The organism is Desulfacinum hydrothermale DSM 13146 (assembly GCF_900176285.1).
GTDB classification, from domain to species: Bacteria; Desulfobacterota; Syntrophobacteria; order Syntrophobacterales; family DSM-9756; genus Desulfacinum; species Desulfacinum hydrothermale.
In genome coordinates this window covers 56,641-114,311 of the sequence record NZ_FWXF01000011.1, presented here as the reverse complement: position 1 = coordinate 114,311, position 57,671 = coordinate 56,641, and the positions used below count along the sequence as shown (strand labels likewise).

The 57,671-nt window shown below is 61.5% G+C and carries 47 protein-coding genes (2 of these 47 only partly in view); 19 read left to right on the top strand and 28 right to left on the bottom strand.

Annotated elements, in window-relative coordinates:
* From B9A12_RS10835 to B9A12_RS10825, 3 genes are all read left to right on the top strand, one after another.
* Positions 1-990: the 3' portion of an efflux RND transporter periplasmic adaptor subunit gene (locus B9A12_RS10835; RefSeq protein WP_084057913.1), read on the top strand. Its footprint begins 384 nt before the window's first position; 990 of the gene's 1,374 nt are visible here — the last part of the coding sequence; its start codon lies beyond the left edge, outside the window; the stop codon is at positions 988-990.
* The gene (locus tag B9A12_RS10830) at positions 987-4,217 is read left to right on the top strand and encodes an efflux RND transporter permease subunit (RefSeq protein WP_084057912.1); all 3,231 of its coding nucleotides are present in this window, start codon (positions 987-989) and stop codon (positions 4,215-4,217) included. Before B9A12_RS10835 ends, B9A12_RS10830 begins: the two co-directional genes overlap by 4 nt.
* A 141-nt stretch (positions 4,218-4,358) precedes the next feature.
* A complete protein-coding gene (locus tag B9A12_RS10825; RefSeq protein WP_084057911.1) occupies positions 4,359-5,804 on the top strand; it encodes a TolC family protein in 1,446 nt (481 codons plus the stop codon).
* A 165-nt stretch (positions 5,805-5,969) separates the two neighbouring features.
* On the opposite strand, the gene B9A12_RS10820 is transcribed toward B9A12_RS10825, so the two are convergent.
* The 5 genes from B9A12_RS10820 to B9A12_RS10800 all read right to left on the bottom strand — a co-directional run bounded on the left by B9A12_RS10820 (position 5,970) and on the right by B9A12_RS10800 (position 10,891).
* Complete coding sequence (locus B9A12_RS10820) at positions 5,970-6,962, bottom strand: 2-hydroxyacid dehydrogenase (protein WP_084057910.1); 993 nt, start codon at positions 6,960-6,962, stop codon at positions 5,970-5,972.
* A gap of 39 nt (positions 6,963-7,001) precedes the next feature.
* A complete protein-coding gene (locus B9A12_RS10815; protein WP_084057909.1) occupies positions 7,002-7,670 on the bottom strand; it encodes an amino acid ABC transporter permease in 669 nt (222 codons plus the stop codon).
* A gap of 18 nt (positions 7,671-7,688) precedes the next feature.
* Positions 7,689-8,357, bottom strand: coding sequence for an amino acid ABC transporter permease (locus B9A12_RS10810; protein ID WP_084057908.1), 669 nt, complete (start codon positions 8,355-8,357; stop codon positions 7,689-7,691).
* A gap of 240 nt (positions 8,358-8,597) precedes the next feature.
* Entirely contained in the window at positions 8,598-9,401 is an 804-nt protein-coding gene (locus B9A12_RS10805; RefSeq protein WP_084057907.1) for an ABC transporter substrate-binding protein, read from the bottom strand.
* 356 nt (positions 9,402-9,757) lie between these two features.
* Positions 9,758-10,891 carry an NAD(P)-dependent oxidoreductase gene (locus B9A12_RS10800; protein ID WP_084057906.1) on the bottom strand — a complete coding sequence of 378 codons (1,134 nt, stop codon included), beginning with the start codon at positions 10,889-10,891 and terminating at the stop codon, positions 9,758-9,760.
* A gap of 240 nt (positions 10,892-11,131) precedes the next feature.
* On the opposite strand from B9A12_RS10800, the gene B9A12_RS10795 reads away from it, so the two are divergent.
* The gene (locus tag B9A12_RS10795; RefSeq protein WP_084057905.1) at positions 11,132-12,394 is read left to right on the top strand and encodes an NAD(P)/FAD-dependent oxidoreductase; all 1,263 of its coding nucleotides are present in this window, start codon (positions 11,132-11,134) and stop codon (positions 12,392-12,394) included.
* A 390-nt stretch (positions 12,395-12,784) separates the two neighbouring features.
* On the top strand, positions 12,785-13,900 hold the full coding sequence (gene cfa, locus B9A12_RS10790; protein WP_084057904.1) for a cyclopropane fatty acyl phospholipid synthase: 1,116 nt from the start codon (positions 12,785-12,787) through the stop codon (positions 13,898-13,900).
* Positions 13,901-14,080: 180 nt separating this feature from the next.
* Here cfa and hemW read toward each other — a convergent pair whose 3' ends face one another.
* Together hemW and lepA are read right to left on the bottom strand one after the other, a co-directional pair.
* Positions 14,081-15,256: a radical SAM family heme chaperone HemW gene (gene hemW, locus B9A12_RS10785; RefSeq protein ID WP_084057903.1), complete on the bottom strand. Its 1,176-nt coding sequence runs from the start codon at positions 15,254-15,256 to the stop codon at positions 14,081-14,083.
* Positions 15,257-15,265: 9 nt separating this feature from the next.
* Positions 15,266-17,062, bottom strand: a complete 1,797-nt coding sequence (lepA, locus tag B9A12_RS10780; RefSeq protein ID WP_084057902.1) for a translation elongation factor 4 — start codon at positions 17,060-17,062, stop codon at positions 15,266-15,268.
* A 237-nt stretch (positions 17,063-17,299) separates the two neighbouring features.
* Between lepA and B9A12_RS10775 the strand changes: the two genes are divergently transcribed.
* Positions 17,300-17,935 carry a class I SAM-dependent DNA methyltransferase gene (locus B9A12_RS10775; protein ID WP_084057901.1) on the top strand — a complete coding sequence of 212 codons (636 nt, stop codon included), beginning with the start codon at positions 17,300-17,302 and terminating at the stop codon, positions 17,933-17,935.
* Between the two features lie 12 nt (positions 17,936-17,947).
* On the opposite strand, the gene typA is transcribed toward B9A12_RS10775, so the two are convergent.
* A complete protein-coding gene (gene typA / locus B9A12_RS10770; protein WP_084057900.1) occupies positions 17,948-19,768 on the bottom strand; it encodes a translational GTPase TypA in 1,821 nt (606 codons plus the stop codon).
* 176 nt (positions 19,769-19,944) lie between these two features.
* On the opposite strand from typA, the gene B9A12_RS10765 reads away from it, so the two are divergent.
* Positions 19,945-20,415 carry a YaiI/YqxD family protein gene (locus tag B9A12_RS10765; RefSeq protein ID WP_084057936.1) on the top strand — a complete coding sequence of 157 codons (471 nt, stop codon included), beginning with the start codon at positions 19,945-19,947 and terminating at the stop codon, positions 20,413-20,415.
* A 189-nt stretch (positions 20,416-20,604) separates the two neighbouring features.
* On the opposite strand, the gene B9A12_RS10760 is transcribed toward B9A12_RS10765, so the two are convergent.
* Together B9A12_RS10760 and sixA are read right to left on the bottom strand one after the other, a co-directional pair.
* A complete protein-coding gene (locus B9A12_RS10760; RefSeq protein ID WP_084057935.1) occupies positions 20,605-21,849 on the bottom strand; it encodes a NupC/NupG family nucleoside CNT transporter in 1,245 nt (414 codons plus the stop codon).
* Between the two features lie 221 nt (positions 21,850-22,070).
* The gene (sixA, locus tag B9A12_RS10755; RefSeq protein ID WP_084057899.1) at positions 22,071-22,544 is read right to left on the bottom strand and encodes a phosphohistidine phosphatase SixA; all 474 of its coding nucleotides are present in this window, start codon (positions 22,542-22,544) and stop codon (positions 22,071-22,073) included.
* A gap of 205 nt (positions 22,545-22,749) precedes the next feature.
* Here sixA and upp point away from each other — a divergent pair, with 205 nt between their 5' ends.
* The gene (gene upp / locus B9A12_RS10750; RefSeq protein ID WP_084057898.1) at positions 22,750-23,376 is read left to right on the top strand and encodes a uracil phosphoribosyltransferase; all 627 of its coding nucleotides are present in this window, start codon (positions 22,750-22,752) and stop codon (positions 23,374-23,376) included.
* A gap of 94 nt (positions 23,377-23,470) precedes the next feature.
* Positions 23,471-24,715, top strand: a complete 1,245-nt coding sequence (locus B9A12_RS10745) for a uracil-xanthine permease family protein (protein ID WP_084057897.1) — start codon at positions 23,471-23,473, stop codon at positions 24,713-24,715.
* 273 nt (positions 24,716-24,988) lie between these two features.
* Here the strand turns inward: B9A12_RS10745 and B9A12_RS10740 are convergent, their stop codons facing one another.
* The gene (locus tag B9A12_RS10740; RefSeq protein ID WP_084057896.1) at positions 24,989-25,954 is read right to left on the bottom strand and encodes a PP-loop family protein; all 966 of its coding nucleotides are present in this window, start codon (positions 25,952-25,954) and stop codon (positions 24,989-24,991) included.
* A gap of 226 nt (positions 25,955-26,180) precedes the next feature.
* Positions 26,181-27,089 carry a polyamine aminopropyltransferase gene (speE, locus tag B9A12_RS10735; protein WP_084057895.1) on the bottom strand — a complete coding sequence of 303 codons (909 nt, stop codon included), beginning with the start codon at positions 27,087-27,089 and terminating at the stop codon, positions 26,181-26,183.
* Between the two features lie 105 nt (positions 27,090-27,194).
* Between speE and B9A12_RS10730 the strand changes: the two genes are divergently transcribed.
* Positions 27,195-28,073 carry a radical SAM protein gene (locus B9A12_RS10730; RefSeq protein ID WP_084057894.1) on the top strand — a complete coding sequence of 293 codons (879 nt, stop codon included), beginning with the start codon at positions 27,195-27,197 and terminating at the stop codon, positions 28,071-28,073.
* 231 nt (positions 28,074-28,304) lie between these two features.
* On the opposite strand, the gene B9A12_RS10725 is transcribed toward B9A12_RS10730, so the two are convergent.
* Positions 28,305-29,156, bottom strand: a complete 852-nt coding sequence (locus B9A12_RS10725) for an NAD(+)/NADH kinase (RefSeq protein ID WP_084057893.1) — start codon at positions 29,154-29,156, stop codon at positions 28,305-28,307.
* 149 nt (positions 29,157-29,305) lie between these two features.
* On the opposite strand from B9A12_RS10725, the gene B9A12_RS10720 reads away from it, so the two are divergent.
* From B9A12_RS10720 to prfB, 7 genes are all read left to right on the top strand, one after another.
* Positions 29,306-30,253, top strand: a complete 948-nt coding sequence (locus tag B9A12_RS10720) for a GGDEF domain-containing protein (RefSeq protein ID WP_139796594.1) — start codon at positions 29,306-29,308, stop codon at positions 30,251-30,253.
* Positions 30,254-30,387: 134 nt separating this feature from the next.
* Complete coding sequence (locus B9A12_RS10715; RefSeq protein WP_245802422.1) at positions 30,388-30,939, top strand: helix-turn-helix domain-containing protein; 552 nt, start codon at positions 30,388-30,390, stop codon at positions 30,937-30,939.
* 79 nt (positions 30,940-31,018) lie between these two features.
* On the top strand, positions 31,019-31,468 hold the full coding sequence (gene speD / locus B9A12_RS10710; protein ID WP_084057933.1) for an adenosylmethionine decarboxylase: 450 nt from the start codon (positions 31,019-31,021) through the stop codon (positions 31,466-31,468).
* Between the two features lie 65 nt (positions 31,469-31,533).
* Positions 31,534-32,391, top strand: a complete 858-nt coding sequence (gene speB / locus B9A12_RS10705) for an agmatinase (protein ID WP_170920539.1) — start codon at positions 31,534-31,536, stop codon at positions 32,389-32,391.
* Positions 32,392-32,487: 96 nt separating this feature from the next.
* The gene (locus B9A12_RS10700) at positions 32,488-33,360 is read left to right on the top strand and encodes a hemolysin family protein (RefSeq protein WP_245802421.1); all 873 of its coding nucleotides are present in this window, start codon (positions 32,488-32,490) and stop codon (positions 33,358-33,360) included.
* A gap of 13 nt (positions 33,361-33,373) precedes the next feature.
* Positions 33,374-34,969, top strand: coding sequence for an apolipoprotein N-acyltransferase (lnt, locus tag B9A12_RS10695; RefSeq protein WP_212636910.1), 1,596 nt, complete (start codon positions 33,374-33,376; stop codon positions 34,967-34,969).
* Positions 34,970-35,111: 142 nt separating this feature from the next.
* A protein-coding gene (gene prfB / locus B9A12_RS10690; protein WP_425430180.1) for a peptide chain release factor 2 occupies positions 35,112-36,234 on the top strand; the annotation gives its coding sequence in 2 pieces (ribosomal slippage) (positions 35,112-35,180 and positions 35,182-36,234; 1,122 coding nt in all).
* A gap of 55 nt (positions 36,235-36,289) precedes the next feature.
* Here the strand turns inward: prfB and B9A12_RS10685 are convergent.
* The 10 genes from B9A12_RS10685 to B9A12_RS10640 all read right to left on the bottom strand — a co-directional run bounded on the left by B9A12_RS10685 (position 36,290) and on the right by B9A12_RS10640 (position 49,802).
* A complete protein-coding gene (locus tag B9A12_RS10685; protein ID WP_084057888.1) occupies positions 36,290-38,314 on the bottom strand; it encodes a ribonuclease catalytic domain-containing protein in 2,025 nt (674 codons plus the stop codon).
* Positions 38,311-40,083 carry an N-acetylmuramoyl-L-alanine amidase gene (locus B9A12_RS10680; protein WP_084057887.1) on the bottom strand — a complete coding sequence of 591 codons (1,773 nt, stop codon included), beginning with the start codon at positions 40,081-40,083 and terminating at the stop codon, positions 38,311-38,313. Before B9A12_RS10680 ends, B9A12_RS10685 begins: the two co-directional genes overlap by 4 nt.
* Positions 40,084-40,161: 78 nt before the next feature.
* Positions 40,162-42,795 carry a DNA mismatch repair protein MutS gene (gene mutS, locus B9A12_RS10675; protein ID WP_084057886.1) on the bottom strand — a complete coding sequence of 878 codons (2,634 nt, stop codon included), beginning with the start codon at positions 42,793-42,795 and terminating at the stop codon, positions 40,162-40,164.
* Positions 42,796-43,335: 540 nt separating this feature from the next.
* Positions 43,336-43,710, bottom strand: a complete 375-nt coding sequence (locus tag B9A12_RS10670; RefSeq protein WP_084057885.1) for a LapA family protein — start codon at positions 43,708-43,710, stop codon at positions 43,336-43,338.
* Positions 43,697-44,197, bottom strand: coding sequence for an HIT family protein (locus tag B9A12_RS10665; RefSeq protein ID WP_084057884.1), 501 nt, complete (start codon positions 44,195-44,197; stop codon positions 43,697-43,699). The genes B9A12_RS10670 and B9A12_RS10665 overlap by 14 nt, the downstream gene beginning before the upstream one ends.
* Positions 44,198-44,206: 9 nt before the next feature.
* Positions 44,207-44,680: a metallophosphoesterase family protein gene (locus tag B9A12_RS10660; RefSeq protein ID WP_170920537.1), complete on the bottom strand. Its 474-nt coding sequence runs from the start codon at positions 44,678-44,680 to the stop codon at positions 44,207-44,209.
* Positions 44,681-44,899: 219 nt separating this feature from the next.
* Positions 44,900-45,634: a UPF0280 family protein gene (locus B9A12_RS10655; RefSeq protein ID WP_084057882.1), complete on the bottom strand. Its 735-nt coding sequence runs from the start codon at positions 45,632-45,634 to the stop codon at positions 44,900-44,902.
* A 1-nt stretch (position 45,635) separates the two neighbouring features.
* A complete protein-coding gene (gene guaA, locus B9A12_RS10650; RefSeq protein ID WP_084057881.1) occupies positions 45,636-47,192 on the bottom strand; it encodes a glutamine-hydrolyzing GMP synthase in 1,557 nt (518 codons plus the stop codon).
* A 19-nt stretch (positions 47,193-47,211) separates the two neighbouring features.
* Entirely contained in the window at positions 47,212-48,690 is a 1,479-nt protein-coding gene (gene guaB / locus B9A12_RS10645) for an IMP dehydrogenase (protein ID WP_084057880.1), read from the bottom strand.
* Between the two features lie 59 nt (positions 48,691-48,749).
* Positions 48,750-49,802, bottom strand: coding sequence for a Ppx/GppA phosphatase family protein (locus B9A12_RS10640; protein WP_084057879.1), 1,053 nt, complete (start codon positions 49,800-49,802; stop codon positions 48,750-48,752).
* Positions 49,803-49,923: 121 nt separating this feature from the next.
* Between B9A12_RS10640 and B9A12_RS10635 the strand changes: the two genes are divergently transcribed.
* Positions 49,924-50,538 (top strand): L-threonylcarbamoyladenylate synthase, encoded by a 615-nt coding sequence (locus B9A12_RS10635; protein WP_084057878.1) that lies wholly within the window; start codon positions 49,924-49,926, stop codon positions 50,536-50,538.
* Positions 50,539-50,731: 193 nt separating this feature from the next.
* Here B9A12_RS10635 and sppA read toward each other — a convergent pair whose 3' ends face one another.
* From sppA to hisC, 4 genes are all read right to left on the bottom strand, one after another.
* On the bottom strand, positions 50,732-51,619 hold the full coding sequence (gene sppA, locus B9A12_RS10630) for a signal peptide peptidase SppA (RefSeq protein ID WP_084057877.1): 888 nt from the start codon (positions 51,617-51,619) through the stop codon (positions 50,732-50,734).
* Between the two features lie 103 nt (positions 51,620-51,722).
* Positions 51,723-53,510, bottom strand: a complete 1,788-nt coding sequence (locus tag B9A12_RS10625) for a 30S ribosomal protein S1 (RefSeq protein WP_084057876.1) — start codon at positions 53,508-53,510, stop codon at positions 51,723-51,725.
* A 104-nt stretch (positions 53,511-53,614) separates the two neighbouring features.
* Positions 53,615-54,304, bottom strand: a complete 690-nt coding sequence (gene cmk, locus B9A12_RS10620) for a (d)CMP kinase (protein ID WP_084057875.1) — start codon at positions 54,302-54,304, stop codon at positions 53,615-53,617.
* A 3-nt stretch (positions 54,305-54,307) separates the two neighbouring features.
* Positions 54,308-55,429: a histidinol-phosphate transaminase gene (hisC, locus tag B9A12_RS10615; RefSeq protein ID WP_245802419.1), complete on the bottom strand. Its 1,122-nt coding sequence runs from the start codon at positions 55,427-55,429 to the stop codon at positions 54,308-54,310.
* A 362-nt stretch (positions 55,430-55,791) separates the two neighbouring features.
* On the opposite strand from hisC, the gene B9A12_RS10610 reads away from it, so the two are divergent.
* Positions 55,792-56,763, top strand: a complete 972-nt coding sequence (locus B9A12_RS10610) for an RNA polymerase factor sigma-32 (RefSeq protein ID WP_084057931.1) — start codon at positions 55,792-55,794, stop codon at positions 56,761-56,763.
* Between the two features lie 270 nt (positions 56,764-57,033).
* Here the strand turns inward: B9A12_RS10610 and B9A12_RS10605 are convergent, their stop codons facing one another.
* On the bottom strand, positions 57,034-57,671 hold the 3' portion of the coding sequence (locus B9A12_RS10605; RefSeq protein ID WP_084057873.1) for an amidohydrolase family protein. It continues 211 nt past the right edge of the window; only the last 638 of its 849 coding nucleotides appear in the window; its start codon lies beyond the right edge, outside the window — the gene reads right to left on this strand; the stop codon is at positions 57,034-57,036.

Genomic DNA, 57,671 nt, shown 5'->3' with positions numbered 1-57,671 from the left:
GCGCAATGGACCAGCACCGTGGAGCGGCTCCGGCGCGAATATCAGCGGGAACAGGCCCGCCTGGGGCCGCTCACCCGCACGAGGGATTTGGCCCGGTCCGAATTTGAGCGCCTCCGGCGCCTCTACACCCAGAACAAAGTGGGCACCCGCAGCGGGGTGGAGGCGGCCGAGAAGGCCTATCAGCAGGCCCTGGACCAGCTGAACGTGCTGCGCCGTTCCCTGGCCGTCTATCCTCAACGGATCCAGGAAGCCGAAAGCAACCTGCGATCGGCCCAGGCCCAAAGAGAGCAGGCCCGGATCCGCCTGGAACGCTGCACGGTGAAGGCTCCCTTCGACGGCCGGGTCACTTCCGTTTCGGTGGAGATCGGACAATACCTTGCCCCGGGAACCCCCGCCGTCAGCCTGGCCGACGATTCCATGCTGGAAATCGCCGTGTCCCTCGACAGCCGGGACGCACGCCGCTGGCTCCTTTTCGACCGAACCTCCTCCCGTCCTCCGGTGGCCTGGTTTCAGAACATCCGCCATGTGCCCTGCCGGATCCGATGGACGGAAGATCCGTCCGGTCATGAATGGACCGGCACGCTGCATCGCGTCATGGACTACGACCGGAAGACGAGGACCGTCACCGTGGCGGTTCGTGTGACGGCGCAGGAAGCGGCCCGCACCACCGCCGGCGGCCTGCCCCTGGTGGCCGGCATGTTCTGTTCGGTGGACATCCCGGGAAAGACGATGGAGCGGGTGGTCCGGGTTCCCCGCTGGGCCGTCACCTTTGACAACACGGTCTATCTGGCCGTCAACAAACGCCTCAAAACGGTGGATGTGCAGGTGGCTCGTATCCAGGGGGACGAAGCCTTCCTTTCCGACGGCGTGCAAGAGGGGGACATGGTGATCGTGACCCGCCTGGTGAGCCCTTTGGAAGACATGCTTTTGGAGGTTGAGCCGGCCGACAGGAAAGCCGCGCGAACCGCGCGTGAGGACAAGAGATCATGAAGCGCCTTCTCACGGCCTTCGCCCGCAACACCGTCTTTGCCAACATCATGCTGGTCCTCATCTTCTTTGCCGGGATCACGGCCGCCACGTCCATGATCAAAGAGATCTTTCCAGAATTTTCCCTGGACATGATCACCGTGACGGTCCCCTATCCGGGGGCGGACCCGGAAGAGGTGGAAGAAGGGATCTGCCGAAAGATCGAGGAAGCCCTGGAGGGGGTGGAAGGGATCAAGCAGATCACCACCAAGGCCCGGGAAGGGGCGGGAACGGCCGTGATCGAGGTGCGCGAAACCTTCGACCTGCGGGTGGTCCTGGACCGAGTCCGGAGCAAGATCGATTCCATCTCCACCTTTCCCCTGGACGCCGAGGAGCCCATCATCACGGACCTGACGGTTCGAAACCCCGTGGTCCTGGTCTATCTGGCCGGCCGCATGGGGGAAGCTCGCCTCAAGGAATGGTCCGAGCGGGTCAAGGACGAACTCCAAATGCTTCCGCAGGTCTCCCAGGTGGAGACCTTCGGAATCCGTGACTACGAGATCGCCGTGGAGGTCTCCGAAGAGGCGCTCCGCCGCTACGGTCTCACCTTTTCGCAGGTGGTTCAAACCGTGCGCCGCAGCAACCTCAACCTGGCCGGAGGCACCATCCGCACCAAGGGTGAAGAGATCCGCCTGCGCACCGTGGGACGCAAGTACACGGGAGAGGAACTGGCCTCCATCGTGCTCCTGACCACTCCCGACGGGGACATGGTCCCCCTGGGCCGGGTGGCCCGCATCGTGGACGGGTTCACGGAAGACCCCATCCGAGCCACCATCAACGGCGATCCCGCAGCCATGCTCGTGGTCTTCAAAACGTCGGAAGAAGACGCCCTTAAGATCTCCCAGGCCGTCCACGACTACGTGCAACGAGCCCAGCGTAAGCTTCCGGAAACCTTGAAGATCAAGATCCTCTACGACACCACGGACATGCTCCGGGCCCGCATCAACCTTCTGGTCAAAAACGGCCTCTACGGCCTGGTGATCGTCCTGCTCACCCTGTGGCTCTTCCTGGACGCCCGTTTGGCCTTCTGGGCCGGCATGGGGATCCCCGTCTCCATCGCCGGGGCCCTGGCCATCGTGTGGGGCCTGGGAGGCACCATCAACATGATCTCCCTCTTCGCCTTCATCATGGTCCTGGGGATCGTGGTGGACGATGCCATCGTGGTGGGGGAGGCCATCTTCGTCCACCGGAAACGGGGCGAGTCGCCTCTGGGAGCCGCGGTGGAGGGAGTGTCCGAGGTGGGGCTTCCCGTGATCGCCGCGGTGACCACCACCGTCGTGGCCTTTTTGCCTCTGGCCTATGTGGGCGGCATCATGGGAAAGTTCATCGCCATATTACCCCAGGTGGTCACCGCCTGCCTGATCATCTCCCTGACCGAGTGCCTGCTCCTTTTGCCCGCACACCTGAGTCACTTGCCGGACCCCAATCAGGCCACAGCCGGCCGCAAGGGATTCCTGGGCCGTGTGCATCGGATCCAACGGTCGGTGAGCGCCGGCATGGAATGGTTCGTGGCCCGCATCTACGCCCCCTTTCTCAGCACCGTCCTTCGCTGGCGGTACATCGGGCTGTGCGCCGCCGTCGCCGTACTGCTCATGAGCATCGGCCTCATCCGGGGCGGGATCGTAAAATTTGTTGTCTTTCCGGAAATCGACGGCTTCATTGTGACCGCCACCGTGCAGTTTCCCGAGGGAACGCCGGTGGAAGTGACCCAGGAGGCGATAACGCGCTTGGAGGCTTCGCTTCTTCGCCTGAACCAGCGGATGAAGACCCTTTCCGGGGAACCCCTGCTGGTGGATCGCCTGGCCCTGGTGGGGGAAACCATCGGGGACGTTCCCAGCTACGGGCCCCATTACGGGGCGGTGCAAGCCATCTTGCTGCCTCCGGAACGGCGCGGCATTCACTCCAAAGACATCATGGTGGAATGGGAAAAGGAAACGGGCCCCATTCCCGGCATCAAATCCCTCACCTTCCAGGGCATGGAGGCGGGCCCCCCCGGAGCGCCCATCGAGATCTGGCTCCAGGGCCATCGAATGGATCAGATCCTGGCGGCCTCCCAGGAACTCATGGAGCGATTGCGAAAGTTCGATGGGGTCTACCAGATTCGCTCCGACTATTCGGCCGGCAAGCGGGAGCTTCGCCTTCACCTGAAACCGGAAGCCCGGCCCCTGGGTATTACCCTGGACGATCTGGCCCGGCAGATCTACGCCGGCTACTACGGGGAGGAAGCCCTGCGCATCCAGCGGGGACGGGACGACATTCGCATCAAGGTGCGCTACACCGAAGGGGAACGCCGGGATCTGTCCCGGTTGCAGGAGGTGCGCATCCGCACCCCTCAAGGATCCCAAATCCCCTTGCGATCGGTGGCAGACTTTGAGGTGGCTCCCGGTTTTTCGGAGATCACCCGTACGGACGGGATGCGGCGCGTGGCGGTGAGCGCCGCCGTGGACACGGACCGGGCCAACGCCAACGAGATCTTCCAGCAGCTGTCGGCAACCTTCTTTCCCCAATTGCGCCGCACCTACCCCGACGTGCACGTGGCCCTGCAGGGGGAAAAGAAGAAGATGCGCGAGTCCCTGGACAGCCTGAAGATCGGTTTTCCCATGGCGCTGTTGGGGATCTTCATCATCATCGCCACCATCTTCCGAAGCTACATCCAGCCGGTGGTGATCATGATCACCGTCCCCTTCGGGCTCATCGGAGCCGTGGCGGGGCACCTGGTCCTGGGCTACGATCTTTCGATCATGAGCCTTTTCGGCATGGTGGCCCTCACCGGCGTGGTGGTCAACGACGCCATCGTTCTCATCGAGCGCATCAACGAAAACCTGGCGGAGGGGATGCGGTTTTTCGAGGCCATCATCGAAGGGGGCAAGCGCCGGTTTCGAGCCATCATTCTGACGACGATCAGCACCGTGGGCGGCCTCATGCCCATGATCCTGGAGACGGACTTCCAAGCCAAATTCCTGATCCCCATGGCCCTGGCACTGGCGGCGGGGGTCCTGTTCGCCACCGTCCTCACCCTGGTCCTCGTGCCGGGTCTTTACACGATCCTAAACGACGTGCGGCTGCTTTGGTTCCGAATGCGCCGGGGACGGTGGCCCGAAAGCCGGGAGTCGGTGGAACCCGCACGGCATCGCAAGCAGGACGAAACGCGCGTGGAATCCGCACAGGAAAAGGCGGCTTGGGCCGCCTGAGTGCCCCTGCGTCGTGCGTGTGGAGTGACGATTGCCCCGGCGGCTGCACTGCTTTGTTGTGAGGGCCGCCGGCAAAGCCATGAAAAAGCCCTGAAGCCGCTGGAAGCAACTCGGTGATTTCAACCAAAAGGATCGCCCGCCATGCGCTTGCCGATCAACACCCTGTGGAGTATCACCGTCCCATGGGACCGCGTCCAGAAACCGGCCTTTGTGCTGGCCCTTCTTGCCGTCCTGTTCACCTGTTTGCAGGCCCATGCGGAAAGTCCCGCCGCCGAGCGGACTCGGCCGCGCCGGGTGCCGCACGTCCTGGACCTGGAGACCGCACAGCGGATCGCCCTGGAACAGAATCCTTCCCTGGCCGCGGCCGCGGAGAGAGTGGAACAGGCGAGGCAACGAATCCGTCAGGCCTGGGCGGGCTATTCCCCCCTGCTGGAGGCATCCATCGGGGCCACCCACACCGAATATCCGGAAAATGGGGGAACCCTGGGCGCATTTTCCGGAACCGGAGCGGGAACGTCCTCCCTTTCTTCCATCTCCGGCCTCGACGATGAAGACACCTACAGCGCGTCCCTTTCGGCCACCTGGACCTTGTTCGACGGTTTCCGCAGGGAATTTGCCCTGGCTGCGGCCCGCTTCGACAAGCGTCGCTCCGAAGCCGCTTTCCAGGAGGCCCAACGTCTCTTGCTGGCCGCCGTCTCCTCCAGTTTCCACTCGGCGCAACTGACCTTGGAAAATGTGGCCATCGCCCAAGCCGACGAGGCCTTCAACCAACGCCAACTGGACGAGGCCCGCGCCCGTGAAGCCGCCGGGGCCGGTTCCTTGAGCGATGTGCTCAACTTTCAGGTCCAGGTCAATCTGGCCCGAGCCAGAAAGATCGAAGCGCAACGCGATTTCCGGGTGGCCCTGTCGGGCCTGGCAGCACTCCTGGGCCTACCGGATGGAGCCCTGGGGTCGGAGGTTCGCCTGGCCCCGCTTGAGGAAGCACCCGCAGACCGGCTCAAGCCTCCCAAGGCACAGGACCAGGTGGCCTACGCCCTGGAACATCGCCCCGACGTGAAGGCGGCTCGCATGGCCCGGCTGGGAGCCCGAGCGGGCGTGGGAGTGGCTCGTGCCCGTTTCTTTCCTTCTTTGAGTGTCTTCGGAAACCTGGAAGGAACCCGCTACGGTAACGCTCGCCTGGAAGAAGACGACTTTTCCGCTTCCGTGGGAGTGCGCGTGAGCGTTCCCCTCTTTTCCGGGGGAGCGGACCTGGCGGGATACCGGGAAGCCCGGCACGCTGAAGTGGAAGCGCACCATGTGCTCGAAAACACCATGACCGAAGCGGCTTCCCAGGTCCAAAGCGCCGTGGCGCGGGTCCTGGCCGCCCAGAAACAGCTTCGGCTCCAGCGCCAAAACGCCCGGCTGGTGCTTCAAACGCGGGATCTGGTGGAAAAGGAATACGCGGAAGGACAAGCGTCCCTGGTGCGGCTCACCCAGGCCCAGCGGGACCTGGTGCAGGCCCAAAGCCAGCTGGCCCAGGCCCGGCACAACCTGGAAGATGCGTGGGTACAGCTGCACGCCGCCACCGGGAGGATCTTGGAGCGGTAGCGGCCTGGAAAAGCCGGACGGCCGCCTTGGTTCCAAGCTCGGCGCAATACCCGCGAAGCTTCAGCACCCCCGGTGCCATCGGGCAGGCACTCGGCCCGATCGGCACCCACGTCGTGTTTCCGATTCCCCGAACGCACTAAAGACCAGGCCCGCCAGGGTTCGCCGTCAGCGCCCTTTACCCCTTTTCCCTTGCACCGCCTCCCAGTTGAGACCATGGGGAGGGCGATGACCCGACAGGCCCGCCAGGAGATTTTCCACGGCCATCTGGGCCATGCGGGTGCGGGTTTCCACGGTGGCGCTTCCCACGTGCGGCAGGAGCACCACGTTTTGGAGATCGGCCAGGCCCGGTGTGAGCTGGGGCTCGTTTTCATAGACGTCCAGACCGGCTCCCCCGATACGCCTCTGCCGGAGCGCTTCCAGCAAGGCCGTTTCATCCACCACGGGGCCGCGGGCCGTGTTGATGAGATAGGCGAACGGCTTCATGAGCGACAGTTCCCGGGCTCCGATCAAGTGGTGGGTTTCCGGTGTGAGGGGCACGTGGAGTGAGACGAAATCGGACCTTGCCAAGAGTTGGTCCAACGGGGCAAAGCGAACGCCGAGCCGCTCCTCCTCGTCCCGGCCCAGCGGCTTTCGTGCGGTGTAGAGCACCTGCATATCGAAGCCCCGGGCCCGGCGGGCCACCGCCCTTCCGATCCTTCCCAAGCCCACAATGCCCAGGGTCTTGCCGCTCACTTCCGTCCCGAGAAAATGGAGCGGCGCCCAAAACTGGAACTTGCCGGATCGGGTTCGATGATCTCCCTCCACCACCCGCCGGGCCACGGCCAGGATGAGGGCGAAGGTCAGATCGGCCGTGGCGTCGGTCAAAACCCCCGGCGTGTTGGTGACCAGGATGCCCCGGCGGGTGGCCTCCGCCACGTCGATGTGGTCGAAGCCCACTCCGTAGTTGGCCACCACCCGAAGCCCCGGGGCTCTGTCGAACACCTCCCCGTCGATCCGGTCCGTGATGGTGCTCAAGAGCCCCGCCACCCCTTCCATGCGGTTCAGAAGCTGGTCGCGCTCCAGGGGGGCCATGTGAAGGTGCATGTCCACCTCATGACCCGCCTCACGGATCTTTCCCACCACGGCCTCCGGAAGCCTTGCCGTCACCAGCACCTTCATGTTGGTCCTCTCCGTTGAATCTCCTTATCACTCCATCACCTACAGCCCGCCGAAATCCACCCGGAGCCTCTTTTCCAGCTGGTTGGCCAGGCGGATCAGGGGGTAACAGACCACGAAGTAGAGGAGGCCCACCAGCCCGAAGACCATGAGCCCCTCGGGGATGCGCTGCACCGTGAACCATCCCACCCGAGTGACGTCCGTGACACCGATCACAGACACCACCGAAGAGTCTTTCACAAGCAGCACATATTGGCCCACCAGGGGCGGCAGAATCGTCTTCATGGCCTGGGGCAACACCACGTGGCGCATACGCTGGAACCAATTGAGTCCCGTGGCCTTGGCGGCCTCGCTCTGGCCGGGAGGCACCGCCGTGATCCCCCCGGACACGATCTCGCAGATGTAGGCCCCGGCGTAGAGCGTGAGGGCCAAAACGGCGGCGGAAAAGGCTTCCAGCTGAAGCCCCCATTCGGGCAGGATGAAAAAGATGATAAACACCTGAACCAGAAAGGGCGTACCGCGCATGAAATCCACGTAGACGAAGAGCAACTTTCCCAACACCGGCACCCGGGAGGCCCGGACGATACCGGCCGTAAAGCCGATCATCGTTCCCATGATGAGGCTCAGGCCCGACACAGCCACGGTCATCCACAGGCCCTTGAGGAAGAAAGGAAAGGTGTGAACAAGCTGTTGGAAATAGTAGAGCCACATGGCCGGGGACGCCCCTTCCTATGCCGGTTGAACGAAGATGAGCCGCTTCTGCCACCAGGATGAAAAGGCCTTGAGGGCGTAGTAGATGAGCAGATAGAGCAGAGCCGTGGTGAAAAAGCCCTCGGCGGGCATGAACCGCTCGGACGTGATGATCTGTCCGGCCCGCGTGAGTTCGAAAACCGAAATGAGCGAGAGCAGAGCGCTGTCCTTCACCAGCACGATGGCCTGGCCCAGCAGCGGCGGGATGGTGACTCCCAGGGCCTGGGGCAGCACCACGTAGCGCATGCGCTGGAAGTAGTTGAGCCCGTAGGCCATGGCCGCTTCGATCTGACCCCAGGAAACGGACAAGACCCCGGCCCGAATGATTTCAGCCATATAGGCTCCGCTGTTGAGCGATAGAGCCAGGATTCCCGTCTGGTACTCCGGCAGCCGCACCCCCAGGCTGGGAAGCCCAAAGTAGAGAAAGTAGAGCTGGGCCAGTAGCGGCGTGGAGCGGATGGCTTCGATGTAGGCACCGGCCAAGGCCGAAAGGAGACGAAATCGGGACAATCGCCCCCCGCAGGCCAAGGTGCCCACCACCAGGGCCCCGGCAAGAGACAGGCCGGAAAGCCATGCCGTGGCCCACATCCCCTTGAGAAAGAGCGGCAGGTAGTCCAAGAGCACCCGAAAATTGAAGGCTTCCAGCATGGCGGCTCCGTTTTGCCCCGATCCCGTGGGAGCTTGTCTGAGAACGCCCAAGTTCCTTCCTCTTTGCGCAGACGGAAGCTTGGGCTACCAAGCGCGCACGCGCTACCGGCCTGGCCTTCGGGAGATAGGGGCGGGTTCCGAACCCGCCCCTACAAGGCTCCAAAAACACCACAGGGAACAGGAGAATTGCAACCAGTTAGAAATCCGCCAAAAGGCAAAAAGCCCCTTGTCGGCAGTCCCCTAGTGCTCTTTTTTCCAATCCAGGGATTTCACCCAGTAGTTGATGTTTTGGTCATAACGGCCGTCTTCCCGAACCCACTGGAAGAAGAGGTTGATCCACTGCAGAAGATGGGTGTCTTCCGGGCGCACGGCGAAGGCCAGAGGCTGTTTGGATAGGCGGATGGGAAGGATTTCGATGCTGTTGGGAGGAAATTCCTGCATCTGCCCCACCACGGCGGTTTCGTCGTTCACGCCGATATCCGCATGTCCCGCCAGCACGGCGTTGATGAGCAAGGGGCCGCCGCCTTTGTAGGACTTGATCTTGGCCTTGGGGAAGAAGCGCTTGGCCTCCGCCTCGCCGGTGCTTCCCAGGAGGACCGCGATGGTCACATCTTCCTTGTTGCAGTCCTCGATGGTCTTAAAGGCCCGGCCCTTTTTGGTAAAGACCACGGCACCCGTGTAGTAGAAGGGCTCCGTAAAGGAGACCTTGAGCGCCCGCTTCAAGGTGGCCGTCATGTCGGCGGCCAGAAGGTCCGCCTTCTTGGAAAGCAGCGCGGGGATGAGACCATCCCAATCGTAGTCCAGGAACTTCACCTTGACACCCATTTCCTGGGCCATGAGCTTGCAAAATTCCACGGAGCTGCCTGTGCGCACCCCGTTCTTGTCCACGAAACTGAACGGAGGCCCTTGGGTCTGGACCGCCACCCGCAGTTCGCCGCGCTGAACGATCTCCTGGAGTGTGTCGGCCGCCGCCGGAACGCTCAGACCGCACAGAAACACCGCCAGCAATGCGAACACGCCTAGCCTTTGGGTCCATCGTCTCATGATGCTCCCTCCCTTGGGTTTGGGTTGTCAAGACGCCCACCGAAAACACCGTCATGATCTTGTGCCAGGCCGGCCCCTCTTGGGGGGTGAGACCTTCCAGATTCCAAGAACCCAACCGGATACATCGGTTAAGAAAACGCCGGCGTTTCCTGAAACGACCCGAGACACGGGGGAAAAAGTTTTTCAGCGAAAAGGATCAAACCTCAAGTGGTGCCTGGACCCGGTCGTCCATCCGGTGAGGATCGGCGGGAGCGGGGACTGGGCCGGTCCGGTTGCGAACAAGCGCTTGCCGTGGAGCATCAAGGTGCCGGGACCAGCGCCCTCCACGACGGGCTGCTTTGGACTTGGTGCAACGTTCACACGGGCCAAAGGCTTTCCAAGGCCTTTTCGGGCGGCATCCAGGACCTCCCCTGAAAGACGCCGGCTTCGCGCCAGGTGAGGCATCCGCCCATGGCGGTGACACCTTCCAAAAGAGCGCCGCACCGATGGAACGCTTCAGGGATACCATGATCGGCCAGAAGCCTCAAGTAGGGATAGACTTCCAGGGCCAGGGCCTGGGACGCCGTGTGGGCCACCGCTCCCGGGATGTTGGTCACGGCAAAATGGATCACACCGTCCACCTCCCAGACGGGATCGGAATGGGTGGTGTAACGATCGATGGTCTCCACGGCCCCCTGAAGGTTGGCGGTCACGTCCACGATGACGCTGCCCTTTTTCATTCGCCGCACCAGGTGCCGGTCGATGAGGTGGCGGTGGCTATGCGGTGGCACCGTGGCCGTGTTGACCACCATGTCGGCCGTGATCACGTACGGTGCCGGATCCACCCCGTGGACGTTGTGAAGATGCACATTGGGGGGGGCCATTGGAGCCCAGGCGTTGATGGTGTGCTGGTTGATTTCGAAGACGTGCACCCGGCATCCCAAGGCCGCGGCCACCCGAGCCGCCTCACGGCCGGCCACCCCCGCACCCAGCACAACCACCACCGGAGCCTCCAAGCCCGGGTAGACCACCAGGCTCTTTCCCACCCCGCCCCGGTGGTTCCACAAAAACTGCATTCCCTGGAGCACGGCCTGCTGTCCCGCGATGACGCTCATAGGACGAAGCAACGGAGCCGATCCGTCCGATTCCCGGACGTTTTCGAAGGCAACGGCCGTCAGACGCCTTTCCAGAAGCATGTCCACCAGCTTGGGGCGCGTTTCGCTATGAAGGTAGCAAAAGAGGATCTGCCCGGGCCGAAAGATGGCAAACTCGTCTTCCACGGGTTCCTTCACCTTCACCAGCAGATCCGCCGCCTCACTGAGCTCCCAGGCCGTGGACACCACGTGAGCGCCCGCTTCCCGATAGGCCTCATCCAGAAAGCCGGCCCCGGCCCCGGCCCCGCTTTCGACCGTGACTTCGTGGCCGGTCTGAAGCAGCTCCCGCACGTTTCCCGGAAGCACCGGCACCCGGTACTCATCCGGCTTGACCTCCTTGAGCACGCCGATGTGCATGTTTCATCTCCTCCTTTACCGATCACCTATAGCAGCGGCTGCGATCTCAAACAAGCCGTCCCCTCACAATCCCCTTTCCGGACCAATCGTCCGAGGCTGCTGGGTTCTCGTCGGCCTGAAAGCTTTGGTGACGGACTGGATCAGGAAATGAAAAATGACAAACACCTCCGGCTGATGGCATGATGGGGTCGTGGTGGCACGGATCGGACAACCGTTTGGGATGCAGAAGGAGAATCGGGAATGGCAACAGCAATGGGGGCACAAAAGCCGGATGTGGTGATTGTGGGTGGGGGCGTGATGGGACTCACGAGCGCCTACTACCTGGCACGTCAAGGGGCGGCGGTGACCGTGCTGGAAAAGGGGCAACTGCCGGCGGGAAGCTCCTATGGAAACGCTGGCCTCGTTGTGCCCAGCCACCTGCAGCCGCTTTGCTCTCCGGCAAATGTGCGGGAGGGCCTTCGCCACCTGGCCAATCCCACCGGCTCCTTTTCCATCGACCTTTCCGCCGATCCCTGGCGGATGGCCTGGCTCGCAAGGTTCGTGCGCCACAGCCGCACGGACCATGTGCGCTACGCCGTGGGTATCTACCGGGTCCTGGCGGACAGAAGCCTGGTGCTCCACGACGATCTGGTCCGACAAGGCGGTCAAGCCTACGAATACTCCCGAAATGGTCTGCTTTGCATCCATGAAACCCCACAGTCCCTGGAAGCGGCGGCCAGAGAGGCGGAAGAGCTTGCCCGTTCGGGGCGTCCGGCCCGCGTTCTGGACGCCGACCAGGTCCGGGACCTGGTTCCCGCAGCCGGCTCTTGCATCGCGGGCGGTGTGTTCCAAGAACCCGACGGACGGCTCCATCCGGCGGCCTTCATCTCCTGGCTGGCAGATGAGGTGCGCCGGGCCGGAGGGCGAATCCTGGAAGGGACGGAGGTCTTCGGGGCGTCTCTGGCCGGGACCGGGGTGCGGCGCCTCCAGACCACCAAAGGCCCCATGGAGGCCGACCAGTTCGTGCTGGCCGCCGGGGCCTGGACGGGTCGACTGGGCGCCATGCTGGGCCGCCGGCTTCCCGTGGAGGCCGCCAAGGGATACAGCATCACCTACGAAAAGCCGGCCAAAACCGTGTCCCTTCCCCTACTTCTGGAAGAAGCCCGCGTGGCCGTCACCCCGTTTGCGGACTCCCTCCGGCTCGCCGGCGTCCTGGAACTTTCCGGCCTGGACGATCGCCTCTCGGCGCGACGGATCGCCGCCATGGAGCACGATCTACGCAGGATCCTGCCGGGGCTCGGTCCGCTCAAAGTACGGGAAATCTGGCGCGGATTCCGGCCCTGCACCCCCGACGGGCTTCCGATCATCGGCAGGCTGCGGCGCCCCCACAATGTGGTGGTGGCCACGGGACATGCCACCAAGGGCATCTTCCTCGGACCGGTCACAGGGGAGATGGTCTCCCAGCTCCTTTCCGGCAGCCGCCTGGACCCCAGTTTGCACAAAGCCCTGGATCCCAACCGCTGAATTCCATCCAATGAATCCCACCCAAAGGGGTCACAGGTGCTCCTTTCGCGATCTTTTTTTGGGCTCTTCGCTCTTGGGTGCGGAAGGGGAAAAGATTCCAAAAGTCTGATCTTCATCTTCAGACGGATGCGGCGCGGAGGGCGGTTCGGCAAGCCCCAAACCGCTACCACACGATCCGGGAAAGCGCCTTTCTTTCGCGCGGTCTCCGTCACAGAACATGGCAAAGATCCGCTCATGGTAAAAGGGGTGGGGAGTATCCTCAACCTAAGGGTAACACAATCGATTCCCATGTTTTCTTGACAGCCCCTTGACCGATCATGGGGCAAATGGCCTATCATTAGTTTAGAAGCTTGGCCGTCGGCCCTTATTATTTGAACGCTGGAGGGGATCATGAGCAAAGAGCTGATAGAGACCATCCTGCGCGACGCCGGAATCCATGTGGACGGACCGGCGCCTTCCGATATTCAGGTTCACAACCCCGCATTTTACCAACGGGTCCTGACAGACAGGAACCTGGGCCTGGGTGAGGCCTACATGGACGGCTGGTGGGATTGTCCCCAACTGGATGTCTTCTTCCATCGGCTTCTTACCAGCGACGCCGAGCGCAAAGTCAAGACCAACCTGAAATACCTGCTGCGCCTGGCACCGGCCTTTATTCTCAACCTGCAGTCGCGTTCGCGATCCAGGATCATCGCCCAACGCCATTACGACCTGGGAAACGATCTTTTCTTTTCCTTCTTGGATCCCTACAAGCAGTACAGCTGCGCCTATTTCCACCAAACCGACGACCTGGCCCAAGCCCAGGTCAACAAGCTCGACCTCATCCGCCGGAAGCTCCACCTGGAAAACACGGATCATCTGCTGGACATCGGCTGCGGCTGGGGCGGGCTGGCCAAATACATGGCGGAACAGGTGGGTTGCACCGTGACCGGGGTGAACATTTCCTCGGAACAACTTCAATACGCCCGCTCATGGTGCCGGGACCTGCCGGTTCGATTCCTGGACTGCGACTACCGGGACATCCCGGGAGTCTACGACAAGATCGTTTCCGTGGGCATGTTCGAACACGTGGGAGCCAAGAACTATCGGACCTTCATGAGGCTCGTGCACCGATGTCTGAAAGACGACGGCATCTTTCTACTCCACACCATCGGCAGCAACTTCTCCCAATTTACCTGCGATCCGTGGATCAGCCGCTACATCTTTCCCAACGGCATGCTGCCAAGCATGGCCCAGATCGCCCGGGCCGCAGAGGGCCTCTTTGTCATCGAAGACTGGCACAATCTGGCGCCCCATTACGACCGGACCCTCATGGCCTGGCACGCCCGTTTCCAACGGGCCTGGCCGGAGCTGCGGAAAACCTATGACGAGCGATTCAAACGCATGTGGGACTACTACCTGCTGTCGTGTGCCGGTGCCTTTCGCGCCCGCCATATTCAACTCTGGCAGATCGTCATGACCAAAGACGGGCGGGGTGTGCCCCAGCCCGCGAACCTCAGGGGGTGATGGGCCTCCCAGCGGGGAGAAGCGCCGCAGCCATGGGGGGTGCCCTGGGAGCCAGTCTGACAATGGCCTCTCGTCCTTTTGTGGCTTTCTAACCCGTTGAAATTCCATGGTCCCCGTGGTGCTTTTTTTAACCGTGGAGGAGGAAAAAGAAAACCGACAGACGATCCGCAAGCCCTCGGCTCAATCGAAGAGCAAGGGAAGTCGGTTCGCCACGAGCCAGCCGGCCAGGGTGGGGCGCAGGCGCTGCCGCTGAACTTCCAGGAGTCCCTGGGAGACGGTGGTCGTCACGGCCCGTCGGGCGCGGTCGGTGTCTCCCACCAGGGCCAGGGGCACGCCTTCGCGCGTTCGAAACCCCAACATGAGGGCCTCCAGGCGCCGCTCCTCCGGTCCGGGGATCTCCCTTCCGGCCACGGGCCATCCGCCCGCTTCCACCATTTCACAGTAGGTTTCGACCGAACGCGCATTCCACCAGCGCCGCCGCCCATCGAAGGAATGGGCCGAAGGCCCCAGACCCAGATAGGGCACGTGGCGCCAATACTTTTGGTTGTGGCGGGAACGAAACACATCCCCCCGGGCGAAGTTGGAGATCTCGTAATGCACGTAGCCGCGCTGGCGGAGAAACCGGGAGGTGGCGGTAAAGAAGAGCCGGGATTGCGCTTGGGAAGGCAGAGATAGATCCCCCCGGCATGCCATTTGATAAAAGACCGTGCCCTTTTCCAGCGTGAGTTCGTAACAGGAAAGATGTTCCGGCGAAAAGGCCAGAACCGACTCCATGGTCTCGCGCCATTGGGCCAGGCTCTGTCCCGGCAGTCCCCACATGAGGTCCAGCCCCAGGTTGGTAAAGCCGGCCTGCCTTGCCGCTTCCACCGCGGCGGCGGCCTGGGCGGCGGTGTGCCGGCGGCCCAGCACCCCCAGCATGGCATCGTCCAAGGACTGTACGCCCAGGCTCAAGCGGTTGATACCCAGATCCCACCACAGCGCCGCCTTTTCGGGCGTCACATCGTCGGGATTCGCCTCCAGGGTGATCTCCACCGAGGATTCCCAACGAAAGCGCCGTTGGAGGCCGGATAGAAGCCGACCCAGATCTTCTCCACTCAAAAAGCTGGGAGTGCCGCCGCCCAGGTAGAGTGTGTCAAATCGGGAAAAGAGATCTCCGTACAGGTCCGCCTCCCGCAGCACCCCATCCACCCACCGGGAGGCCAGAGCCGGCGACGGCTCCGAATAGAAATCGCAGTAGGGGCATTTGCCGCGGCAGAAAGGCACGTGCACGTACAGGCCCGCCGGAGCGTTGGAGGCAACGGCATCCTGCGGGATCGCTTGGGCCTTTGCGCCGTTCCCGCCATGGGGCGAAACCATCGGTTCGTCCTATTCCTTGTCCGTCTTCAAAACGGCCACGAAGGCGCTCTGGGGAATGGACACGGCCCCCACCATCTTCATCCGCTTCTTGCCCTTCTTTTGCTTTTCCAGGAGCTTGCGTTTGCGGGTGATGTCCCCGCCGTAGCACTTGGCCGTCACGTCCTTTCGAAAGGCGGAGATGGTGGACCGGGCGATGATCTTGGTGCCGATGGCGCCCTGGATGGCGATCTTGAACTGGTGACGGGGAATTTCCTCCTTGAGCCGGTCGCAGACCTGCACGGCCCAGGCGCGGGCCCGGTCCCGGTGAACGATGATGGACAGGGCGTCCACCCTCTCCCCGTTCACCAAGAAGTCCACCTTCACCAGATCGCTGGGCCGGTAGTCGGTAACCTCGTAGTCGAAAGAACCATAGCCCTGGGTGACCGTCTTCAGCCGGTCGTAAAAGTCGTAGATCACTTCCGCCAGGGGCATGTCGAAGATAATCTCCACCCGACCCGGGATGGGGACGTTGAACCGGGGGTTTTGGCCCCTCCGTTCCGTACAGAGCTTCATCACGGTGCCCATGTAACGCTCCGGACACAAGATACTGGCCCGGATGAAGGGCTCTTCCGTGGACTGAATGTGCACCGGATCCGGGTAGTACTGCGGGTTTTCCACCGTGACCGTCTCTCCCGTGTCCAGCGTGAACCGATACTGGACGCTGGGTACCGTCATGATGATGGACTGGTCGAATTCCCGCTCCAGGCGCTCCTGGACGATCTCCAGGTGGAGCAGCCCCAAAAAGCCGCAGCGAAAGCCCTGTCCCAGAGCGGCCGAAGAATCCTTCTGGTAGACCAGAGCGGCATCGTTGAGTTTGTACTTTTCCAGCGTCGCGGCCAGCGAGGGGTAGTCGTCGGAAGAAACCGGGTAGATGGACGAAAAGACCACCGGTTTCACTTCCCGGAACCCGGGCAGCGGATCGGCCACCGGGTCTTCGTCCAAGGTGATGGTGTCGCCGATGCTCACATCACTCACCGTTTTGATGCCGGCGATGATATAGCCCACCTCCCCGGCCTTCAGCACCTTTCGCGGCTCCCGCTTGAGCCGCATGACCCCCACCTCCTCCACCTTGTGGACCGCTCCGTTGGACATGAACCGGATGCGGTCCCCGGCCTTCACGGAACCGTCGAAGACGCGGCAGGCGATGATGGCCCCCCGGAAGGAATCGTAGTGGGCGTCGAAAATGAGCGCCGCCAGGGGCGCCTCCAGATCCCCTTGGGGCTCCGGAATCCGCTCCACGATGGCCTCCAGCACATCCTGGATTCCCATCCCTTCCTTGGCCGAACAAAGCACCGCCTGGTCCGCGTCCAGGGCCAGCTCGTTTTCGATCTCCCCCTTCACCCGCTCCACGTCGGCCGACGGCAAGTCGATCTTATTGATGACAGGGATGATGGTGAGATCGTGTTCCATGGCCACGTAGAGATTGGCCAGGGTTTGGGCCTCCACTCCTTGGGAGGCGTCCACCAGGAGCAGAACCCCTTCGCAGGACGCCAAGGCCCGCGAAACCTCATAGGAAAAGTCCACGTGCCCCGGCGTGTCGATGAGGTTCAAGGCGTATTCTTCGCCGTTGGGACGCACGTACGGCAGGGTCACCGTGTTGCTCTTGATGGTGATGCCCCGCTCTCGCTCAAGATCCATGGTGTCCAGGATCTGGTCGCGGAACTCCCGTTCACTCACAAGACCCGTCGTCTGAATGAGGCGGTCGGCCAGGGTGGACTTTCCGTGATCTATATGAGCAATGATACTGAAATTTCTTATCTTTGGCATGAAAATGCATCCTTCCCGTCCTTTCGGTCACCCTTCATGGAAGCGGGAGATTATCAGGCGGCCCAGTGGGAAGCAAGAGGGGAAAACGGGTGACTGGCCTCCGCGCAAACGGGCGGATCTTCCGGGAAGAGACGGTTCGCTGCCTTGGCCCGCTTTCTTTGGTTGGGCCGCCCCATGCCGCTTCGTTGCCTTCACCGACTCGGCCATGCTACAAGGGCCGGAAGAAAGGGGGCCCCTATGGACCGCAGGGATCGGGTTCGCTGGATCTGTTCTTCCAAGGACAACGACGAGCTGCGCCGCCGTTACGACCAATGGGCGGATGGCTATGACCAGGATCTGCTGGAAGTCCACGGGTACCGGGGACCTGAAAAGGCCGTGGCCCAGCTGACCCAGTTCGTTTCGGATTCCGACGCGCTGATTCTCGACGCCGGCTGCGGAACCGGCCTGGTGGGAGAACTTTTGTGCGAAAAGGGCTACAAAAACCTGGTGGGCATCGACCTGTCCGAAGGGATGCTCCGGGTCGCCTCCCAAAAGTCCGTGTACAAGACCCTTCAGACCATGACGTTGGGAGAACCCCTCGCCTTTCCGGATCGTTATTTTGATGCCGTGATCAGCGTGGGGGTCTTTACCCAGGGCCACGCACCCCCAAAGGCCTTTGATGAGTTGGTCCGCATCACCCGCCCCAATGGCACGATCGTCTTCACCCTCCGATGCCACACCTACACAAACTGCGGCTTCCAAGAAAAGTTCCAGGCGCTGGAACAGGCGGGTCGGTGGACCCTGGAAGGCGCCTCAACGCCTTTTCCGTCCACGCCGGGCTCCGACCCGCACACTTGCGTCCAGGTATGGGCCTTCCGGCGCCTGGGCCCATGACAGTGGCTCGGCCTACTTCTTTTTCAGAGGCCTTTTCGAAGCGGCCAAGACCGTCTTTCGAAGCCGGATGGACTGCGGCGTCACCTCCACCATCTCGTCTTCGCGAATGAAGTGCAATGCTCGTTCCAGGGTCAGGGAGGTGACGGGCGTGAGCAACACGTTGTCATCCTTTCCCGCGGCCCGCATGTTGCTCAGCTTCTTTTCCTTGCAGGGATTGACGTTCAGGTCGCTTTCCCGATTGTGCTCGCCGACGATCATCCCCTCATAGACAGGGTCGTTGGGAACGACAAAGAGGCGCCCGCGCGGTTCCAGGTTGTAGAGGGCATAGGCCACGGCCCGGCCCTGGCGGTCGGAAACCAGGGAACCGGTGAAGCGGGTGGGGAAATCACCCCGATATTCGTCGTATCCGGCAAAGTAGGAATTGAGGATCCCGGTTCCCTTGGTGTCTGTAAGAAATTCATCCCGGTAGCCGATGAGACCCCGGGAAGGGATCATGAATTCGATCCGCACCCGACCGGACCCCTTGTTGACCAGATTGGTGAGGGTGCCTCGTCGCAGGGACAGCTTTTCCGTCACCACGCCGATGAAGCTCTCTTCGCAGTCCACGAAGAGATGTTCCATGGGCTCCAGGCGCCTGCCGTTCCGTTCCTGATAGATCACCTGGGGACGGCCCACGCACAATTCGAAGCCCTCCCGGCGCATGGTTTCGATGAGGATGGCCATCTGGAATTCGCCGCGTCCCTGGACCAGGAAGCTCTCCTTGTCCTCGGCCTCCACCACGCGGATGGACACGTTGCGGAGCATCTCCTTGTGGAGCCTCTCGCGGATCTTGCCCGACTGAACGATGGAGCCTTCCTGGCCGGCGAAGGGAGAGTCGTTGATGGTGAACTTCATGGACACGGTGGGCTCATCCACCCGAATCCGTTTGAGGGGGCCGGGGGCGTCGGCGGTGCAGATGGTGTCCCCGATGAGCACGTCGTCGATGCCGGCCAGCACCACGATATCCCCCGGTTCGACCCGATCGGTGTCCTTGAGGCCCATGCCGTCATAGACCTGCAGCTTGGTGGACTTGAGCGGACGTTTTTCGCCGTCCTTGTTGATACGCACCAGAACGTCCCCGGCCCGGATGGTGCCGTGGGCGATCCTGCCGATGGCCAGCCGGCCCAGGTAATCGCTGTAGCTCAGATCGGCCACCAGCATGCGAGCCGGTTCGTGGGGATCTCCTCCAGGCGGGGGGATCTCTTCCAAGATGGCGTCCAGAAGCGGACTGAGATCCCGCCCCGGCTCTTCCAGTCTCGGAGACGCCACCCCGTCCCGGCCCACGGCATACAGCACGGGAAATTCCAGCTGTTCGTCGGTGGCGTCCAAGTCGATGAAAAGGTCGTAAATCTCGTCCAAAACCTGGTTGGGACGCGCGTCTTTGCGATCCACCTTGTTGATGACCACCAGGACCTTGAGACCCGCCTCCAGCGTCTTCTTGAGCACAAAGCGGGTCTGGGGCAACGGTCCTTCCGATGCGTCCACGAGAAGGAGCGCTCCGTCCGCCATGGCCAGAGCCCGCTCCACCTCGCCGCCGAAATCGGCGTGGCCCGGGGTATCGATGATGTTGATCTTCACCCCCCTCCAGGTCACGGAACAGTTCTTGGCGGCAATGGTGATGCCCCGTTCCCGCTCCAGGTCCAGGCGGTCCATGAGGCGCTCCGGCACTTCCTTTCCAGCGCGCAACACACCGCTTTGCCGGAACATGGCATCCACCAGGGTCGTTTTTCCGTGGTCCACGTGGGCGATGATGGCGATATTTCGAAGGGACTTGGGTTCTTTGCTGTGTGTCACGATGTTGAATGCCTCGCAGGATGGTTCTAAGGATGTAGGTCAAAGCTGGGCAGACATACACCAAGGATCTTCCGGCGGCAACCGATTTTTCCCGGGACAGGCGGCACTTGTGGTATGAAGCGTGGCGACGGGAACGGTTCCACCCGTTGAGAATAGGCATGCAGGGAGAAGAACACGTGAACATCTGGATCGATGCGGACGGATGTCCCAAGGACATCAAGGAGATCGTCTTTCGAGCGGGCCGGCGCCTGGGCCTTCCCGTCTTCGTGGTGGCCAACCGGCCGCTGGCCGTGCCACGCTCCGGGCTGGTCACCATGGTGCAGGTGAGCGGCGATTTCGACGCGACCGATCAGGCCATTGTGGATCGCGTGGTGCCGGGAGATGTGGTCATCACCGCCGATGTTCCCCTGGCATCTCAGGTGGTGGACAAGGGAGCCGTGGCCATCGACCCCCGCGGGCAATGTTACACGGATGAAAACGTGGGGGAACGCCTTTCCCTTCGAAACTTCTTCCACGACCTGCGGGGCGCCGGCCTGGCCTCGGGCGGCTCGGGGCCCTTAACCGAAAGCGACCGGCGCCGTTTCGCCTCCGCTCTGGACAGGGCCCTCACCCGACGACTCAAGTCCCACGGCCGGGATCACCCTTGAGGACCGAGACCCCGAGAGGGGGACCGGGAATGAAAACCGCACAAAAACACCCTTGAACGTCCAAGGATTTGGTGCGGAGGCCAGATCTTTCGCCGCCAAGCCCTTCAGGAAAGAAACGGATCCAGCCACGGGCAAAACTCGTGCTCATGTGCGCTCCCGTGCCCTGGGAATGTCATCTGCGGGTTCGATTCAGACCAGCAGCCCGATGATCGCCCCGGTCATGCAGGTGGCCAGAGTCCCGGCCACGATGGAGCGGACCCCCAACTCCACGATTTCCGGGCGCCGAGCGGGAGCCATGGCCCCCAGGCCGCCGATCATGATGCCCAGGGATCCCATGTTGGCGAAACCGCACAGGGCGTAGGTCAGGATGAGACGGCTTCGGGGGCTGAGCACGTCGGCGGGCAGGGACGCCATCTGGAGATAGGCCAAGAACTCGTTGAGAATCGTCTTGACCCCCATGAGACTTCCCGCTGTCCGCGCTTCGGACCAGGGGATACCCATGAGCCACGTGACCGGCGCCATGACCACGCCCAAGATTCGCTGCACGGTCCAGGGCTCCCCCCCCCAGGCGGGCGCCAACCCCAGGACCATGTTGGCCAGATGCACCAGCGCTACGAACACGATCAGCATGGCGATGATGTTGAGCAGCAGGGTCAGCCCGGCCAGGGTCCCTTGGGTCAAGGCATCCATGGCGCTCCGGGCCTCCCGCTCCAAGGGCAAGGCACCTTCCACACCCCGCTCAACGGGCGGCACCATGAGTTTGCTCACCGTCACGGCGGCGGGGGCACTGATGATGGAGGCCACCAGCAGATGGCCCATGACCCCGTCCATGACCGGCTCCAGGATGGAAGCGTAAAGCACCATGACGGTGCCGGCGATGGTGGCCATGCCCGCCACCATGATGGTGAACAGCTCACTCCGGCTGACCTTTTCCAAATAAGGGCGAACCAGAATGGGAGCCTCCACCATGCCCACGAAGATGTTGGCGGCCGCACCCAGAGCCTCCACGCCGCTGATCCCCGTGGTGCGTTTGAGCATCCAGGCCAGGGCGCGGACCACCCGGGGAATGACGCCCCAGTGGAAGAGCAGGGAGGACAAGGCGCTCATGACCAGCACCAAGGGAAGGCCCCGAAACGCGAGGATATAGGTGGACGCCCCCGGCCGAACCTGGAAGGGAGGCTCCCCCCCTCCCAGATAACCAAAGACGAACCCGGTTCCCGCTTCGGTGGCCGCCGAAAGGGCTTGAACCGCCTGATTGAGAAAGGAAAAGATGAGACGCGTTCCGGGCATCTTCAACAGGATGAGGGCCAAGACGATCTGGAGCACGATCCCTCCCGCCACCTCCCTCCACGCCAAGCGGTGCCTGTCTTCCGAAAACATCCATGCCACCAAAACCAGCATCAGCAGGCCCAACGCACTCTGTAGCCGCAACATCTCTTTCAACCCGCCTCCGTGCCCATCGTGAGAAACTGTTTCCCTATGCTGGAAGAAGGTGCCCGCCTTGCGCAGGAGCGCCCTCGCGCTTCGGGATCCCCCTTCTTCCAGACTCTCACCCCCTAATCCCCATGCCACATCCCGGATCCCGGCCTGCGTCCCCCATGATCGCACCTTGGAACAGGCCTCCGGCAGCCATCGTCCGTCGGTTGCCCCGCCTTTCAGGCCTTTGCGGCCCATTGGGGGGTGAGCATCCAGGCCACCTTCCAAACCTCCCCATCCCGGACGAGGCAGAGCACGGCCCCCTGCTCAAACTTGACGAGGGGCGGTTCGTCCCGAAGGCCGCCCGTGAGGAGTCGAGTGGCCAGTCGTGCCAGGTGGGGCAAGTGTCCCACCACCAGGCACTCACCGGATGCGGCCTCCAAGTCGGCCAGAACGGATCCCGGGTCCGCCAGCGGCGCCAGATCGTCGCGTTCGACCATCCGGCCCGATCCGCCCAGTTTCTCACGCACAATGCGGGCCGTTTCCTTCGCCCGCTCCTTGGGGCTGTGAAAGAGGACATCCGGGCAAACCCCCGCCGCGGCAAGGCGCGAACCCATGGCCTCGGCATCGCCAACGCCCTGGGGGGAAAGGGGTTGGGCGGGATTTTCTTCCTTGGGCACCGGTCGGGCATGCTGCATGAGGTAAACTCGCATGGTTTCCTCCCCTCATGTTTCCGCCATGGAGACACTGGCCATCATTCCATTGATTTCAATAGATTAGCAGCGTTTCGTTCCCCGCGTCAACGACCCAGGGCTCGGCTCTGCCCGGATCGATTCACGGCTTGACACCCCTGGAGCTTTCCTCTATAGGCTGCGCCTAACACAGGCAACCGAACGCCGTCGAAGAAAGGAGACCGCCGTGGCCGTTCACGTCGTCCAACATCCCCTGATCCGCCATAAACTGGGCATTATGCGCAAGCACACCATCAGCACCAAAGATTTCCGGGAACTGGCCTCCGAGGTGGCCCGACTGCTCACCTACGAGGCCACCAAGGATCTGGAAACGGAAAAGCGAACCATCCAGGGTTGGAGCGGCCCGGTGGAGGTGGAACGCATCAAGGGCAAGAAGATCACCGTGGTGCCCATCCTGCGCGCCGGCCTGGGCATGATGGACGGGGTTCTGGACCTCATCCCGGGCGCCAAGGTGAGCGTGGTGGGGCTTTACCGCAACGAGGAGACCCTGGAGCCGGTGCGCTACTACGTGAAGCTGGCCAACAAGATGGACGAGCGCATCGCTTTGATCCTGGATCCCATGCTGGCCACCGGCGGCACCTTGGTGCTCACGGTGGATCTGTTGAAAGAGGCCGGCTGCACCAACATCCGCGGCATCTTCCTGGTGGCCGCCCCCGAAGGGATCCGGCGCCTGGAAAAGGCCCATCCCGACGTGGACGTGTACGTGGCGGCCGTGGACGAAAAGCTCAACGACATCGGCTACATTTTACCCGGCCTGGGAGATGCCGGAGACAAGATCTTCGGGACCAAATAGGCTTTCCCAAAAGCACGCTAAGCGTGCTTTTTTTTTGCCTTCTCCCGGGGAGAGAAAACTCCAAGAACGACGTAGGTCAAAAGGAGGATCTTTCATGGAAAAAGGCATTCATTCCACCGAGTACCACCTGCGATTCCAGGACACCCTGGTGGGTGCCCAGATGCTCTTCGTGGCCTTCGGCGCCCTGGTCCTGGTACCGCTCTTGACAGGCCTGGACCCCAACGTGGCGCTCTTTACGGCCGGTGCCGGCACCCTGCTCTTTCAGCTCATCACCCGAGGCAAGGTCCCGGTCTTTCTCGCCTCCTCTTTCGCCTTCATCGCTCCCATCATCTACGGTGTGAAGACCTGGGGCATTCCCGCCACCCTGTGCGGCCTGGCCGCCGCCGGTGTGGTGTACGTGATCTTCAGCCTGGTCATCCTGTGGCGTGGAAGCAAGATCCTGGAGCGCATCCTCCCGCCGGTGGTGGTGGGACCTGTGATCATGGTCATCGGCCTCATCCTGGCCCCCGTGGCCGTCAACATGGCCTTGGGAAAGACCGGGGACGGATCGGCGGTTCTGGTTCCCGAAAAGACGGCCCTCGTGGTCTCCATGATCTCTTTGGCCACCACCATCCTGATCTCCTTGCTGGGACGGGGCATGATTCGGCTCATCCCCATCCTCTGCGGCATCGTGGTGGGCTACCTGCTTTCCATACCCCTGGGACTGGTGAGTTTTGAACCGGTCGTGAAAGCCCCCTGGTTCGACGTTCCCCATTTCGTCTTTCCCCAGTGGAACTGGCAAGCCGTTCTCTTCATCGCCCCGGTGGCCATCGCCCCGGCCATCGAACATTTCGGGGACATCCTGGCCATCGGATCGGTGACCGGAAAGGACTACCTCAAGGACCCCGGCATCCACCGCACCCTCCTGGGCGACGGCCTGGCCACCTCCCTTGCCGCCTTCCTGGGCGGCCCGCCCAACACCACCTATTCGGAAGTGACCGGCGCGGTGGCCCTCATCAAGATCTTCAACCCGGCCATCATGACCATCGCCTCCTGCTGCGCCATCTTGCTGGCCTTCGTAGGCAAGTTGGGCGCCCTGCTCCAGACCATCCCCGTTCCGGTCATGGGGGGCATCCTCATTCTGCTTTTCGGTGCCATCACCGTGGTGGGCCTCAACACGCTGGTGCGGGCCGGCGAAGACCTCATGGAGCCCCGCAACATGGCCATCGTGGCCCTGGTGGTGGTCTTCGGGATCGGCGGCATGGCCTTTTCCGCAGGAGAATTCACCATCAAGGGGATCGGTTTGGCGGGCATCTGCGGCGTTCTTCTCAACCTGGTCCTGCCCGAGCGGAGGGCATGACCCGAAACGGCTCTCGTCCAAGCGTCTTTGGCCTGGTCGCTCTCGCCAAGGCCGAAGCCCATCGCCGGCTGCACATGAGACATTCCCGCGCTTTGGCGGGGATGTCCAAAAGACCATGGGAAAGCTGAAGATAGGCGTTTTCAGGCGGGCTTCCACGGGGCCGGCCCCCAATATCGCCCGTCCGCCCAAAAGAGGCGGTGATCCCGGGGAAGCGGCATGGGAGGGCAGTCGTTTGTTGCAAGTGCCCAATGTCAGGGCACCCCGACGGTTTTATCAGCCCTCCCGCCCACCGGAAGCCTGAAGCCGCGCCGCGTCCTTTTCCTTGAGCTGGTTCAACAGATTGCAGACGCTGCAGCGGGTTCCGTAGCAGGGTTGGCCGCATTGGTCGCAGGTACCGAAGTCTTCCACCGGCTTGGGCGGCTCCTTGGATTCCAGGTAGGAAAAGAGAAAGTCCCGCTTGGTTCCGGGCATCTTCTGCTCCAGGAACTGAAGGGCCTCCTGAAACGTGTGGCTGGTCGCCCCGCGCGACAGCGGACAGGATTGGGCCAGAAACGGGATGCCTTCCAGTCGGCAGAAGATTCGGATCTCATCGGCGGAAACCCGATAGAGCGGCTTGATCTTCACCGGCAGCCTGGGATGGGTCGACGGCAGATAGGGATACTGTTTTTCGATGTATTCCCGGCGGTTACGGACCAGGTTCCCCAGGAGCCGCCCCGCTTCGTCGTCCAGATTGTGGCCGGTGGCCACCACCCGGCATCCTTGCTGAAAGGTCAGCCGGTTGAGGATCTGGCGTTTGAGCGTTCCACACACCGAACAGATCTTTCGGCGGGTGCGCTTTTGGATCTCGGGAATGGTGTAGCCGAAGGTCTCCTGGAGCGCATATCGCTCCCAACGGAGCCCCCTTTGACGTGCAAAGGCGTCAATGACCTCCGCCGATGCCTCGGAGAAGCCTTCGATCCCCAGATCCACATGAATTCCCTTGGTCTTCCATCCCAGGTCCTGGAGAACGGCCCAAACGGCCAGGGAGTCCTTACCGCCGGAGACCGCCACCAGGATCGTCTCCCGGGGATCCACGGGAAACTTCTTCATGGCCCGCTGCACACTGCGCCGGAAAAAGAAGCGAAAGCAGTCCTCGCAGAAGTTGGCATGATGGCTCGGAAGCGCGACCACGGCCTGCTCCCGGCAGCGAGTGCATTTGGCGCCACGGGGAAGTTTTGTGTGGGTGTGTCTCGTCTTCATTTCCAAAAGTTTGCTGCCTCCCCTTTCCCAGGAGCCTGTTCGACCATGGCCTTTTCGCCTTTGGGTGGATTTTCAACTGGTTGAAGTCCCACTGTTCTCTGTGGTTCTTTTGGAGCCTTGTGGGGGCACGTTCGGAACCCGCCCCTACTGCTTAAAGGCCCGCCCGGCAGTCCCCACCTGCTGTCCGCACAAGAAGGGAGCAACCGAGGCGTTCTCAGGCGGTCTCCTAATAATCTTCTTCCGCCATGACATAGGGGGCGGCGTCTGTGGAAATCTGGCACGGAGTTTCCAAGATACGCGTCACGTAGCCGGGCAGGGCGAAGAGCCGAGCGTGCATCTGCGGACTGTAGTAGTTGAGAGGGCCGATGGCGCGTTCCTGGGCCCGCTCCAGCAGAACCTTTTCGGACACATCCAGCACGTCTTCCCGGGAACAGATGGAGAAGGCGAAGTCCAGCATGTAGCCCACGATGTAGGTCAGGTACTGACGCCGGAAGGGAAAGACCGCCTCCAGGGTCTTGGAAATCACGTTGAAGGCCTCCGGGTAGAAGAAGGGCGAGTCGTTGTGAAGGGCCAGGATACCTCCCGGGCGCAGCCGGTCCCTGCACAAGGAGTAGAACTCCCGGGTGTAGACGTACTTGGAGGGTTCCAGGGGATCCGTCAGATCCAGGATGATCACATCGAAAGTCTCGTCGGTCTCTTCCACGAAACGGCGCCCGTCGCCGATGATGAGCCGAGTGCGGGGATCGTCAAAAGCGTCGCCGCAAATAGCCCGAAGATGGGTTTTTGCGATCTCCACCACTTCCGGGTCCAGCTCCACCATGGTGGCGGATTGGACCGAAGGGTACTTGAGCGCCTCCTCCAGGGTGCCCCCATCGCCGCCTCCAATGATCAGAACCCGCTGCGGATCGGGGTGGGTCATCATGGCCGGATGCACCAGGGATTCGTGGTAGAAGAATTCATCCTTTTCCGAGGTTTGGAAACGCCTGTCCAGAAAGAGCGTGATGCCGTAGTCGTTGGTTTCCACCACCTCCACCCGTTGAAAGGGGGTTGTCTGGGTGTGGATGTTGCGCGTGATGCGAAATTGGCGGTTCATGGTGGACGAAAAGGGTTCGTTCAGGATGTTGTGATCGGTCATGGTGAAGGATCTCCTCCCTTGAAAATTTTAGAAAAGATCAATATATAGGAACGATTTGAAAATCTCAAATCCCGAATGACGTTTGGGATCAGGAGAAAGCAAAAGATGGACGGATTGCATTACGAAGGCATGATCATTCGACCGCCCAGCGAGGCGGACAGCATCATTTTGCAGATCACCCGGGGCTGCTCCCACAACAAGTGCACCTTCTGCGGCACCTACAAGGGAGTGCGCTTTGGGATCAAGGACGAGGCCATCGTCGACCGGGATATCGATTACGCGGCCAAAAACCTCCAGTTCCTCCGGCGCGTCTTTCTGGCCGACGGAGACGCGCTCATCCTTCCCCAGGAGCGGCTTGTAAGGCTTCTCCAAAAAATCCGCACCCGAATGCCCTGGATCCAGCGGGTGGGCCTCTACGGCAATGCCAAAAGCATCCTGCGCAAGAGCCTTCAGCAGTTGAAAGAGCTCCGGGACCTGGGACTGGGCATCGTCTATCTGGGCGTGGAGAGTGGAGACCCACAGACCCTTCGGGACATCCGAAAAGGCGTGTCCCGGGAAAAGATGGTGGAAGCCGGGCGGCGGGTTCGCCAAGCGGGCATCAAGCTCTCGGTCACCGTCTTGCTGGGCATCGCCGGGCGGGAAAGGTCCCTGGAGCACGCTCGCGCCACCGGATCCATTCTCAGCGAGATCGACCCCCACTATGTGGGCGCCCTCACCCTCATGGTGCTTCCCAACACCGAATTGGGGCGCCGCGTCCAGGAGGGCACCTTTGAGGTTCTGGACCCCCGAGAACTCCTGGTGGAACTGAGAGAGATGCTGGCGCATACGCACATGAGCCGTGGTCTCTTCCTGTCCAACCACGCATCCAACTATCTGCCCATCAAGGTGAAGATGCCGACGGACAAAGAGCGGGCCCTGGCCCTGATCGACGAGGCCCTGAAAGGCCGGGTGCGACTCAAACCCGAGTGGATGCGCGCTCTCTAGGAGCTTGACCCGGAGCGCCCAGATTGCTCCCTATGGGCCCGTGCCGGCGGCCTGGCCAGGCCGCCCCGTCAAGGCTCTCAAAGAGCCCCAGGGCCTTCGGCCGAGATGGAGTTCTTTTTGTGGGGACCGACCGGTTCGGGATTGGTTCAGGATTGTTGGCACAACCCGTCCTGCCGGCCGGAGAGGCCATCAGGCTTTGCGCTGGAAGGGCGACCCGACGGGTCGCCCTCTTCAGGCCTGCCCCCACTTGAGCTTGGTGCGCAGGATTTCGAAATAGTCGGTGCTGGCGGGCTTGATGAGCCGCAGCGGGTAGGGAGACACCCGAATGTGGATGGTGTCGTTGGCGGCCAGGTGACAACCCACCTGGCCGTCGCATGTGAGGGCCACGTCCTGGGCCCTGTCGTCCAGATCCACGCGGATCCGGGCCGTCCCAGGCAGGATGATGGGCCGGTTGGTGAGTGCAAACGGGCAGATGGGCGTCAGGATGACCGCCTGGGCCGTGGGATACACGATAGGACCCCCGGCGGACAGATTGTAAGCGGTGGAGCCCGTGGGGGTGGCCACAATGAGCCCGTCGGCGCGGTAGTGGGTGAGATAGCTTTCGTCGATCGAGGTGTAGAGGTCTACGATGCGGGCCAACGCCCCCTTGTTGATCACGGCATCGTTCAGCACGGTCTGCTGGAAGACCGTTTGGCCCTCGCGCTGAATGGTCACCGTGAGGCGCATGCGCTCTTCAATGTCGTAGCCCCCCTCCAAGACCTGTTCCAGGTCCTCGAAACACCGCTCCCGGCTGATTTCGGTCAAAAACCCCAAACCGCCCAGATTGACGCCCAGGATGGGGATCGCGCGATGGTCCAACTGGCGCGCCACGCTGAGCAAGGTGCCATCGCCTCCCAAAACCAGCACTGCGTCCGCCTGCACCTGGGGCAGCGCCGATAAGGGCTTGTCCGATATGCGCACATCGGCCATGTTCTGCTGGGCCGTCACCTGAACCCCTTTGCGTTTCAGCCACAGCACCAGGCGCTGCGCCAGGTCGGCAGCCTCTCTCCGCCCCCGCTTGTAGATGACAATGATGTGTTCCATGGTCTCCTTCCCGGACGTCTTGTCGGCCCCGATGATAGGGAAAAACCCACGGAAAGGCCATAGGAAACGGATTGTCAAGCGTCACAAGATCGGCTATTTTGGGATCCGTTGAAGTGAATTGCTGTGCCCTCTTTCCCAGGCTGCGGAACATGGAAAAAGAACCGCCCCAAGAGATCTACGGCCCCCAGGATATCCTGGTGGTGGACGATGAGCTGAGCGTCCGCGAGCTGGTGGCAGAGAGCCTGGAAATCATCGGCCACCGGGTGGAAACCGCTGTGGACGGCCTGGAAGCCGTGGAAAAGCTTGAACAAACGTCCTTCGACATCGTGGTGACGGACATGGACATGCCCCGGATGGATGGAATCGCTCTGATCCGCCACATCCGCGAACACCATCCGCGCGTGGATGTGATCGCCATCACGGGCCATGCGGTCCGCTACAAGTACGTGGACGTGATCAATGCGGGCGCGGCCGACTTCATCACCAAGCCCTTCAGCCTGGACAAGCTGGACGCCAAACTCCGGCGCCTGATCCGAGAAAGATGGCTGCGAAACGAACTGGAACATCTGGCGACCCGCGATCCGCTCACCGGCCTCTTCAACCGCCGGCACTTCCGGAAAGTCCTCACCCAGGAGGCCGTGCGCTCCCTTCGTTATGGGCACCCACTCTCCCTTCTGTTCATCGATGTGGACTTTTTCAAAGCATACAACGACCAGGAGGGTCATCAGGCTGGAGACGCGCTGCTTGTGGAACTAGCCGAGATCCTGCGCTCGTCCATCCGGGAGCACGTGGACTCGGCGTTCCGCTTCGGCGGCGATGAATTCACCGTCTTGCTGCCCCACTTGGAGTTGGAACAGGCCACCAAGGTGGCCCAGCGAATCCAGACCAAGTATGCGCAGTTGAACGCCGCCCCCACCAGCCTGTCCATCGGAGCGGCGGCCTTTCGTTCCCTCAACGGACACGTGGAACAAAGCATCGAGGACCTGATCGCCCGGGCCGACAAGGCCCAGTACCAGGCCAAGAAGGACATGGGCGGCAATCAACTGTGCCTGGACGACACGGACGATCTGGTGTGCCTCGCCCCCGACTCCAAATAAGCTCCCAAAAATCTACTTCCAGCTCCTACCCACCTGCATCCGATCACCGACGATTACTTTTTCCTTGACACACCCTTTTTCGGCCTTTATACAAGGCACGCTTTTTTAAACTTTTAGTTTAATATAGGTAAACCATGGCAGACGAGATCAGGATCGGCGAAAAGCTTCGGCGCCTGAGGATGGAAAACGGCCTGACCCAGGAGGAACTGGCCAATCGGGCCTATCTCACCAAGGGATTCATTTCGCAGCTTGAGCGGGATCTGACCTCGCCTTCCATCGCCACGCTCAAGAGCATTCTGGATGTGCTGGGGGTGGAGTTGGCTGAATTTTTCCAGGACATACCCCATCCCGGTGCGGTGGCCAGGAAAACGGCACGCGTGCTCAGTTCGGAATCGAGCGACGAGTGCGAAATCTACTTTCTTCTGCCCCGGGCCATGGGGCGCATCATGGACCCGGTCTACGTGAGGCTGCACAGAGGGGCCCGCACGCCCACCCACACCCCTCATGAAGGGGAAGAATTTGGGTTCGTGATCAAGGGCGCTTTGACCCTCTGGCTGGACGGAAAGCAACACAAGCTCAAGGTAGGCGACTGTTTTTACTTTAAGAGTTCCACCCAGCATTGGGTGGAAAACACGAGCCGAAGCGACGCCATCCTTTTGTGGGTGGTGAGCCAGTCCCGATTCTGAAGCGCTGGACCAACGACGATCCAAACCCCTTAGCCCCCTGGGGGGGGTGATTTTGCCACTGGACGGGGAGGTGATGGACATGAACACGAAAAAACCTGAGTTCGGCTTCGGGGTTCACCTCATGCTGGATGGCTATGGCTGTGACCCCCATTGCTTGCAGGACATCAATCGGATTTACGAGTTTCTGGACACGTATCCCACCGAAATGGACATGACCAAGATCATGCCCCCTTATGTTTTTCGTTACGAAGGGGCCGTTCCCGAAGACTGGGGCATTTCGGGCTTTGTGCTCATCGCCGAAAGCCACATCAGCATCCACACCTTCCCTGAGAAGGCGTATCTGAGCCTGGACATATTCTCCTGCAAGCCGTTCGATACGGACAAGGCCATCGCCACGGTCAAGGAACGGTTCGCCATTCAAAAGAGTGAAATCAACGTGCTGGACCGGGGCCAGGAATTTCCCAACAACATCGCCGATTCCGCCCAGGTGGTGCGCATGGATCGCATGCTTCGGCAAAGAACCCGTTAGACACCATGGACCACACGCCTTCTCGCCATATGGGGACCGGGATCCAAGAGCATCTCGGTCCTTCTTTGTCTTTTCTGGGACTCCACCAGGGTCCCCATGCCCTGGAAAGGGCCCGGGCGGTAATCGTCCCGGCGCCCTACGACGGAACCACCACCTACAAGGCCGGAACCCGGGAAGGTCCCCGCGCCATCATTCTGGCGTCCCGGGAATTGGAACTCTACGACGAAGAAACGGAAACCGAGCCCTACCGTGAGGGCATCGCCACCTTGGACGAACTGGCCGTGACGGTGGCGTCTCCGCAGCAGATGGTGGAACGGGTGCGGGCCGTGGCAAGCGCCCTTTTTCAGGCGGGCAAGCTTCCGGTCCTTCTGGGAGGGGAACACCTGCTGTCGCTGGGCATGATCCAAGCGGCCGCCCACGCCTTTGACTCCCTGAGCGTACTCCACTTCGACGCCCACCCCGACCTGCGAACCGAATACCAGGAATCGGCCTACAGCAACGCCTGCGTCATGCACCACGTGGTCGGCCAGATTCCGCTGGTGCAAGTGGGTCTGCGTTCGCTCACCCGCGAAGAACACCAAAGGATCCGACGGCACGCCATCCCCGCCTTTTTCTCCCACCAGCTCCACGGGATGAAAGACCTGCCTCAACGGGTTGTGGAGAATCTGGGCCCCAATGTGTACATCACCATCGATCTGGACGTGTTGGATCCCGGCATCATGCCGGCAGTGGGAACCCCGGAACCCGGCGGCATGGGCTGGCACCAGATCTTAAGTGTCCTGCGGGCCGTGAGCCGCAGTCGCCGCATCGTCGGGTTCGACGTCATGGAACTCTGCCCCCTGGCCGGCCTGCCCGCCCCGGACTTCCTGGCGGCTCGGCTGGTGCACAAGCTCCTCGCCTACATTTTTCTAGACAGAAGCTGAATTCTCTTGCTAGATTTATGCGTCATGCGTGGTAATGACACCATAACATCTTGGAAACCTTCAATTTCCTTAACGCATCCTTTCCGGGGATAAGCTTTGGACGAAGAATCAGCCAAAGGGTTACAGCGGTGGCTGAAAAAGGCCTTCCGCCGGCTATCGAGGCTCGATAAGCCCAAGGATCTGGAGAAGGAAATCCAGGAGCTTATTGACGAAGGGGAAGAACGCGGGCTCATTTCGGAAGACGAAGGAGAGATGATCCAGGGGATCTTCTCCTTTCGGGACACCGTGGCCCGGGAGATCATGGTTCCCCGCACAGACGCCGTGGCCGCACCGGTGGAGACTCCCACAGAGGCCCTGATCCGCCTCATCGTAGAATCCGGCCACTCGCGGATCCCCATCTACGAGGGTTCCATCGACAACATCGTGGGGATCCTCCACGCCAAGGATCTGCTCCAATACTGGGGCAGGGAACCCATCCAACTGCGCGAGACCCTGCGCCCGCCCTATTTCATTCCCGAGTCCAAGAAGATCAGTGATGTCCTGCGAGACCTGCGCCATCGCAAGTCTCACATGGCCATCGTCATCGACGAATACGGCGGGACGGCCGGCATACTGACGATGGAAGACATCATCGAAGAGATCATCGGCGACATCATGGACGAATACGACTCGGAAGAACACCTGCTGGTGGAACAGCCGGACGGTTCCATCCTGGTGGACGCCCGTTTGGACATCGAGGAGTTGGAAGACTATCTGGACGTGGAGTTTCCCGAAGGGAAGTTCGAATCCATCGGTGGGTTCATGATCAGCCGACTGGGCCGGGTCCCCGTGGTGAACGAAAAGATCCATTTCCAAGGCCTGGAGATGGTGGTGAAGGCGGCGGACAATCGAAAGATTGAAAAGATTCTGATCCGTCGCCTGGAAAATCCGCCCGCGCAGCCCATGCCCGAAGAAGGCCCCGCATCCTGAGGCCCCCTTTGCCGTGATTTGGCCCTTTTCCCCTGATATCGTGGTGCAAAGACTGTTTGTCAGGCTCAAGTTCCGTTCGTCCCCATCCAGCCCGCCCCGGCCATGGGGGCCCGTGGTGGGCGCCGTGGCCAGCGGCCTGCTGCTGAGTGCCGCGTTCCCCAAGTTTGACGGGTTCCCCCTGGCTTGGATCGCCCTGGTCCCCTTGCTGGGGGTTCTGCCGCAGGCAAGCCCGGCCGGAGCCTTCCGCCTGGGTTTTTTGGCCGGCCTTGTCCATTTCACCACCTCCCTCTATTGGATCGTCCACGTGGTTCAACACTACGGCGGGCTGCCGCTGCCGGTGGCCCTTTCCGCCCTGGGGCTCCTGTGCGCCTACCTGGCCCTGTACCCGGCCGTCTTTTCCTGGCTCGCCCGGCATTGGTTGGACCGCCCCAGCGGCTGGGCCTGGGGGCTGGCCCCCGCGTGGGTCTGCCTGGAGTGGATCCGCGCCCATCTTCTCACAGGGTTTCCGTGGAACCTTTTGGGCTACAGCCAGGGTCCCTTTTTGACCCTCATTCAAATGGCCGATATGACCGGTGTTTATGGAGTCAGCTGGCTGCTGGTTCAAACCAACGTGGCCGTGGCGCTCCTTCTTCGCACCTCCAAGGTGCGCCCGCTCCTGATTGCTTCACTGTGCATCGCGATCAGCCTGGGCTACGGCTCCTGGCGCCTGCAGCAAGTGGACTCCCCCCCTCATGCGGGCGACGGGTTCCGCGTGGGCCTGGTGCAGGGCAACATCGACCAGTCCGTCAAGTGGGATCCCGCTTATCAGAAAAAGACCCTGGACACCTATGAAAGGCTTTCACGAGGACTGGTCCGGCAAGACCGACCCGATCTAGTGGTGTGGCCGGAGACCGCCGCTCCATTCTTCTACCAGATCGAGGCGGGCCCCACGGCACGGCTGCACCAGATCGTGGAAAACCTGGGCACTCCCCTTCTTGTGGGCATCCCCGGCATCGTCCGAACAGACGGCACGGCGAAGCTTCAAAATCAAGCCCTGCTCCTGGAGCCCTCCCGGGGTCTGACGGGCCGCTACAGCAAGCGCCATCTGGTTCCATTCGGCGAGTATGTGCCTCTCAAGAAGGTCCTTTTTTTCGTGGAAAAACTTGTGGCCGCCGCCGGCGACTTCCAGCCGGGAGGGGGCCCGGCGGCCCTTCTCCTGGGACGCCACGTGCTGGGAGTCCTGATCTGCTACGAGGCCATCTTCCCCGAGCTGGCGCGGGAAGAGGTGCGCAACGGCGCCACCATGCTCGTCAACATCACCAATGACGCCTGGTTCGACCACAGCTCCGCCCCCTACCAGCATAAGGAGATGGCGCGCTGGCGCGCCGTGGAGTTTCGGGTTCCCATGGTCCGCTGCGCCAACACGGGCATCAGCGCCGTCTTCGCCCCGTCGGGAAAGACCGTGGCCAGCCTGCCGTTGGGCCGGCGCGGCACCGTATCCGCCCTCGTGTACCCCGCCCGGACCCCGACCCTCTACGCCCGCCTGGGGGACCTGTTCGCCTGGATCTGCGTCTTGACGACGGCCGCCTCGGCGATATATGGGGCCCTGCGCAAACGGACCCGAAAGTAAATCGAGATTGCCGCTGCAGTCCCCGCCATGTCGTGTTAAAATGGCTGAAACATTGACTCGGTTCGCCCCTTCCCCACCCGGCAAGGGGCCCACGGGGGCTGGGATGCGCCCCCAAGTTGCCAGGACAGAAAGGAGACCATGAATGATCATTCAACCTGCAGAAATCAAGGCATCTCTCAAGGATCTGGCCGTCAAGTGCCAAACCCTGGGAGGGTATCTTTGACATAGCCGGCAAAAAGAAACGCCTCCAAGAGCTGGACCAGATCATGGGCAAACAGGATTTCTGGGACGACCCCGACAAGAGCAAGGACGTCCTCAAAGAGCGGGCCCACCTGGCAGATATTGTAAAAGGCTTCGAAGAGTTGCAAACCGAGCTGGAAGAAAGCGAACTGCTCCTGGACATGGCCGTGGACGAAGAAGATGCGGACACCATCCAGGAAGTGGCCGCCAAGACCCGGGCTGTGGAAAAGAAGATCCGCGCCCTGGAAGTGCAGCAGATGCTCAGCGGGGAAAACGACGACAAGAACGCCATCGTGAGCATCAACGCGGGAGCAGGCGGCACGGAGGCCCAGGACTGGGCTCAGATGCTCTTGCGCATGTATTTGAGGTGGTGTGAACGCAGGGGGTTTGCCACGGAAATGGTGGACCTGCTGGAAGGGGAGGAAGCGGGGATCAAGAGCGCCACTTTCACCGCTTCCGGCCGCTTCGCCTACGGCCTCCTCAAGGCCGAATCGGGCATCCACCGGCTGGTTCGCATCTCCCCCTTCGACGCCAGCGGAAGGCGGCACACCTCCTTTGCCGCGGTGTTCGTCTATCCGGAAATCGACGACACCATTGAGGTGGACATCAAGCCCTCCGATCTGCGCATCGACACCTACCGGGCCAGCGGCGCGGGCGGCCAGCATGTGAACAAGACCAGCTCCGCCGTGCGCATCACCCACCTTCCCACGGGCATCGTTGTGCAGTGTCAAAATGAAAAATCCCAGCACCGGAATCGGGAAATCGCCATGAAGGTGCTGCGCGCCCGCCTCTATGAGCGGGAACGCCAAAAGCAACAGGAAAAGATGCAGGAACTGCACGACAATCTGGATGAGATCGCCTGGGGAAATCAGATCCGATCCTACGTGCTCCAGCCCTACCGTCTGGTCAAGGACCACCGTACCCAGGTGGAAAAGGGCAACGTGGACGCGGTCCTGGACGGGGAAATGGACGAGTTCATCGAGGCCTACCTGCTGCACCAACTCAACGCACAGGCGGCAAAATAAGCGCTTTGGCAACGGCCGGCCCATCGGGGCCGGCCGTTGGTTTTCTCACGGCGCTTCAGACGATCTGGACCCGAAAGATTTCGTCCCGGGGGACCAGGCGCTCGATCTTGATGCGCACCATTTCTCCTGGGGAGACCGGATTGTCCTCCGGCAACGGCGCGTTGACTTCCATGAGGAAGTCCGGGATCAACAGGTGGGCGAACCGGGCGTTTTTGTCCAGGACCAGGGCGTTCAGGGACTGGATATCCTCTTGCTCCAGGTACTTAAGGAGCCAGTACCGGGCCCATTTTCTCTGCACGAAGGCCACCCGCCCCAGCTGCACCCGGATCCGGGTGATCAGAGCCTCCAGTTCTTCTTCCCCATAGAGGGCCTCCCCGGTTTGGAGCGCATGTTTGAGCTGCCTTTGGACCACCAGATCCATGTAGCGCCGGATGGGCGAGGTGACGGTGGTGTAGGGGTCCATGCCCAGGCTGCAGTGCGGTCCGGGCCGGGTGGTCAACTCGGCGCGGGCGAAGAGCCGCCTCTGGCGGTACACATGAAAGATGGGATAATCGCTTTGGACCTGATCCGTTTCCGGCCTGCATTCCTCCTGGGTGCGGTAGATGGCGGGGATTTCTCTGCGGGCCAGTTCGTTCGCGGCCAGCCCGTTGGCTGCGATCATCCATTCCGAGACGATGAGTTGCCCCGGTGTCTCCTTCTCGTAACGCGAAACGTGGATCATGCCATGTTCGTTGACATGGATCTGGATTTCCGGAAGTGGCAGCAACACGGCTCCCCTTGCGAGGCGGATCTGTCGTAACTGCTGTGCCAGCCCATGCAGGACCCGAAAGGGTTCGTCCTCTTCCACGGTTCGATCCACGTCCTCATAGGTCAGGCGGCGCTTGACCCGAAGGAGGCTCGGCACCACCCGGCATGGATGCACCGTCCCCCCTTCGTCCACCTCGAAAAGGAAACTCACGGCCAGTCGATCTTCACCCAGCCTCAGGCTGCACAAGTCTTCGGAAAGTTCCGCCGGAAGCATGGAAATGCGCGCATCCGGCAAATAGATGGAGGTGGTTCGTTCCTCCGCCTCCCTGTCCAAGGGGTCACCCGGCTGGACGTATTGCGCGGCATCGGCGATATGCACGCCCACGAGCCAACGGCCGTCGGGCCGCTTTTCCAGGCTCAGGGCGTCGTCGAAGTCCCGCGTATTGGCGCCATCCACCGTAAAGGCGTCCCAATGGCGCAGGTCCTGCCGTTCCGGCCCGCCAAGGTGTTCAGCCGACAGGCTCGTCTTCTGCCGCGCCGCCTCCAGCGCCTCCTGGGAAAAGTCGCTGGAAATCCCCTGCTGGTGCAGATAGAGGTTTTCGTCCTTGGACCAGATCCCCAGCTGCACGAGCAGACGGAAGGCGGTGTTTTGCTGCGGAGCAACGCCGGCCCGTTTGAAAAGCTCTTTGACGAAGGCACTCTCAGGGGCCTCCTGGCCGAAGAGGCAGAAGTCCTTGATCTGGTCCAGGATCTTGGGATCGGGAGGATCCTTGCGGCCCGGGGAACGGCTTTTCCAGACCTGTTTCAGCCAAGCGGCTCCGGCTTCCAGAAGGGCCTCTCTCCTGGCTTCCTGCTCCAGTTCAAGCCGCCGCTGCTCCACCTTGTCGGCCGTCCTGGCAACAAAGAGACCGTCCTTGTACTGAAAATAGAGACGATCCCGGAGCAGCACCCGTTGGAGGGCCGCCACGTGATCGTCGCTGGGATCCCCGGAAAAGTAGAGTTCCGCCAAATCGCGCGCCGCAAAGCCTTCCGGCTCGCCTTCCAACACCTCCCAAAGCTCTTCCACCCGAACGCTTCCGGCCAGGTCTTCGCGCCGTTTGCGAAGATCGAGCAGCCTTTGCACCAGTTGGTCACGGCCCTCGGAAGGATCCAACAGACCGGGGGAGGCAAAAATCACCCGCCGACGGGCCAGGTTCATCTCTCGGTTTGTTTCCGTCAGGATGCTCAAGCGCTGGTCTTTCACATTCAGGCAGACGCCCAGGACGATATCCTTGGACTCAAAAAACTCCACCACCGTTCCGGCGGGCATCTCGGGCGCTTCTTTGCCGATCATGCACCGCCCCCCAGCGTGGCCACTCGATCCATGGCTTCCACATAGGCCCGGATGCCCTGGGCGATCCCCTGGGCCACCTTCTTCTGAAATCTTCGGTCGGTCAACAGCTTCTCCTCTCTGGGGTTCGAAATAAAGGCCGTCTCCACCAGAATGGCCGGCATCTCCGCTCCCAAAAGCACGTAAAAGGGAGCCTGTTTGATTCCCAGGTCCCGGACATTTTCGAACCGGCCCACCTGGGCCACCAGCTTCCGGTGCACTTCCTGGGCGAGACGGGATGATTCGCTGATCTTGGTGTTCTGCATGAGATCTTGCAGGATCGCTTCCAAGTCGCTGATCTGCTTGGCGGACACCGCATTTTCCAGGGCCGCCACCCGCGCGGATTCCCCGTCCGTGGAAAGGTTCAGGATGTAGGTCTCCACCCCGCCCAGGCGATGGTCCTTATGGGCGTTGGTGTGGATGGAGATGAAAAGGTCCGCCTTGCGTGTGTTGGCAATGGCCGTTCTCTCCTCCAGACTCACGTAGCGGTCCGTGGACCGGGTCAGAAAGACCTCAAATCGGCCGTCCCGCTCCAGATACTTCTTCAACCGTTTGGCCAAGGCCAGCGTGATGTTTTTTTCCCAGACCCCATGCGGGCCGATGGCTCCCTTATCCTTTCCCCCGTGGCCGGGATCGATCACAATGCGGCGCACGGTGAGCCCCAGCTGGCGGGCGATACTGGGCAGACGGCCCTTCTTGGCGGATGCCGCCGCCTGCGGCGGAATGAGACGCCGGGTGCCCCGCACATCGATCACCACCCGGAAAGGATCGGCCAAGGAAAAAATGCGGTGGGATTCCATGGACTCCAGGTCCAACACCACCCGGGCCTTGTCCGGAGCGTACTGGCCGATGCGAACGTCCGTCAGCAGCCCGTCTTTGATGTCTATCTTCTTTTTCAGGGTGGGGCTGAGCTCCGTCTTTTCAAAATCGAGATAGATGCGCGCCGGCATCTTGTGGGCCGGATCGGCCGGCAAGGTGTTGCGACGGAAGGATACGGGCCGGTCCAGATAGACCACCACCCGCGTGTATTCCGCGGCCGACCAGTACTGGACCTCTTCCAGGTACGCCGGGGAACCGGCAACGGATCCTGCCGGGGGCGTCTGGGAATGTGAGGCGGAACCGCCCGGTGTGCTGCCCTTCGGGGGCACGTGGGTCTCTCGGAGCCCCTCCTTGCCGACCGCCGGAGCCTGGGGACGCAGCCTGGCGGCCAGCTTTTGTGCCCTTTCCTGGGCACGTCGGGCCATGTCCCCCTGGGGATAGCGCACGGTCACGCGAACGTATTCCAGATAAGCCTGGGCGGGATCCCGGCCTTCATAGAGAATCCCCCGGAGAAACTGGGCGTCGTCCGCCAGCGAACTTTGAGGGTGTTGCTTGACCACCTCCTTGTAGGCGTCCAGGGCGGCCTGGAAGTCCTCGTCCCGGCCCAGCACGTCGTAGAGATGGTGGTGGGATCGGCCGATCAAAAAAAGGGCGCGGTCCGCCAAGGCCCCCCCGGGATCGGCGTCGTGGATGTCTCGAAAGGCCTGGATATTTCGGCGGAAGGCCGACTCGCTCGATCGCATGCGCAGCGTCCCCAGCAGCTTGTGGTATTGGCGCCGGGCCGCCTCGTAGCGCTCCTTTAGGGACGAAGCCTCTCCGGACCGCACCCCCACCTCCCCAGGCCCCCAGACGATCGTCAGCCCCAAGAAGAGAAGGCACAGCAAGAAAAAGCCTTTTGTCCTCGTTTTGTCCATTCCCCGCCCTGTCTCCACGTTTTTTCCCAGGATGACACGATCGCTTGGAGACTGCAAGGCACCCCATCTGCCTTGCGCTCATTTCCCGGAAGGGCCGGTCTTGATCTGCTCTTTGAGGGCGTAGAGCGTCTGCAGCGCCGCCAACGGCGTCATGCGGTCCAGATCCAGGGCCGCGATCTCGTCCCGCAGCCATTCCAGACTGGGCTGGAACAGGCTCATTTGAAACCCCGTCTTCGCCTTCTTTCGGGAACGCTTTCCCGCAGGCGCCCCAGGGTGGCGCTCGGGCGGCCGATGATTTCCCGACTCCAGCCGAGCAAGGATCTCCCGGGCCCGCACGATCACCTCCTGGGGCAAGCCGGCCAGCTGGGCCACATGGATGCCGTAGCTCCGATTGGTCCCGCCCGGCAGCAGGCGATGAAAGAAGAGAATGTCGTTTTCGAATTCCTTGACCGCCACATTGTAGTTTTTGGCCCGAGGCAGTTTGTCGGCCAGTTCGGTCAATTCATGGTAATGGGTGGCGAAGAGAGTCTTCACGCCCCGGTCCTGGTAATCGTGCAGGTATTCGGCCACGGCCCAGGCCAGACTCAGCCCGTCGAAGGTGCTGGTCCCCCGACCGATCTCATCCAGTATCACCAGGCTCTGAGGCGTCGCCTGGAGCAGGATATGGGCCGTCTCCTGCATTTCCACCATGAAGGTGGACCGGCCGCGTGTCAGGTCGTCCGAAGCCCCCACCCGGGTGAAGATGCGATCCACCAGACCGATGCGGGCGCGGGCAGCCGGCACGAACCCGCCCATCTGGGCCATGAGCACAATCAGGGCCACCTGCCTGAGGATGGTGGACTTTCCGGCCATGTTGGGGCCGGTGATGAGCAGAACCTGATTCTCTTCCTGGTCCAGCATCACATCGTTGGGAACGAACGCCCCGTCTTTCAGAAACCGCTCGATGACCGGGTGGCGCCCGTCGCGGATCTCGATCACCCCGCTTTCATCCAATTCCGGACGGCAATAGTCGCAGGTTGCTGCCACTTCGGCCAGACAAGCCACGCAGTCCAGCTCCGCCACCCGCCCGGCCATGGCCAGGATGCGCGGCGCCTCCTGGGCCACCCAGCCGCGCAGTTCCACAAAGATCTGCTCTTCCAGCTGGATGCGCTTTTCGTCCGCTTCCAGCACCTGGGTTTCAAAGGTTTTGAGCTCGTCGGTGATGAACCGTTCCGCATTCACCAGGGTCTGCTTGCGCACGTAATGGTCGGGAACCAGGGCCAGATTCGCCTTGGAGACCTCGATGAAGTAGCCGAACACCTTGTTGTAGCGCACCTTGAGGCTGGCAATGCCCGTCTTTTCCCGCTCCTGAACCTCGTAGTCGGCCATCCAGCTCTTGGCGTCCAGGGCCAGACGGGTGGTGCGGTCCAGCTCCGGATCCACCCCGCGTCGGATCACCCCCCCGTTGGCCAGGCTCAGAGGGGGGTCGTCCACCAGGGTCCGGGCGATCTTGGAAGCCACGTCTTCCAAGTCGTCCCAGTCCGCCGCCATGTCCTGCAAGAAAGGACTTTCCGCTTCGGCCAGCAACTCTTTGATCTGAGGAAGGATTTCCAGGGATCGGGCCAGGGCCGCCAGGTCCCGCGGATTGGCCGTTCCCACGCTCACCCGCCCCATGATTCTTTCCACATCCAGGATCTTTCCCAGATGGCCCCGCACGGAAGCCCGCAAAGATCCCTTGTCCACCATCTCGGCCACCGCCTCCTGGCGGTACCGGATGGATTCCAGCCGAACCAGGGGATACCGGAGCCATCGCTGCAGACGCCGCCCCCCCATGGGGGTCAGGGTGGCGTCCAGCACATGGAGCAGCGACCCTTTGCGGCCCAGGGTCGAAAGGGAAGAGAGCAGCTCCAGGTTGCGGACCGTCGCCTCGTCCAGGTGCATGAAATCTCCCGGGGCGTAGGGAGTGATCTTGCGAAGGTGGGTGCAGTCCCCCAGATGATTCTTGCGGATATATTCCAGGATCGCCCCGGCGGCCTGAATGCCGGGCCCCATGTGTTGCAGACCGAAGGACTCCAGGGAATGGATGCGAAAGTGTTCGATGAGGCGCTCTTCACAGCGCTTCCTGTCGAAAGCACTTTCTTCCAGCCATGTGAGCGCCATATCCCGCTGGGAACAGGAGCGCTCCAGCCAGGGAGCCGCCCAGCCCTCCGGCACCAGCAGCTCCTTGGGTGAAACCCGGTGGAGTTCGTCCAGAAGCGCTTCCTGCCCGACCACTTCCACCACCTGAAAATCGGCCGTGGAAATGTCCAGATAGGCCAAGCCGAAGGTGCCGCGAGCCTCCGCCACGGCGCCCAGATAGTTGGGGTCCTTGGACGACAAGTTGCGGCTCTCCACCACCAGCCCCGGCGTCACCACCCGGGTCACCTCTCGGCGAACCAGCCCCTTGGCCTTTTTGGGGTCCTCCACCTGGTCGCAGATGGCCACTTTGTGGCCCGCCGCGATCAGGCGGGCAATGTAGCTGTCCGCGGCATGGTAGGGAACACCGCACATGGGGATGGGGTTTTCGGCGTTCTTATCCCTCGAGGTGAGGGCAATCTCCAGAATTTGGGCGGCCGTGACCGCGTCTTCCATGAAGAGTTCGTAAAAGTCCCCCATACGGTAGAGCAAAAGCGCATCCGGATAGCGGGCCTTGATTTCCAGGTACTGCTGCATCATGGGAGTGAGCTTGCTCATGAACCCAGACCAACCTCCTGCGCGCATGGATATGAAGGTCGTCGCCGGGGGCCGGGCGTGAGAAACCCGCTTCCTTGACACGGTTTTCCTGATCCGGCATCGCAAAGCGAGGGGCCTTCACCCTTCGCCGTCGTGACGATCCGGACCGGCGCGGCCCGAGCCTTCCGCACTTCAGCGTCGCGGCTTGAAATGTAGCCCAGGCGAAAACGCAGACGCAATCCTTATCCGAGGAGCCTGTCGGAGAACACCAAGGTGGCTCCCTGTGGACCCGGGCGGTCGGCCTGGCCAGACCGCTGTAGGGCGGGTTCAGAACCCGCCCCTACAAAGCTCAAAAAAAAGATCACATGCCACAGTTGAATTGCATTTGTCAGAAAGGCCAAGAGATCATGGTCGGACAGGCTCCCGGTGCCTGGGGGCAAAGCCTTGCAAATGGTAGAAGCCAGGAAGACAGGGGGAAGGACAGGGTATGGCCATGGCCGTTCCATGGCGCGGGAAGAAGCGAAGGCGGGCCGGGCCCGCCTTCCACTGCACATGCAAGGATCAAGTCGGACTGGGTTCCGGCTCGTCGGTCGACACCACCACCGACTCTTGCGCGGCCTCCTCCGGCAGGCTTGCCTGCTCCTTGGCGTCCTCCTCGATTCTTTTCAGAAGGCGCTCGTTTTCCCGGCGTTCCTGCTGTAGGCTCTTTCGGGCATGGCGGTAGGGCTTCCACATGAGAAAGAGCCCCACCAGGAATCCCACGAACGCGGAAAGGAGGATCACCGCGGACACGGGGAGGGTCCACTGAACCTGCTCACGGATGAAGAGATCCAGTGTGAATCCCAGGGGCTTGTTGAACGTTACCAGATTCTGCCGAATAAAGAGCACAATCAATGCCAAGAGAAGAAGGGTCGTAAACAGCCTAAACAGCCTCATGGATCTTCTCCTTCTTGAAATAGGGTAAGAGTTTATTATAGGTCTGTCGGATATGTTCCGGAATACTGCGGACTTCAGCGAATACGGTCATGAAGTTGGTATCCCCTTCCCACCGGGGTACCACGTGAAAATGCATGTGGCTCTCCACTCCGGCTCCCGCCGCAGCGCCCAGGTTCAAACCCACATTGAATCCGTCCGGATGCATCACCTGGCGCAAAATCCCCACGCACTCCCGCACCATGCGCATCATATCGGTCATTTCCTCATCTGTTAAGTCTTCCACGGAAGCCACATGGCGCCAGGGAGCCACCAAGAGGTGGCCGTTGTTGTACGGATACTTGTTCATCATGACCATGGTCTTGTGGCCACGATAGAGGATCAACCGCTCCTCATCGCTCAATCCATCCCCTTCGGGACAAAAGATGCAGTAAGGTTCCCGTTTTCCCAGGATATATTCCATGCGCCACGGTGCCCAAAGATTCCGCATTCTGTGCTCCTACACCCTCACGATCTCAGCTTCGAGAGTCTTTCCCACTGTCAGAATACCAAAGCTGCAACCCGAACCCCTGCCGGAGGAAACGGACCCCGGATTGAAAAAGAGCTTTCCCCCCTCTCTTTCCACCAAGGGCCGGTGCGTGTGCCCGAAGAGGATCGCGTCCACCCCGTCGAATTCCCGGCGCAGGGCCTCTTTGAGGCTTCCATAAAAGCCGTATCCATGGGTCATCCCGATGCGGAATGCCCCCACGCGGAGGACCTTGCGCGCCGGAAGCTGCATCCGCACCACCATGTCATCCATATTTCCGCTGACGCCGTCCAAGGGGTACTGCTCCAGGAAGTTCAGCACCGCCCCCGATGTCCAATCCCCCAGGTGGAGCACTCGGTCCGCATCGCGGCAATAGTGCTCGCAAATCGACTGGAACTCCGACGAGACCTGTTGCAGGTGTGTATCCGAAAAGACGACGATTTTCACGGATGCGCCCACCCAGATAACGGACCCAAAAAATCTTTTTAATCCCAATGGTTAACACGAACATATACCAGCACGCCCGCAAAACACAAGGCCTTTTTCCGGACAATGGCGCTCGGTACCGGCCGGGATCCGTGCCGCGCCGCATGCCACGTCACCCGTGCGTGGGGACGATCATCGTGTTTTGCTGTCACGCTGGATCGAGATTGGTGGAAAAGATGTTCAAGGTGCCGTGAGTTCCACAGCTCCCCAGGCGGCCAGCTTGTCGCCGCAGACCGCCAGAGCGCCCTCCACGTGGGGAATGCCTTCCACCCAGGCCATGGCCGATTCCAGATCCTCCGGACGTCGAATCCGGTTTCCCAAGGCCGTGGCGCAGGCATCCGCCACAGCAGCGTCCTTGGCGAGCACCGTCGCCGCATCGGCCCTGCCCAGGCTGAGCGAATGGCCGATGGAGGCCGACGACGTGCAGACGGCCCATGGAAAGGTGTCCGCAGCCAGTCGGATCGCCAGGGAGTGGCGGAAGGGCGAGTTCCGGCCTGGATAGATGGAGACCACCAAGTCTTCGGCAGATATGAGGTAGCAATCGCCTCCGTTTTCCACCAGGACGGAAGGACTCCACCGGACCAATCCTTCTGCCACGGCCTGGGCGATGGCGCCCGCCACGGCCGCCATGGGTCCCACGCCGGCCACACGCCCCGCCCGGAGCATGGAGCGCACCAAGGGCGGTGCCAGGGGATCGTCTTCCAGGGGCTCCATGGCGTGCAGGAAGCGGGGATCGGAGGCGGCGTATTTTTCCAGCTGCCGCCGGAAGGTCACGGTCAGGTCGTGCGCCGGGCGGCTCAGGTCCTCTTGGGCACGGATCCATAGATCGGTCTGGGCCACCCGCACCTGGAACACCCGCCATCCGCGGCTCTTGTGCCGATACCGATAGAAGCGCCCTGTAGCCTGACGGCCCATACTATTCCCATTCGATGGTGCTGGGCGGTTTGGAAGAAATATCGTAGACGACCCGGTTCACGCCGGCCACTTCGTTGATGATGCGGTTGGAGATGCGGCCCATAAGTTGGTAGGGCATCCGGGCCCAGTCGGCGGTCATGGCGTCCACGCTTTCCACGGCCCGCAACGCCACCACCTGTTCATAGGTGCGTTCGTCGCCCATGACCCCCACGGAACGAACGGGCAGAAGAACGGCGAAGGCCTGCCAGACCCGATCGTACCAGTTGGCCGCCTCCAGCTCTTCCAGTACGATGGCGTCGGCTTCCCCCAAGATGCGCAGCCGTTCGGGGGTGACCTCCCCGATGATCCGGATGGCGAGTCCCGGCCCGGGAAAGGGATGGCGCATGATGATCCGCTCGGGCAAGCCCAGTTCCCGGCCCACCATGCGCACCTCGTCCTTGAAAAGCTCTCGCAACGGCTCGATAAGTTCCAACTTCATCCGCTCCGGCAAGCCGCCCACGTTGTGGTGGGTCTTGATGGTAGCCGACGGACCCTTGAAGGAGACACTCTCGATCACGTCCGGATAGAGGGTTCCTTGGGCCAGGTAGCGGGTTCCTTCCAGCTTGGCCGCTTCCTTTTCGAAGACCTCGATGAAAAGGTTTCCAATGATCTTGCGCTTCTGTTCCGGATCCGTGACGCCCTGAAGCCGTCCCAGGAATTGATCCGTGGCGTCCACCACCACCAAGTTGATCTCGAAGTGATCGCGGAAGACCCGCTCCACCGTCTCCGCCTCCCCTTTGCGCAACAGGCCGTTGTTGACGAAGATGCACTGGAGCTGATCTCCGATGGCCTTGTGGAGCAGCACGGCCACGACGGAAGAATCCACCCCGCCGCTCAGACCGCACAACACCCGGTCCCGGCCCACCCTGTCGCGAAGGGCTTCGATACTGGACTCCACAAAGCTCTTCATGGTCCAGGTGGGCTTACAGCCGCAGATGTGGAAAAGGAAATTGTCCAAAAGGGTCCGTCCACAGGGCGTGTGGGCCACTTCCGGATGGAACTGCACGGCGTAGAGGGATCGCCCCGCATCGGCCATGGCCGCCACCGGCGAATTGTCGCTGCGGGCCAGCACACGGAACCCCGGAGGCAGGCCCAGAATGCGATCCCCGTGGCTCATCCACACCCGCACATCCTCCCTTTCGATGTCTTGAAACAAGGCGGTGGGCTCGTCCACCTGGACCAACGCCGGGCCGTACTCGCGCTGCTCGGCCTTCTCCACCCGCCCCCCCAGCAGGTGGGTCATCAGCTGCATGCCATAGCAGATGCCCAAGACCGGGATCCCCAAATCCAGCACCTCCTTGTCCAGCAAAGGGGCATCGGGATCATGAACGCTGGACGGCCCCCCGGACAAGACGATGCCCTTAGGACTGAAGGCCCGCACCGATGCCAGATCCATGGTGCAGGGATGAATCTCGCAATACACGTGGCTTTCCCGGATCCGCCGAGCGATCAGCTGCGTGTATTGGGATCCGAAGTCCAGGATAAGGATTCTGTCCTTGTGAAGATGGTCCCATTCCATGGCATCCGCCCTTCTTTCCTTACTTGAGGTCCACCTGATAATTGGGGGCTTCCTTGGTGATGATCACGTCGTGCACGTGACTTTCCTTGAGGCCGGCGCTGGAGATGCGGATCATTTCCGCCTTGGACCGCAGTTCCTTGAGATTGCGGCACCCCACGTAGCCCATGCCGGCCCGCAGCCCCCCGATGAGCTGATGGACCGTGGCCGCCAAGGGTCCCCTGTAGGGAACCATGCCTTCGATCCCTTCGGGCACCAGCTTGCTCACCTCCTGGACCTGGTCCTGGAAGTAACGGTCCTTGCTGCCTTCCTTCATGGCCCCCAGGGACCCCATGCCCCGGTAGACCTTGTAGCTTCGGCCCTGATAGAGCACCGTCTCGCCGGGGCTTTCATCCGTTCCGGCGAAGAGACTTCCGATCATGACCGAGCTGGCTCCCGCCGCCAGGGCCTTGGCCACATCCCCGCTGTACTTGATGCCGCCGTCGGCCACCACGGGAACACCGTACTTGTCCGCCACCTTGGCGCATTCCATGATAGCGGTCACCTGGGGAACGCCCACTCCGGCCACCACTCGCGTGGTGCAGATGGAACCGGGCCCCACGCCCACCTTCACCGCGTCCGCCCCCGCCTTGATGAGGCCCTCCGCCCCCGGCCCCGTGGCCACGTTCCCTGCCACCACGGGAACCTGGGGAAATTCCGACTTGATCCACTCCACGGTCTTGAGCACATTGCGCGAATGGCCGTGAGCGCTGTCCACCACGATCACGTCGGCACCCGATCGGACCAGCGCCCGAACCCGGTCCGGGGTGTCCGCGCCGGCCCCCACCGCTGCGCCCACCCGGAGCCTGCCCAGATCATCCTTGCAGGAATTGGGGTATTTTTTGACCTTCATGATGTCCTTGATGGTGATGAGCCCCTTGAGATGCCCATCGTCGTCCACCACCAGGAGCTTCTCGATGCGCCGTTGCTGCAGTAGTCTCTTGGACTCCTCCAAGGAAATGCCCACGGGGGCCGTGACCAGATCGTCCTTGGTCATGAGCTCGGAGACCTTGCGCGTCGGGTCCACCTCGAACCGCAGATCCCGGTTGGTGATGATCCCCACCAGCTGGTCCCCTTTCACCACGGGAACACCCGAAATGCGGTAGCGGGCCATAAGATCCATCACGTCTCCGATGGGTTGGTCGGGATCCACCGTGATGGGATCCACGATCATCCCACTTTCCGACTTCTTCACCCGGTCCACTTCCAAGGCCTGGCGTTCGACGCTCATATTGCGGTGAATGATGCCGATGCCCCCTTCCCGGGCCATGCTGATGGCCGCCTCCGCTTCCGTCACCGTATCCATGGCGGCGCTCAGGAGCGGAATGCGCATGGGGATCTGAGGGGTCAGAATGGTGCTCACATCCGTTTCCGCCGGCAACACCTCCGAATAGGAGGGCACGAGCAGCACATCGTCAAAGGTCAGGGCTTCCGGGATTCGATCCGTGGTCTTGGTCTCCATTGTTTTCACTCCATGTGTGAAGGCGGAAGAAGGTTTAGCGCTTCGGTGTTGCGCGCCCTTTAATCCCATTTGAATTCCCATGTCAAGGCATCGACCCCCTCACCGGACGGGACATCCCGGCCGGAGATGCCGTCCAGAAGCAGGCCCTCCAATAGGCCGGCGTCGGTGACCACCAATTCCGACGCACCTAAAGCCGCCAGGATCTCGTCCACAATCAAGGCCCCGCCCAAGATGATGTCTTCGCGCCCGGCTTCCAGCCCCGGAATCCCACGACGCTCCGCCAGGTCCATGGCCGCCAATCGGGCCACCGTTCGGGAGACCCACCGAGAGGAAAGCTTCCTGTTGTTGATTCGATAAGGAACGTATTGGCTCATCTCAAGAGCCATGGCCGCCAGGGTGGTCACGGTCCCCGCCGTTCCCACCAGGATCGGAGAAGGCATCGATGGGTCCCGCGGCGATCCTTCGCCCGTCATGGATCGCACGACGTGGCGCACCGGATCCAAAAGCCGCCGCACATGCAGCCGGGCCTGTTCCAAGGCGGCCGGGCAAGCCGGCGCTTTTGCCAGGAATTGGTGGGTCAGGACCGCCGCCCCCATGAAAAGGCTCGTGGTCCAGCAGGGGGATGAGGTCCCCGGCTGGATCAACCCGAATTCGGTGGAGCTTCCCCCCAGATCGAAGGCCAGGACCGGCCCCGTCGGCCGGTGAAGAACGCCCAGCATGCCCCGCAGGGACAAGAGAGCCTCCTCCTGTTCCGTGAGGATCGGGATCCGCAGGCCCGTGGCCTCCGCCACGCGGTCGAGAAAGTCCTGTCCGTTGGCGGCTTTCCGCACCACGCCCGTGGCACCCGAACGGAGCGTGCCGGGTTGCAAACGGCTCAGGCGCTCCCCCACGTCCTGGAGGATCGCCTGGCCCTGGGCCATGGCCTCCGGGGAAAGCCCCCTGGATTCCGAGAACCCCTTGGCCAAACGAGCGATGTGGCGTTCGTTGATGAGTGGAACCAGCACCCCCGGTTCGGGCACCTGGGCCACCAGGACCCGAATGGTGTGGGACCCCACGTCCAGGGCGGCATGGCATGGGCCGGAAAGGGCGGCTGCCTTGGGATTCACAAGCATCGTTGCCTTTTAGCCCCCGTTGTGCTCTCCTTACCGGGAGGGGATCGGCCGGCGCGGCCGCATTTCGTCCTGGCCAATGGCCTTCCAGACATGCTTCCACCCAAACAGGAGAGGGACGCCTATGATCCTGGAAATCAATCCCCAACACCCGGAACCCCGTAAAGTGAAACAGGTCGTGGACATCTTAGCCAAAGGAGGGATCATCGCCTACCCCACGGACACCTATTACGGGATCGGATGCGATCTGTTCGATAAGCATGCCATCGAAAAAATCTACAAACTGAAGCGCCGGTCTCCTCACCAACCCTTCAGTTTCATCTGCAGCGACCTCAAAAACATCAGCGAATACGCCCAAGTAACCAACTACGCCTACAAGACCATGAAACGGCTCCTGCCGGGCCCCTACACCTTTATCCTGGAAGGCTCCCGGCTGGTTCCCCGGATCATGCTCACCAAAAGGAAAGCCGTGGGGATCCGGGTGCCCGACCATCCCATCTGTCTGGCCATTGTAAAAGAACTGGGACATCCGATCATCAGCACCAGCGCCACCAACCCGGAAGACGATCGGATCCTGGAAACCCCTCACGAAATACGCGATATCCTGGGACATTCCCTGGATCTCATCGTGGACGGAGGACCCGTTCCCGGCCGCCCCTCCAGCGTGATTTCCCTCATTGAGGACACGCCGGAAGTGCTGCGTGAGGGAAGCGGCGATGTGGAGATCTTCCAGACCTGACCCATCACCGAGAAACAAGCCCGGCGTCCTGGCCTCGCCTTCGGAGCCCCCATGGATGAAAGGCCCTGCATGAGCCCGCCTGGCAGGGACTGGCAACGGCCGCATGGCGCCCAAGGTCGCTCCCCCGGTGGAAAAAATGCGGCGTCACCGCGAAACGCGCCGGGGGCTCAGAGGCCTTTGGGGGGGCAGTTCGTCAAGGCGACAGGATGAGCTGATAGCGCAGAGGGTTCAAGGCGGGATCCAGGGTCTCGCGGAGCCCCTCGATCCCGCTCTTTCCCAGGATCCACTGCAACAGCGAGGTCCGTTTCTTTTCGGCATAGACCACGTGGGGTTCCCCCTGGATTTCTCCCAGTTCCGCGGCCTTGGCCACGGCGTCCTGGAAATTTCCCAGCTCGTCCACCAGCTTATATTTGAAGGCGGCCTCCCCCGAAAGAATCCTCCCGTCCGCAATGCGCTTCACACTCGCCACATCCAGGCCGCGGCCTTCGGCCACGTCTCGGATGAACTGGGCGTGCATGGTGTCCATGGTCTCCTGGAGCAACGCCCGCTCTTCTTCGGTCATCTCCCGGCCCGGATTCCCCACATCCTTGAAGCGCCCGCTCTTGATGGTCACGGTCCGGTATCCCACCTTTTGGAAGAGCGAGGCCAGATTGGGCAGATGGGCCACCACGCCGATGCTTCCGGTGAGGGTTCCGGGATTGGCGATGATGGTCCGGGCACCGGACGCCACATAATAGCCCCCGGAAGCCGCCACGCCCCCCAGGGAAGCCACCACAGGCTTGACCTTATCGGTGCGGCGCACTTCCCGGTAGATCTCCTGGCTGGCCCCCACCCCGCCTCCAGGCGATTCGATGCGCACCACAATGGCCCGCACATTGGGGTCCCGGCGAAAGGAGACCAGCGCCTCCAGGACCGGCCGCGCGTCCTTGATCACTCCTTCCACCTCCACCACCCCCACGCGGTTGGGCGATGCCATCCAGTCCCAATCCGCGGGCGCGAACCACACCATTAGAGCGACGAAGGGAAAGAGGAAGAAGATCAAGAGGACAATCAGGAACCAGAAAATCTTTCTCACTTTCATGGCGGCCTCCCCAGAAAAAAGAGCACCCGGCTGGAAGGTTCAAGCCGGGTGCACGGTGGATGGTCCAAGCTATGGAAAAGGCGGCGGTCCACCGCCCACAGGATCATTCGTCTTCGGAGTTCTCGGCATTTTGCAAAGCAGCCAGTTCGCCCATGAGCAGCTCGCCCAGGTTGGACGTGGCGGCCTTGGCGTTGCTCATGTAGTCACGGTAATTGGTTCGATCATCCTGATCCTCGGCCCGCTTGATGGAAAGACCGATCTTGCGCTCCTTGGGGGAGATGTTGATCACCTTGGCCGTCACCTGATCCCCCACCTTGTATTCCTCGCCGGGACTCTTGACCTTTTCCTTGCTGATTTCGGACACGTGCACCAGCCCTTCGATCCCTTCTTCCAGCTCCACAAAGAGACCGAAGTCGGTCACATTGGTCACGGGCCCGGCGATCAGGCTGCCCACGGGGTAGCGCTGCGGCACGCTTTCCCACGGATCCGGCTGAAGCTGCTTGATCCCCAAGGAAAACCTTTCGTTTTCCTTGTCGATATTGAGCACGATGGCCTGCACTTCCTGGCCCTTCTTGTAGACTTCCGAAGGATGACGAATGCGCTTGGTCCAGGACAGGTCGGAGATGTGGACCAGGCCGTCGATCCCCTCATCGATCCCGATGAAGATCCCGAAGTCTGTGATATTCTTGATCTTTCCGGAAATCACCGTACCCACGGGATACTTGTCCGCAATCACATCCCACGGGTTGGGCTCAAGCTGCTTGAGACCCAACGAGATGCGCTTGCGCTCTGGATCGATGCTGAGGATCATGGTCTCCACTTCGTCGCCCACGCTCAAAATCTTGGACGGATGGCGGACTCTGCGGGTCCAGGACATCTCGGATACGTGAATGAGGCCCTCGATGCCCTCCTCGATCTCCACGAACGCCCCGTAGTCGGTCAGGCTGACCACCTTGCCGAGCACCTTGGTGCCCACCGGATACTTTTCCGCCGCGTTGGTCCATGGATCGGGCTGGAGCTGCTTGAGGCCCAGCGAAACCCGTTCGTTTTCCCGGTCGAAATGGAGCACCTTCACATTGATGGTGTCCCCGATCTGGCACATCTCGGAAGGATGGCCCACCCGACCCCAACTCATGTCGGTGATGTGCAGCAGACCATCGATGCCGCCCAGGTCCACGAACACCCCGTAGTCGGTGATGTTCTTGACCACGCCTTCCATGACCTTGCCTTCTTCCAGGACCGCCAAGGTCTTGGCCTTGAGCTCCTCGCGCTCCTTTTCCAGGATGACCCGGCGGGACAAGACCACGTTGCGACGCTTCTTGTTGTACTTCAGAATCTTGAACTGGAAGGTCTCGCCGATCAAAGAATCCAGGTTGCGCACCGGCCGCAGATCCACCTGAGAGCCGGGCACGAAGGCCTGAATCCCGATATCCACGGCCAGACCACCCTTGACCCGGGATACGACCCGCCCTTCAATGACACCGTCTTCGTTGTAGATCCGGCTGATGTCGTCCCAGACCTTTATCTTTTCAGCTTTCTCCTTGGAGAGAAAGATCGTTCCTTCATCGTCGTCATGGTACTCGAGCAGCACGTCCACCTCATCGCCGATGCCAACGATGAGTTGGCCTTCCTCATCGCGGAATTCGTTGATGGGAATCTCGCCTTCGGACTTGTACCCGATGTCCACCATCACGTAGTCGTCCGAAATCTGGACGACACGCCCGCGCACCACCTCGCCTTCCTGGATGTTCCCGAAGCTCTGTTCATACAGATCTTCGAAGGACATTTCCTCCATGTCTTCGGCATCCAGCCCGGCAGCACGATCCGCTATTGGGCTTTCTGTCTCGTGGTACTGGTTGTCAAAAGTTTCGTTCGTCTCTTTCGTGACCATTTAGCTCACTACCCCCTTGTCAGGATTCGACCCAGACTTGCGCGCGGGTCCCTTTTTACTGGCACGGCAATCTATCAGACCCCCGCACCGTTGACAATGCAAATTTATGGGCTCCCCTCCCGTTTCAGCGCTTTTTCCCTCGCTTCCATCGCCCAACGCACCAATTGCTCCACCACCTGGTCGATGGAAAGCTCAGACGTATCAAGGATAATCGCATCCTTTCCGGGCTTGAGAGGAGCCAACACGCGCTGGGAGTCGGCGGCATCCCTTTCCTGAATCTGGCGAAGAATATCTTCCAAATCCGCCGACAGGCCTTTTTCCTTATATTCCTTCCAGCGCCTTTCCGCGCGAACCCGGTCGGAAGCCGTGAGGAAAACCTTCAGTTCCGCATCGGGAAAGACCACGGTGGTCATATCCCGACCTTCCGCCACCACATCATGGCCGCGGCTCAGTGCGCGCTGTTTCTGGGTCAGAAAGTCCCTCACCGGACGCCTCTGGGAGACCAACGACGCCATACGGGATATGGAAGGGTTTCGCAGCTCGTCGCCCAAAGGGCTTCCCTCCCAGTCAATCCGAAGCCGTCCGGCTTCAATCAGAAACTCCAGGGGCAGCAACGGCAGTTCCTGTCGCATCCGTTGATCAGACGCTTGGTCCATGGCGCACTGGGCCAGCGCCCACGCCACGGCGCGGTACATAGCCCCGGTGTCCAGGTAAGCCACCCCCAAGGCTTGCGCCAACCGACGGCAAACCGTGCTCTTGCCGGCACCGGCAGGACCGTCCACTGCAATCACCATGGGTCAGGCGCTCCCCTGTTGAAGACCCAAGTCTTTCAAGACCTTCCGCAAGGTTCGGATAAAACGCTCATTCTCCTGGGGTGTGCCCACGTTGATCCGAATGTGGCGTGGAAGGCCATAGGAGTTCATAGCCCGAACGATAACCCCCTCCTGCAGCATGGCCTGGTACACCACCTTCGCTTCCACGGGCATGCGGATGAGAAAGAAATTGGCCTGAGTCGGCTGGAAGTCCAGCCCCATCTCCTGCACTTGTTGGTAGAGCCACGGAAGCTGCTCCCGCACCAAGGTGCGGCTCTTTTCCAGGAAGGCCTCGTCATCCAAGGCGGCCAAGGCGGCTGCCTGCGCCGGCGTGCTCACATTGAAAGGCTGACGCACACGATGGAGGTAGTCGGCCACGGCCGGATCCATCACCCCATAGCCCACGCGCAATCCCGCCAGGCCGTAGGCCTTGGAAAAGGTGCGGGTGACCACGACCCAGGGACCCCGGCGGTCCAGGTAATCGAAGCCCAAAAAGGTCCCGTTGGGGTCCGCAAATTCGATATACGCCTCATCCACCACCACCAGCACATCTTTCGGCACCTGTTCCAGAAAGGCCTCGAAGTTCTTCCGGGGCAGAACCGTGCCCGTGGGGTTGTTGGGGTTGTTGATGAAGATGAGGCGCGTCTTCTCGGTGATCGCCTTCAGGATCCCCTCCAGGTCGATCATCAGATCCCTCAGGGGCACAAACACAAGGGAACCCCCGACACATTGCACGCTGAGTTGATAGACCAGAAAGGAGGGATTGGGTACGATCACCTCCAAACCCGGCTGCACAAAGGTTCGGATCACCAGCTCAATGATCTCATTGGACCCGTTGCCCAAGACCACACCGTCCATGGGCACCCCGAACTTTTCGGCAATCCGGTTTCTGAGATAGTAGCCGCTGCCGTCCGGGTACCGGTGGAGCGTCTCCAGCTTTTCCTCGATGGCTTGCAGCGCCTTGGGGGACGGCCCCAGCGGGTTTTCGTTGCTGGCCAGTTTGATGGAACCGACAATCCCCAATTCCCGTTCCAGTTCCTCGATGGGCTTGCCGGGCGGATACGGCTCGATGGCCGCGATGTGTGGCGGCACCAACTTGGATATCAAGGCATTTGGCTCCTGTTGTTGAGTGGCCGCATGTGCGGCATGATTATGGAACTTAACAAAAGCCCGCATCCCGCGGGCCAGGGACCATGCGTGATGGAAAGGGATGCCGCGCCATGGCGCCTGCCAACGGACCTCAGGTGGTCGCCGCGGCGCATCCCGTGCAGACCCGACGATCCGAATCGCGGCCAAGGCCGTTGGGACTGCTGCCCGAAACGCCCATGACGTCACACGCACTGCGGATCGAGGACAGCGACCTTCATATAAAACAGCAGGGCAAAAAGCAAGCTTTAGTGGTGTTTCGTACGGATTGTGCTAGTATGATCGACAAGCAGATTGAGAAAGCACAAGAGAGGGTACAAGAGATGGCAAAGAAGAAGGCACCCAAAGATGAAGACGCCAAGCCGCAGGTTGTGGAGCCCATTTCGGATGAGAAAGCAGAGAAGGCCGAGCTGCCAGAAAAGGCGTGGCCCCAACCCTACGACGCTCTTCGCGCCTACCTGGAAGAAATAAAGCGTTATCCATTGCTTACACGCGAAGAGGAGACCCAGCTTGCCATCCGCTACCGGGAAAAGGGCGACCTGGACGCGGCGTATAAACTGGTCACATCCAATCTCCGTCTGGTGGTCAAGATCGCCATGGACTTCCAGCGCAACTGGATGCAAAACCTGTTGGACCTCATCCAGGAAGGCAACATCGGCCTCATGCAGGCGGTCAAGAAGTTCGACCCTTACCGAGGTTACAAGTTCTCCTACTACGCCTCCTTCTGGATCAAGGCCTACATCATCAAATTCATCATGGACAACTGGAAGTTGGTCAAGATCGGGACCACCCAGGCCCAAAGAAAACTCTTTTTCAACCTGCGAAAGGAGAAGGAGCGCCTGGAAGCTCAGGGAATCCAGGCAACCCCCAAGCTGTTGAGCCAGCGGCTGGACGTGAAGGAATCGGAAGTCAACGAGATGGACGTCCGGCTTTCGGGCGGCGAGATCTCCCTGGACGCCCCGTTGGATCACGATTCCAGCGACACCCACAAGGCCTTTCTCCCGGCCCAGGTCACACCCGTGGACGAGCAGTTGGCCGATCAGGAAGCCAAAGCGATTCTCCATGAAAAGCTGATGCGCTTCCGGGAAGGGCTCAAGGACAAGGAGGCCGTCATCTTCGACAAGCGCCTCCTGGCGGAAGATCCCATGACGCTTCAGGAGATCGGCAACCAATTCGGCATCAGCCGGGAAAGAATCCGCCAGATCGAAAGCCGGCTCAAAAAAAAGCTCAAGGCCTATCTGGAAGAGGAGGTGGATGATCTCCAGCTGCTTCAAGAAAGCCTGATCGACACCTAAAAGGCCTCAGGCGGGAAGGTCACGTTGACTGCCGGGGCTGCTGCATGCGCTCGCCGCACCCCCGGGATCCCGCCCCCAGTCCAAAGGATTGAGGGAAGACCTGGCCGCCGCGCTCCATGGCGAACCCCTTTCGCGCACTCGCGGGCAAGGTGTCGGGCTACCCTTCAAGGCCCCCAAAGGGAGCTCTGGGAAGGGCGCACTGGGCGGCCAAGGCCGTGAGGGCCCTCTTCCAGAGCCAGAACGATGCGGCCGGCGGCAAGCCGAGAGCCCCTACGCCAGGCGGTTTGCGAAAAGCCGAGCGGCGTTTTCCCCCAGAATGCGGGCTTGCAGCGGCTCATCCAGTCCCGCATCTCCCATCTCGCGCACATACCTTCCCACGGAAAGCAGGGGGTAGTCCGTCCCGAGCAGGATGCGGTCCACCCCCACCATTTCGATGGCGTCTCGATAGATTTGCGGGTGGTAGAGAAACGGCGAAGCCGCCGTGTCATAGAACACGTGGGCCAAAACCTCCTGGGTCTCCCTCTTGAGCCTTTCAAAAAAGAAAAGCCCCCCGCCCCAGTGGGCCAGAACCAAAGGCACCCCCCGGGTTCGGCGGGCCAGCTCGTAGTAGAACTTGAGGCCCATGGGCGCCTTTCCCGGATAGGCATGGCCCACGGGCTCATTGGCGTGGACCAGGAGCACGGCCTCCTTTTCTCGGCACAAGGCGGCCAAATCTTCAAATCGGGCCAAGACCCGCTCTTCCACACAGGCCTCGTAAACGGCCAACTCACCGAGCCCCACAGCACCGGCCTCCAGGCCCCGTCTCGCCTCGTCGAGAGCATAGGAGCCGTCCGGATCGAAACAGACCATGGGAAGAAGCCGATTGGGGAAGCGGGCGGCCGCTTCCAAGACGTAATCGTTGTGCCGGC

What these genes read in the sequence shown, in the direction of transcription:
- B9A12_RS10830 (WP_084057912.1), top strand. Translation starts at nt 987, where the DNA reads ATGAAGCGCCTTCTCACGGCCTTCGCCCGCAACACCGTCTTTGCCAAC.
- B9A12_RS10825 (WP_084057911.1), top strand. Translation starts at nt 4,359, where the DNA reads ATGCGCTTGCCGATCAACACCCTGTGGAGTATCACCGTCCCATGGGAC.
- B9A12_RS10820 (WP_084057910.1), bottom strand. Translation starts at nt 6,962, where the DNA reads ATGAAGGTGCTGGTGACGGCAAGGCTTCCGGAGGCCGTGGTGGGAAAG.
- B9A12_RS10815 (WP_084057909.1), bottom strand. Translation starts at nt 7,670, where the DNA reads ATGTGGCTCTACTATTTCCAACAGCTTGTTCACACCTTTCCTTTCTTC.
- B9A12_RS10810 (WP_084057908.1), bottom strand. Translation starts at nt 8,357, where the DNA reads ATGCTGGAAGCCTTCAATTTTCGGGTGCTCTTGGACTACCTGCCGCTC.
- B9A12_RS10805 (WP_084057907.1), bottom strand. Translation starts at nt 9,401, where the DNA reads ATGAGACGATGGACCCAAAGGCTAGGCGTGTTCGCATTGCTGGCGGTG.
- B9A12_RS10800 (WP_084057906.1), bottom strand. Translation starts at nt 10,891, where the DNA reads ATGCACATCGGCGTGCTCAAGGAGGTCAAGCCGGATGAGTACCGGGTG.
- B9A12_RS10795 (WP_084057905.1), top strand. Translation starts at nt 11,132, where the DNA reads ATGGCAACAGCAATGGGGGCACAAAAGCCGGATGTGGTGATTGTGGGT.
- cfa (WP_084057904.1), top strand. Translation starts at nt 12,785, where the DNA reads ATGAGCAAAGAGCTGATAGAGACCATCCTGCGCGACGCCGGAATCCAT.
- hemW (WP_084057903.1), bottom strand. Translation starts at nt 15,256, where the DNA reads ATGGTTTCGCCCCATGGCGGGAACGGCGCAAAGGCCCAAGCGATCCCG.
- lepA (WP_084057902.1), bottom strand. Translation starts at nt 17,062, where the DNA reads ATGCCAAAGATAAGAAATTTCAGTATCATTGCTCATATAGATCACGGA.
- B9A12_RS10775 (WP_084057901.1), top strand. Translation starts at nt 17,300, where the DNA reads ATGGACCGCAGGGATCGGGTTCGCTGGATCTGTTCTTCCAAGGACAAC.
- B9A12_RS10760 (WP_084057935.1), bottom strand. Translation starts at nt 21,849, where the DNA reads ATGTTGCGGCTACAGAGTGCGTTGGGCCTGCTGATGCTGGTTTTGGTG.
- sixA (WP_084057899.1), bottom strand. Translation starts at nt 22,544, where the DNA reads ATGCGAGTTTACCTCATGCAGCATGCCCGACCGGTGCCCAAGGAAGAA.
- B9A12_RS10745 (WP_084057897.1), top strand. Translation starts at nt 23,471, where the DNA reads ATGGAAAAAGGCATTCATTCCACCGAGTACCACCTGCGATTCCAGGAC.
- B9A12_RS10740 (WP_084057896.1), bottom strand. Translation starts at nt 25,954, where the DNA reads ATGAAGACGAGACACACCCACACAAAACTTCCCCGTGGCGCCAAATGC.
- speE (WP_084057895.1), bottom strand. Translation starts at nt 27,089, where the DNA reads ATGACCGATCACAACATCCTGAACGAACCCTTTTCGTCCACCATGAAC.
- B9A12_RS10730 (WP_084057894.1), top strand. Translation starts at nt 27,195, where the DNA reads ATGGACGGATTGCATTACGAAGGCATGATCATTCGACCGCCCAGCGAG.
- B9A12_RS10725 (WP_084057893.1), bottom strand. Translation starts at nt 29,156, where the DNA reads ATGGAACACATCATTGTCATCTACAAGCGGGGGCGGAGAGAGGCTGCC.
- B9A12_RS10720 (WP_139796594.1), top strand. Translation starts at nt 29,306, where the DNA reads ATGGAAAAAGAACCGCCCCAAGAGATCTACGGCCCCCAGGATATCCTG.
- B9A12_RS10715 (WP_245802422.1), top strand. Translation starts at nt 30,388, where the DNA reads ATGGCAGACGAGATCAGGATCGGCGAAAAGCTTCGGCGCCTGAGGATG.
- speD (WP_084057933.1), top strand. Translation starts at nt 31,019, where the DNA reads ATGAACACGAAAAAACCTGAGTTCGGCTTCGGGGTTCACCTCATGCTG.
- B9A12_RS10685 (WP_084057888.1), bottom strand. Translation starts at nt 38,314, where the DNA reads ATGATCGGCAAAGAAGCGCCCGAGATGCCCGCCGGAACGGTGGTGGAG.
- B9A12_RS10680 (WP_084057887.1), bottom strand. Translation starts at nt 40,083, where the DNA reads ATGGACAAAACGAGGACAAAAGGCTTTTTCTTGCTGTGCCTTCTCTTC.
- mutS (WP_084057886.1), bottom strand. Translation starts at nt 42,795, where the DNA reads ATGAGCAAGCTCACTCCCATGATGCAGCAGTACCTGGAAATCAAGGCC.
- B9A12_RS10670 (WP_084057885.1), bottom strand. Translation starts at nt 43,710, where the DNA reads ATGAGGCTGTTTAGGCTGTTTACGACCCTTCTTCTCTTGGCATTGATT.
- B9A12_RS10665 (WP_084057884.1), bottom strand. Translation starts at nt 44,197, where the DNA reads ATGCGGAATCTTTGGGCACCGTGGCGCATGGAATATATCCTGGGAAAA.
- B9A12_RS10655 (WP_084057882.1), bottom strand. Translation starts at nt 45,634, where the DNA reads ATGGGCCGTCAGGCTACAGGGCGCTTCTATCGGTATCGGCACAAGAGC.
- guaA (WP_084057881.1), bottom strand. Translation starts at nt 47,192, where the DNA reads ATGGAATGGGACCATCTTCACAAGGACAGAATCCTTATCCTGGACTTC.
- guaB (WP_084057880.1), bottom strand. Translation starts at nt 48,690, where the DNA reads ATGGAGACCAAGACCACGGATCGAATCCCGGAAGCCCTGACCTTTGAC.
- B9A12_RS10640 (WP_084057879.1), bottom strand. Translation starts at nt 49,802, where the DNA reads ATGCTTGTGAATCCCAAGGCAGCCGCCCTTTCCGGCCCATGCCATGCC.
- B9A12_RS10635 (WP_084057878.1), top strand. Translation starts at nt 49,924, where the DNA reads ATGATCCTGGAAATCAATCCCCAACACCCGGAACCCCGTAAAGTGAAA.
- sppA (WP_084057877.1), bottom strand. Translation starts at nt 51,619, where the DNA reads ATGAAAGTGAGAAAGATTTTCTGGTTCCTGATTGTCCTCTTGATCTTC.
- B9A12_RS10625 (WP_084057876.1), bottom strand. Translation starts at nt 53,510, where the DNA reads ATGGTCACGAAAGAGACGAACGAAACTTTTGACAACCAGTACCACGAG.
- cmk (WP_084057875.1), bottom strand. Translation starts at nt 54,304, where the DNA reads ATGGTGATTGCAGTGGACGGTCCTGCCGGTGCCGGCAAGAGCACGGTT.
- B9A12_RS10610 (WP_084057931.1), top strand. Translation starts at nt 55,792, where the DNA reads ATGGCAAAGAAGAAGGCACCCAAAGATGAAGACGCCAAGCCGCAGGTT.